Raw genomic sequence first — 45,165 nt, forward strand, 5'->3', positions numbered from 1 at the left:
GCCCCGGATCGTGATCCGGGGCCCCGCCCCTTTGAACGCTGCCGACGCCCAAGGCGTACTACTGGCCGTCAGTTGTCGTCCTCGTCGATGAGGAAACCGCGCATCGGCGAGGGAGCCTGGCCCATCGGGGAGGGACCCTGCGGACGTACCGGAGCCATCGGCTGAGTCATCGCCGGGGACATCTGCTGCTGACCGCCGTAGGACGGAGCGGCCGGGCTGGGCGCGCCCATGCCCGGGTTGCCGCCGTAGGACGGGGCGCTGGCGCCGGCCGGAGCCATCGAGGGCGCCGGGGACGGCGGCAGGGACGCCGCTGCCGGGGTGCGCGGCGGAGCGAGCGAGTCGTCGGCCTGGGTCTCCAGCTGACGCAGCTGGGACTCGAGGTACGACTTCAGACGCGTGCGGTACTCGCGCTCGAAGCCGCGCAGGTCCTCGACCTTGCGCTCCAGCGTGGCGCGGGCGGACTCCAGGGAGCCCATCGCGACGCGGTGCTTCTCCTGCGCGTCCCGCTCCAGGGCGTCGGCCTTGGCACGGGCGTCGCGCTCGAGACCCTCGGCACGCGAACGCGCCTCGCCGACGATCTTGTTGGCCTCGGAACGCGCCTCGGCGATCGCCTGGTCGGCGGTCTGCTGGGCCAGCGAGAGGACGCGCGCGGCGCTGTCGCCACCGGGGCCCTGACCGTGGCCGCCCATCGGGCCGCCCATGGGTCCGCCCATCGGGCCGCCCATCTGCTGCTGCATGGGCGGCTGGCCGCCCATCGGACCCTGACCCATGGGGCCCTGGCCCATCGGACCCTGACCCATCGGGCCGGGACCCTGCTGGCCGCCCTGTCCGCCGGGACCGGCGGGCAGCTGCGGCGCACCGCTCGGCAGCTGGGGCGGGCCGCCCATGGGGCCGCCCATCTGCTGCTGCGGCGGACCAGATATTCCGGCGGGCACCGGAGCGCCCGGACCTCGCATGCCCTGCGGAGGCATCCCCTGCTGCTGCATGCCGCCCTGCTGCATGCCGCCTTGCTGCATGCCGCCCTGCTGCATGCCGCCCTGCTGCTGCATACCGCCCTGCTGCATGCCACCCTGCTGCTGCATGCCGCCTTGCTGCATGCCACCACCCTGCTGCTGGTCCTGCTCGGGGGGCTTGCGCATGTTCTGCTGGTTCTGGGCGGCAGCGCGCGTGGCCGCGGCCAGTTTGGCGCGCAGGTCCTCGTTCTCGCGGAGCAGGCGCGTCAGTTCGGCTTCGACCTCATCGAGGAAGGCATCGACCTCGTCCTCGTCATAGCCTTCTCGGAGGCGGACGGTCGTGAACTGCTTGTTCCGCACGTCCTCGGGGGTCAACGGCATCTCTTCACCTCAACGTAGTCGTCGGCATCGGCAAGACGGTAGTTCACATCGCTCACAGCCGGCTCACGATCGAGATCAGGATGTAGACGATGATCATCAGTACGAAGAAGGACAGGTCGAGCGCCACGCCCCCGAGACGCAACGGCGGGATGACCCGCCGCAGAAGCTTGAGCGGTGGATCGGTGACAGTGTAAGTGGCCTCCAGAACGACCACCATCGCCTTGCCGGGCTGCCATGAGCGGGCGAACTGGAAGACGTAGTCCATGACCAACCGGAAGATGAGCACGATGAGGAAGACCATCAGCGCGATGTAGACGACATCCAGGACCACGCTCATGTTCGGTGCTTCCCTCTCCCCTGCTCTGTGCTGCTCTGTGCTGCTCTGTACTGCTCGTTCCGGTCTTGCGTCTCAGCTCTGGTTGAAGAACCCGCCCTCTGCGATGCGGGCCTTGTCCTCCGCCGTGACATCGACGTTAGCAGGCGACAACAGGAACACCTTCTGCGTCACCCGCTCGATGCTGCCGTGAAGACCAAACACCAAACCGGCCGCAAAGTCGACAAGTCGCTTCGCGTCTGTGTCATCCATCTCAGTCAGATTCATGATCACCGGGGTGCCCTCACGGAAGTGTTCCCCGATGGTACGGGCCTCGTTGTAGGTCCGGGGGTGAAGCGTGGTGATCCGGTACGGCTCTCGTTCCGACACGACCTTGGGCATGATCACCGGTGCGTTCTTCTCCAGGGACTGGCGTTCTTGTGTGATGGATGCCACGGGCGCGATACGCGCCGGACGTCCGGATTCCGCGGGGAGCGAAGCGGCCCGGGCCGCCGACTCACGCGGCGCGGACGGCTGGACGATACGCACCTCTTCGTCCCTTTGGGACTGGTGCGCACCGTGTGACTGGTGGGACGGCTCGTGTCGCCGGTGATCCCGCTCGGGTTCCGGGTCGAGCTCGGGTTCGAAGTCGTCATCGGGGTCGAATCCCCGGCCGTCGTACCCATCGTCCTCCACGAGGCCGAGGTAGACCGCCATCTTGCGCATCGCGCCGGCCATGCTCTGAGTCCTCCGCTCTGTGGTGGATCGACTTTCGACTGCCAAGTCCCGCGATCCACGTGGCCCTTATGTCCGCCTTTCGGCGGTAATGACCATATTTTCTGCTGTGGTCCGACTTCCTGGCGACGTTACCCGAGCCCGCGGCGGACTCCGAGTACCGCAGTGCCGACGCGTACATGTGTCGCTCCGGCCGCCACGGCCTCCTCGAGGTCCGCACTCATCCCCGCGGACACCATGTTCGCAGCAGGATGGGCTCGGCGCAGGTCAGTCGACAAATCCATCAACCGCCCGAACGCCGCTCGTTGGCGACCGGCGTACTCCCCGGTCAGAGGTGCGACGGTCATCAGTCCGTCGATCCGCAGTCCCGGCGAGCCGGCGACCAGGTCGGCCAACTCCCCGACCCCGCCCGGGGCCACGCCACCGCGCTCGCCCCGCTCACCCGACCCGGCGTCCAGGGCGACCTGGATGAGACAGCCCACCTCGCGGCCGGCCCGCACGGCCTCCTTCGACAGGGCGGTCACCAGTCTGGCGCGGTCCACGGACTGCACCACGTCCGCGTAACCCACCACGGAACGCACCTTGTTGGTCTGCAACTGCCCCACGAAGTGCCAGCCGAGCGGCAGATCGGAGCACTCGGCCGCCTTGGGCGCCGCATCCTGGTCCTTGTTCTCGGCGACGTGCCGCACGCCGAGTTCCGACAGGATCCGCACATCGCTCGCCGGGTAGGTCTTGGTGACCACGATCAGGGTCACGTCCTCCGGGGCGCGCCCGGCCGCCGAGCACGCGGCGTCGATGCGCTCGCGCACCTTCGCCAGATTCGCGGCGAGTTCGCCCTCACGGTCCGTCATGTGCATCAGCCCAGCCAGACATATCCCGCGAGTCGCCCCGTGGTGCGATCGCGGCGGTACGAGAAGTGATCGTTCGACTCCCGTGTGCACACCGGCGAGACTTCCCGGTCGCTCACGCCGAGCCGGTCGAGCTGCGCGTGCACTCCGGCGGTCACGTCGACCGCGGGCGTGCCCCAGCTGGTCTCGGCGCGGGCGGCCGGCTCGACGGCGGCCACCTCGGCGCGCATCGCCTCCGGCACCTCGTAGCACCGGCCGCACACGGCGGGTCCGGTACGGGCGACGATCCGGGCGGGGTCGGCGCCGAGCGACTTCATCGCGTCGATCGTCGCGGGCACGATGCCCTTGACCATGCCGGGCCTTCCCGCGTGGGCGGCGGCGACCACCCCGGCGACCGGGTCCGCCAGCAGCACCGGCACGCAGTCCGCCGTCAGCACGGCGAGGGCGAGTCCGCGGGTCGCGCTCACCAGGGCGTCGACCGCCGGGGCCGACGGGGTGGTCCACGGTCCGGCGACCTCGGCCACCTCGTCGCCGTGCACCTGGTTCATCCAGACGACCCGGCCCGGGTCGAGCCCGAGCGACTTCGCGGCCAGTTCCCGGTTGGCACGCACGGCGTCGGGGTCGTCGCCGACCGCTCCGCCGAGGTTGAGCTGCTCATACGGAGCGGCGCTCACCCCGCCCCACCGGTCGGTGAAGGCGAAGTGCGCGCCGCTCACGCTCTCGCGCTGTCCTATCACTTCAGGAAGTCCGGCACGTCCAGTTCCTCGGCCGCGCTGTCCGTGTAGGTCCGCGACGGCGGCACCGGCGGCGAGACCGGGAGGTCGGCGACCGGCTCGGGGGCCGGCTCCGGGTCCTCCTTCGGCGTGACGCTGCCGAGCGAGCCGAAGGACGGACGGCTCTCGGGCTGCCGTACCGGAGTGGGCTCCTCGCGGCGGGCCGAGGACGAGGACGACCCCATGACCGTCTCCCGGCGGGCGGGGGGCTGGCCCCCGTCGAAGCCCGCCGCGATGACGGTGACCCGGACCTCGTCGCCGAGCGCGTCGTCGATGACCGCGCCGAAGATGATGTTGGCCTCGGGGTGGGCCGCCTCGCTGACCAGCTGGGCCGCCTCGTTGATCTCGAAGAGGCCCAGGTCGGAGCCGCCGGAGATGGAGAGCAGCACGCCCCGGGCGCCGTCGATGGAGGCCTCCAGGAGCGGCGAGGAGATCGCCATCTCGGCGGCGGCCACCGCGCGGTCGTCGCCGCGGGCCGAGCCGATGCCCATGAGCGCCGAACCGGCCTCGGACATGACCGACTTGACGTCGGCGAAGTCGAGGTTGATCAGGCCGGGCGTGGTGATGAGGTCGGTGATGCCCTGAACGCCGGAGAGCAGGACCTGGTCCGCCGACTTGAACGCGTCGAGGACGGAGACCTGGCGGTCCGAGATGGACAGCAGTCGGTCGTTCGGGATGACGATGAGGGTGTCGACCTCTTCGCGGAGTTCCGCGATGCCGTCCTCGGCCTGGTTGGCCCGCCGCCGTCCCTCGAAGGTGAAGGGGCGGGTGACCACGCCGATGGTGAGGGCGCCGAGGTTGCGGGCGATGTTGGCCACGACGGGCGCGCCGCCGGTGCCGGTGCCGCCGCCTTCACCGGCCGTCACGAAGACCATGTCGGCCCCCTTGAGGACCTCCTCGATCTCCTCGCGGTGATCCTCTGCCGCCTTGCGGCCGACGGCCGGGTTGGCGCCGGCGCCGAGTCCGCGGGTGAGTTCGCGGCCGACGTCGAGCTTGACGTCGGCGTCGCTCATCAACAGCGCCTGCGCGTCGGTGTTGATGGCGATGAACTCGACGCCCTTGAGACCGACCTCGATCATCCGGTTGATGGCATTGACACCACCGCCGCCGACACCGATGACTTTGATGACTGCGAGGTAGTTCTGCGGTGCTGCCACGTCGAAGGCCTCTCGCCTCGAGTTACGTGTCGTCGCGTCGCAGGTGATGCGATCCGACGACTGATGCCGAATGGGACGGTCCGTTTCGCCGACCCGAACCCTAACGCTGAAGTTTAGGGTTACCAGTGTGTCCGTTCCTTGAAGTCTTCTGAACAGGACACTAAGTCGACAAGTGGCGCCCGTTCAACGAACACGCCGAACCTCCCGTTTTTCTTTTCACCCTATGTGATCAGCCGTGTCGCTGCCCAACCAGGGTGCTGGCCTGCGCTGATGTGCGTCAACTCCCTGATGACGCCGGGGCGGTGGGAGCGCTGACGTCGAAGTGCCGCGCGCCCGGAGCGGCTTTCATGAGAGCCGTGAGCGCACGGCCCTTGGCGGCGCCGTTCTCGGCGCTCCCCCAGGCCACGGTGCGGCCGGCGCCCAACTCCAGCGAGATGTCGTCGTAGGAGCGGACCTTGACGAGCCGGGTCTGCCGGGCGACGCCGGCCGGAAGGGAACCGGCGGCCTCCACCGCCTCCCGCACCAGCCGCGCCTCGCCGAAGCGGCGCAGACTCGCGGCGGCCGATCGCGAGGAGGAAACGGCCGTTTCGAGAAGCGGCACTCCTCGGGGCGCCTCGGAAACCGTGGCGAAACGGACGCCTTCGTCGTCGACCTCCACGAAATTCGACCCTTTTCGCACCACCAGGACCGGCGTGCGTTCGGTCACTTCCAGGCTGATTCCGTGCGGCCAGGAACGGGCCACGTCCACCGTGTGGATCCGGGGCAGTTCCCTGCGCAGCCGCGCCTCGATCGCTCCGGTGTCGACGGAGGCCAACGGCGCTCCGACCGGCACGTCGGCGGCCTCGCGCACCTGCTGCGGGGTCAGCACGGCCGTGCCCGAGACCGCGACGTCGCGCACCCGCAGCCACTGCGAGCCGTACAGCGCCCAGACGGCGCCGGCCCCCAGCAGCACGGTGACGCACGCGAGGATGATGATCGTACGAAGTCGGCGCGGCCCCAACCTCCGGACGAGGGGCGGGCCGGACGACTCCTGCTGGCGTGCACCGCGCTCGGCGGTGTCCGGTCCGGCCACGCACACTCCCTTTCTGGCTCGGTTCCCCTCCGGGTCGTGCGGGCCGGTGCCGGGAGCCCGGCCGTGCCCAGCCCTTGCGGCCCGCGCACTTCCCCTCTCCCGGCGCCGGCCCGGCCCTTCGGCTCACCCGCCGATGCGTTTCCTAACGGTGTGCACGAGAGGCGGCGATCGCCTCGTACACCAGGCCGACGAGCAGGTCGTCGGCGTCCCGGCGGCCGAACTCGCTGGCGGCGCGGGACATCTCGTACAGCCGGTGCGGGTCGGCGAGGACGGGCAGGACGGTCTCCCGGACCCACTCGGGCGTCAGTTCCGCGTCGTCGACCAGCAGTCCGCCGCCCGCCTTGACCACCGGCTGGGCGTTCAGCCGCTGTTCGCCGTTGCCGATCGGCAGCGGGACGTAGGCGGCCGGGAGTCCGACGGCGGAGAGCTCGGCGACGGTCATCGCGCCCGCCCGGCAGAGCATCATGTCGGCGGCGGCGTACGCGAGGTCCATCCGGTCCACATAGGGTACCGGGATGTAGGGGGGCATCCCCGGCATCTGCTGCACATGCGGCATTTCGTTCTTCGGGCCGACCGCGTGCAGGATCTGGATGCCGGCCTGCTGCAGCCAGGGCGCGACCTGCTGGACGACCTCGTTGAGGCGGCGCGCGCCCTGCGAGCCGCCGGAGACCAGCAGGGTCGGCAGGTTGGGGTCGAGGCCGAACAGGTGCCGGGCCTCGGGGCGGGCCGCGGCACGGTCCAGGGTGGCGATGGAGCGGCGCAGCGGGATGCCGATGTAGCGGGCGTCGCGCAGCTTGCTGTCGGGCGTGGAGACGGCGACCCTGGCCGCGTAACGCGAGCCGATCTTGTTGGCCAGCCCGGGGCGGGCGTTGGCCTCGTGGACGACGATCGGCACGCCGAGGCGCTTGGCGGCGAGGTAGCCGGGCAGGGCCACGTACCCGCCGAAGCCGACGACGCAGTCCGCCTTGGTGCGCTCCAGAATCTGCTCGGCGGCCTTGATCGTGCCGCGCAGCCGGCCCGGGACGGTGATCAGCTCAGGGGTGGGCTTGCGCGGCAGCGGCACGGCGGGGATCAGCGCGAGCTCGTAGCCCCGCTGCGGAACGAGCGTGGTCTCCAGGCCGCGCTCCGTGCCCAGGGCCGTGATCCCCACACCGGGGTCCTGCCTACGCAGGGCGTCCGCGAGGGCGAGCGCGGGCTCGATGTGGCCGGCGGTCCCCCCACCAGCGAGTACGACATGCACCGAAATTCACCGCTCTCCGGACGGGCGCGCCGCCGAGGCACGCCGTCGCATCGTGTTCCATCTCCGGGGACTCCGGTCGAACACGGAGTTCCCCGACCCCCGCTTTCTACCAAAACGGGGTTGCCGCATCGCAAGCGCCGCCCGCGCAGCGGGCTCGTCGCGTGCGAAGGCGATCAGCAGCCCGATGGCGAACATGGTCGGCAGCAGGGCGGAGCCCCCGTAGGAGAACAGCGGGAGGGGGACGCCGGCGATCGGCAGCAGGCCGAGCACCGCACCGATGTTGATCACCGCCTGAGCGGTGATCCAGGTGGTCACACCTCCCGCGGCGTACCTCACGAAGGGGTCCTCCGTGCGTCCGGCCACGCGGATACCCGCATAGCCTAGAGCCGCGAACAGGGCGAGCACCGACAGCGTGCCCGCCAGGCCCAGTTCCTCACCGGTGACGGCGAAGATGAAGTCGGTGTGGGCTTCGGGGAGTTGACCCCATTTCTCCACACTCGCCCCGAGTCCGGAGCCGAAGATCCCGCCGGAGGCCAGGGCGTAGATCCCGTGCACGGCCTGCCAGCAGGCGTCGCCCGGGCCCGGGTCGGTGGCGCCGATGCACTGCAGCCGGGCCATACGGTTCGGGCTGGTCTTGATGAGGATCACGCCGAGGGTGGCGGCGACCGACAGGACGCCGACGAAGAGCCGGGTGGGCGCCCCCGCCAGCCACAGCAGCCCGAACAGGATCGCCGTCAGGATGATCGCGGTGCCCATGTCGCCGCCCAGCATGATCAGCCCGAGCAGCATGAACGCCACCGGCACCAGCGGCACCAGCATGTGCTTCCACTGCGCGAGAAGATTCTTCTCCTGTTTGCGGGCGAGCAGATCGGCGCTCCACAGCACCAGCGCGAGCTTGCCGAACTCGCTGGGTTGGATCTGGAAGGAGCCGCCGAGCGAGATCCAGTTCTGGTTGCCGTTGACCGACATCCCTATCCCCGGCACCTGCACCAGGGCCATGAGGAAGACGGCGCCCGCGAGGATCGGATAGGCGAGCCCGCGGTGCAGTTTGACCGGCATCCGCGACGCGACCAGCAGCAGCACGGCCCCGATGGAGGCGGCCAGGAACTGTTTGCGGAAGAAGAACGAACCCGGCAACGACATCTGCAGCGCGGTGATCTGGGAGGCCGAGTAGACCATGACGAGGCCCAGCACGGTGATCAGCAGGCTGCCGCCGAAGATCAGGTAGTAGGCCGTCAGCGGCCGGTCCCAGGCCTTGCGGGCGCGCTCGTGGAGCCGTCGCACGGGGTTGTCGCGGCCCGTCCGGGAAGGGGCCGGGGGTCGGCGGACGGTCCGCTGGACGGGCGGACGCCCGGTTCGGCTACCGGGCATCTGCCGCTCCGCACCCGCGGTGTCCGCTGTACGTCGGCCGTGACGGTCCCACGCGTCCCTCCCAAGGTCGCCCGGCAGGCGGCCGGGTCAGGCGCCGAGTTCGCGAACGGCCTGTGCGAACGCGTCACCGCGCTGGTTGTAGTTGACGAACATGTCCATGGAGGCGCAGGCCGGGGCGAGGAGCACCGTGTCGCCCTCGACGGCGAGGCGCCGGGCCTCCTGGACTGCCGCGAGCATCGCCCCAGTGTCGGTCCGGTCGAGGTCGACGACGGGTACTTCCGGGGCGTGTCGCGCCAGGGCTTCTCGGATCAGGGCGCGGTCGGCGCCGATGAGCACCACGGCACGCAGGCGCGCGGCCGACTCGGCGACGAGCTCGTCGAAGGTCGCGCCCTTGGCGAGTCCGCCCGCGATCCAGACGATCGACCCGTAGGACGCCAACGAGGCCTGCGCCGCGTGCGTGTTGGTGGCCTTGGAGTCGTCGACGTAGGCGACGCCGTCCACGTCGGCGACGTGGGCGATGCGGTGGGCGTCCGGCGTGAAGGCCCGCAGACCGTCCCGGACGGCCTTGGCGGGCACCCCGAAGGCGCGCGCGAGGGCGGCGGCGGCAAGGGCGTTGGCGATGTTGTGCGGGGCCGGCGGATCGACGTCGGCGACCTCGGCGAGCTCCTGGGCGTTCTTCTGCCGGTTCTCGACGAAGGCCCGGTCGACCAGGATGCCGTCGACCACGCCGAGTTGGGACGGCGCGGGGGGCCCGAGGGTGAAGCCGACGGCCCGGCACCCCTCCTCGACGTCCGCCTCGCGCACCAGGTCCTCGGTGGCCTTGTCGGCCACGTTGTAGACGCAGGCGACCCGATTGCCCTCGTAGACGCGGCCCTTGTCCTTGACGTACGCCTCCATCGAGCCGTGCCAGTCGAGGTGGTCGGGGGCGAGGTTGAGGACGGCGGCGGAGTGGGCCCGCAGCGAGGGCGCCCAGTGCAGCTGGTAGCTGGAGAGTTCGACGGCGAGGACGTCGTACCGCTCGTCCCCGACCACCGCGTCCAGCAGGGAGACGCCGATGTTGCCGACGGCGGCCGTGCGCAGCCCGGCGGCCTCCAGGATCGAGGCCAGCATCCGGGTGGTGGTCGTCTTGCCGTTGGTGCCGGTGACGCAGAGCCAGGGGGCCGCGTCGGGGCCTCTGAGCCGCCAGGCGAGTTCGACGTCGCCCCAGACCGGCACCCCGGCCTGGTGCGCCGCCGTGAACAGCGGCTTGTCCGGCTTCCAGCCGGGCGCCGTGACGACGAGTTCGGCGCCTTCGGGCAGGGTCTCCCCGTCGCCGAGGCGCACGGTCACGCCCAGCGCCTCGAGTTCGGCGGCCTGCTCACGCGCGCGTGCGTCGTCGCCGTCGTTGACGACGGTGACGCGTGCGCCGAGCCCGTGCAGCACCTTGGCCGCCGGGACGCCGGAGACGCCGAGCCCGGCGACGGTGACGTTCTTCCCCTGCCAGTCGGTCACTTGTCCGCTGCCCATCCCGCGTAGAAGAGACCCAGTCCGACGATCACACAGATGCCCTGGATGATCCAGAAACGGACCACGACCAGGACCTCGGACCAGCCCTTGAGTTCGAAGTGGTGCTGGAGTGGCGCCATGCGGAAGACGCGCTTGCCGGTCAGCTTGAAGGAGCCGACCTGGATGACCACCGACATGGTGATCAGCACGAACAGGCCGCCCAGGAGGGCGATCAGCAGCTCGGTGCGGGAGCAGATCGCCAGACCCGCGAGCACGCCGCCGAGCGCCAGCGAACCGGTGTCGCCCATGAAGATCTTGGCCGGGGAGGTGTTCCACCACAGGAAGCCGAGGCAGGCGCCCATCAGCGCGGAGGCGATGACCGCGAGGTCCAGCGGATCGCGCACCTCGTAGCAGGCGCTGGGGTTGGTCAGGGTCTCGCCGTTGGCGCAGGACTCCTGGAACTGCCAGACGCCGATGAACGTGTACGCGCCGAAGACGAGGACGGAGGCGCCGGTGGCGAGGCCGTCCAGACCGTCCGTCAGGTTCACGCCGTTGGACATCGCCAGGATCATGAACAGCGCCCAGACCACGAACAGCACGGGGCCGATCGTCCAGCCGAAGTCCGTGATGAACGACAGCTTGGTGGAGGCGGGCGTGTTGCCCCGGTTGTCGGAGAACTGCAGCGACAGCACGGCGAAGGCGATGCCGACGATCAGCTGGCCGGCCATCTTCGCCTTGGCCCGCAGACCCAGCGAACGCCGCTTGACGATCTTGATGTAGTCGTCGAGGAACCCGACCAGGCCCATGCCGCACATCAGGCCCAGCACCAGCAGACCGGTGTAGGTCGGCGGCTTGCCCGTGATCACCTTGGACAGGAAGTACGCCGCGATCGTCGCGAAGATGAAGGCGATACCGCCCATGGTCGGCGTACCGCGCTTGCTGGCGTGCTCGCGCGGGCCGTCGTCGCGGATGTACTGGCCGTAGCCCTTGCGCGCCAGCAGCTTGATCAGCAGCGGCGTGCCGACCAGCGTCAGGAAGAGGCCGATCACACCCGCGAACAGGATCTGATTCATCATCGGGCGGCGACCTCACCCTCGGCGCCGGTCTCGAGCAGCGCCTGCGCGACACTCTCGAGGCCGACCGAACGGGACGCCTTCACGAGCACGACGTCCCCCGGGCGCAACTCGCTGCGCAACAGGTCGACAGCCGCCTGTGCGTCGGACACGTGCACCGACTCCTCACCCCACGAACCCTCGTTGTATGCGCCCAGTTGCAGCCAGGCGGCTTCCCTGCCCCCGACCGCGACGAGCTTGCCGACATTGAGCCGGACGGCGAGCCGTCCGACCGCGTCGTGCTCGGCGAGCGCCTCGTCCCCGAGCTCGGCCATCTTGCCGAGCACCGCCCAGGTCCGCCGCCCCTTGCCCATGGCCGCGAGCGCGCGCAGAGCGGCTCGCATGGACTCGGGGTTCGCGTTGTAGGCGTCGTTGACGATCGTCACGCCGTCCGGGCGCTCGGTGACCTCCATCCGCCAGCGGGAGAGGGAGCCCGCCTCGGAGAGCGCGGTGGCGATCTCTTCCGCGGACATGCCCAGCTCATGGGCGACGGCGGCCGCGGCGAGCGCGTTCGACACGTGGTGCTCACCGTACAGGCGCATGGTCACATCGCTGCACCCGGAGGGTGTGTGAAGGCTGAACGAGGGCTGTCCGCTGTCCGTGAGTCGCACGTTCTCGGCCCGAACGTCCGCTTCGCCGGACTCTCCGAAAAGGACCACTCTCGCCTGGGTACGGGAAGCCATGGCCCGGACCAACGGGTCGTCGGCGTTGAGGATCGCGATGCCGCCCTCGCTCGCCGGCGGAAGGGCCTCGACCAACTCGCCCTTTGCCTGTGCGATCTGATCGCGGCCGCCGAACTCGCCGATGTGGGCGCTGCCCACGTTCAGCACGAGGCCGACCCGGGGCGGGGTCAGACCGGTGAGGTAGCGGATGTGTCCGATGCCGCGGGCCCCCATCTCCAGCACGAGGAACCGGGTCTCCTCGGTGGCCGACAGCGCCGTCAGCGGCAGCCCGATCTCGTTGTTGAGCGAGCCGGGCGTGAACACGGTCGGCGCCTTGCGCCGGAGCACCTGCGCGACGAGGTCCTTGGTGCTGGTCTTGCCGGCCGAGCCGGTGAGCGCGACGAGGGTCGCGCCGAGCGCGTGCACGACGTGCCGGGCGAGAGCGCCGAGCGCCGTCTGGACGTCGTCCACGACGATCGCGGGCACCCCGACGGGCCGTGAGGCCAGCACGGCCGCCGCGCCCGCCTCGACGACCTGGGCCGCGTAGTCGTGGCCGTCCACCCGCTCGCCGACGAAGGCGACGAAGAGGCTGCCGGGCTCCACCTCGCGGGAGTCCCGGACGACCGGTCCGGTGACCTTCACGGACGGATCCGGTATGTCGTGCGTCTGCCCGCCGACGGCTGCTGCGATCTCGGCGAGGGAGAGGGCGATCACAAGTTCATCCCTGGGTCTGCTGGATAGCTTCGCGAAGCACCTGGCGGTCGTCGAAGGGACGGACGACGCCGGCGATGTCCTGGCCCTGCTCATGGCCCTTGCCCGCGACCAGCACGGTGTCCCCGGCGTGCGCGCGGGCCACGACGGCGGCGATGGCGGCGGCCCGGTCCTCGAACAGCAGGACCTCGCCGCGCTCGTGCGCCGGCACGGACGCCGCGCCTTCGAGCATGGTCGCGAGGATCGCGAGCGGATCCTCGGAGCGGGGGTTGTCGGAGGTCAGCACGGCCGTGTCGGCGAGCCGGGCGACGGCGGCGCCCATCGGGGCCCGCTTGGTGCGGTCCCGGTCGCCGCCGCAGCCGAGGACGACGTGCAGCCGGCCCTTGGTGACCTTGCGCAGCGCCCGCAGGACCGACTCGACGGCGTCCGTCTTGTGGGCGTAGTCGACGACCGCCAGATAGGGCTGCCCGGCGTCCACCCGCTCCAGGCGGCCCGGCACGCCCGGCACGGCGGCGACGCCGTCGGCGGCGGTCTGCGCGTCGATGCCGGCGGCGGCGAGCGCGACGATCGCGGCGAGGGTGTTCGCCACGTTGAAGGAGCCCGGCAACGGCGACCTGGCGGCCGCCCGCGCTCCGTCCGGGCCCACGACGGCGAACGTCGAGTCCATGGGGCCGATCTCGACGTCGACCGCGCGCCAGTCGGCGTCGGGGTGGCCCTCGGCGGAGAAGGTGACGACCGGGACCTCCGCCTCCTCGATCAGCCGGCGGCCGTACGCGTCGTCGAAGTTGACCACGCCGAGTTTGCTGCGTTCCCGGGTGAACAGCCGCGCCTTGGCCTGGAAGTAGTCCTCCATGCCGGAGTGGAACTCCATGTGCTCCGGGCTGAGGTTGTTGAAGACGGCGATGTCGAAGACGCAGCCGTCGACCCGGCCGAGGACCAGGGCGTGGCTGGAGACCTCCATGGCGACCGCCTCGACGCCCCGCTCGCGCATGACGGCGAACAGGGCCTGCAGATCGGTGGCTTCCGGGGTGGTGCGCTCGGACTTGATGCGCTCTTCGCCGATGCGCATCTCGACGGTGCCGATGAGTCCGGTGGACCGGACCGACTTCAGGCCCCCCTCGACGAGATACGCGGTGGTCGTCTTGCCCGAGGTGCCGGTGATGCCGATCTGGAGCAGGTCGCGGCCGGGGTGTCCGTAGATCGTGGCCGCCAGCTCGCCCATCGACCCGCGCGGGTCGTCGACGACCAGGGCCGGCAGGCCGGTCGCGGCGACGCGCTCGGCGCCGGTCGGATCGGTCAGCACGGCGGCCGCGCCCAGGCTCGCGGCCTGGGTGACGAAGTCGGCGCCGTGCAGACGGGCGCCCGGCAGGGCGGCGTACAGGTCCCCGGGGCGGACCGCGCGCGAGTCATGGGTGATGCCCGTGACCTCGACGGCGGCGTTCTCCGGCTGCGCGGCGCCCAGCTGATCGGCGAGGTCCGCGAGGGGTGTGGCGGAGACCTGGGCCGGTCGCGGCGGTCCCGGATATGTCACGGAAGCGCCCTTCTGGGGGGTTCGGGACTGATCAGCGTGTGGCACGGCGGTGAGCGTACCGGGCGCACCCGCCCGGGGGCGAAGCGAGGGCGCGGTGGGGGACGCGGGCGTTGCGGGCTTCCCGGGGTCGGGAGTGATCATGGTCACGGGCTCGGTTCCTGGCTTGTGCGGCGCTGAACAGTGGCGGGCGGGGGGTCGGGGCGGGCGGGTGAGGTCCGGCCGGGGCTGCTCCCGGGCGGCCCGGGCGAGGCCGCTCGGGAGGGCGGCACGGTCAGGGCGTGAAGTCGACCGGGAGGTTGGCGGGCTTCGCCCCGGTCGGCGGGACCTGCAGGGTCTTCAGGGCGAACTCCATGACCTGCTTGAAGACGGGACCACAGATCTGGCCGCCGAAATAGCTGCCCTCGGTGGCGTTCTGGATCGCGCAGTACACGGTGATGCGGGGGTTGTCGGCGGGCGCGAAGCCGGCGAACGACGAGGTGTAGCCCTTGTAGGTGCCGGTGGCCGGATCCACGCGGTTGGCGGTGCCCGTCTTGCCCGCGACGCGGTATCCGGGGATGCGCGCCTTGGCGCCCGTGCCCTGTTCGTCGTCCACCACCGACTCCAGCATCTGGGCGAGGGCCTTCGCCGTCTTCTGGCTCACCACCCGCGACCTGCCGGGCGCCGGGGCCGGGGTGAAGCGGCCGTCCGGGCCCTTGGCGCCGCGCACCAGGGTGGGCTCGACGCGGACCCCGCCGTTGGCGATCGTGGAGTACACCGAGGCCGCCTGGAGCGCGTTGAGGGACATGCCCTGGCCGAAGGGGATCGTGTACTGCTGCGAGGTCGACCACTTGCCGGGCGGGGCGAGGATGCCCTTGGTCTCGCCGGGGAAGCCGAGCCCGGTGTGGCTGCCGATGCCGAACTTGCGCAGGTAGGAGTACAGGACCCGGTTGGCCTCGGCCTGCGTCTTGCCGAGCTGTCCGGTGGCCAGGATGGTGCCGATGTTGCTGGACTTGGCGAGCACGCCGTTGAGCGTGAGGTACCAGGTGGCGTGGTCGACGTCGTCCTGGAAGAGCCGGTCGCCGCGGTGCAGCCGGTTGGGCACGGTGACGTGCGTCAGCGGGGTTGCGGCGTTCTCCTCCAGGACGGCGGCCATCGACATGACCTTGGCGGTGGAGCCCGGCTCGTAGGCGTCCTGGACGGACGGGTTGCCCAGGTCGGCGGCGTCGGCCCGGGAGAGGTCGTTGGGGTCGAAGCCGGGCGAGTTGGCCATCGCGAGGATCTCGCCGGTGCGCGTGTCCTGCACTATGACGTAGCCGCGGTCCGCCTTCGACTGCTCGACCTGGTCGGTGATGGCCTTCTGGGCGGCCCACTGGATGTCGCGGTCGATGGTGAGCTCGACGTCGGAGCCGGGCACCGCCGGGGTCTCGGTGGAGCCCGCGGTGGGCACCTGGCGGCCGCCGGACTGGGCGTAGCGGATCTTGCCGTCCTTGCCGGCGAGGGTGGCGTTCAGCTGCTGCTCGACGCCGCCGCCGCCCTTGCCGTCGGCGTTGACCCAGCCCAGTATCCCGGCGGCGAGGTCACCGTTGGGGTACACCCGCTTGCTGCTGGGCACGGAGAAGACCCCGGCGAGGACGTTGACCGTGGCCTTGTCCGTCTCCGACTTCGCCGAGAGCGCCGACCTCAGGTCCCGGATCTGCTTCCAGACCTGGGGGGTCTGCCGGCCGGCGAGCTTGACGTAGCGCAGGTTGCGGTCCTCGGGCCGCAGCTTCTTGACGAGGGCGGCCTGATCCTGCCGGAGGATGGGGGCGAGCAGGGCGGCCGCCTGCTCGGGTCCGTCGTCGACCGGGAGCTGCGGGCGGGCGAACATGGTGGGGTCGGCCGTGATGTCGTAGGCGTCCTCGCTGGTCGCGAAGGCCACGCCGGTCCGGTCGGTGATCTCGCCGCGTGCGGCGGCCAGCACCTGGCCGACGTACCGGTTCTGCTCGGCCCTGGCGGTGTAGCTGCTCGCGTCGACGGCCTGCACCTGCAGGAGGCGGACCACGAAGGCGAGGAGCACCAGCGTCAGCGCGAGGCCGACCATGCGCAGCCGGGGCCGGGGGCTGCCGAGCCGGATGACGCGCGGGGCCGGGCGGGGGGCGAAGGCGGCCGGGCGACGGGCCGGGCGGCCGCCGGGGCCCGGGCGCCGCTGGGCGGACGCGGGGCGGGCGGGCCGGGCGGACCGGGCGGGGCCGGGCACCCGCCGGCGCGGCGGTTCCCTGTCGGACACTTCCGTCACCTGCCGGGGGTCTCGGGGGTGGTTTCGGTCGGGTCGGGGGCCGGGTTCTGCACCGGCGGGTCGAGCCGCGAGTCGCTCGGGGCCGGCGACGGCGACGGCGACGGCGACGATCCGATCGTCTGGGAGAGCAGCAGGGCCTCGGGCGGCCGGACGGCGGGGGCCTCCTGCACGGACTGCTGCGCCGCGGCCGACGGGACGCCCTTCACGGTGCCGTCGGGGTTCAGGAACGCCGGGTCGCCGCCCGGGACCATGCCCAGTTCGCGCGCACGGCGCTGGAGGGCGTCGGGGGCGGAGTAGGAGTCGATGTCGCGCTGGAGCGCCTGTTCCTCGTCGGTGAGGCTCTTGGTGTCCTTCTTCAGGTCGTCCATCTTGAACGAGCCCTCGCTGAGCGCGGAGTTCAGCACGAGCAGTCCGATGAGGCCGCCGCCGAGGAGGAGGACGACGAGGAGGACGAACGGGGTGCGCGCCGCCTGCCGCGGTCCTGCCGGGAAGAGCCGCGCGAGCCGGGCGGCCCTCCCTTTCAGTTCGGGTTTCCCGCTCACTCGCCTTCCCCCGGGTGGAACGCGCCACCCTCGGCTCACGCCCGTCATTCGATGGACTCCCTGATCCGCTCGGCTCCGCGCAGTCGCGCCGGGGCGGCGCGCCGGTTCTCGGCGATCTCTTCCTCGGTGGGAAGTTCGGCACCCCGGGTGAGCAGCTTGAGCCGCGGCTGGTAGCGCTCGGGGACGACCGGCAGTCCGGGCGGGGCCGTGTTGGCTGCGCCGGCCGCCAACACCTGCTTGACCATCCGGTCTTCGAGCGAGTGATACGACAGGACGGCGATGCGTCCGCCCACCGCGAGCGTCTCGACGGCCGCCGGGATCGCCCGCTCCAGGACGGAGAGTTCGCCGTTGACCTCGATGCGCAGCGCCTGGAAGGTGCGCTTGGCGGGGTTGCCGCCGGTGCGCTTGGCGGCCTGCGGAAGCGCGTTGCGGATCAGCTCGACGAGCCGGGCGCTGTTGGTGAACGGCTCCTTGTCGCGCTCGCGCACGACGGCGGAGACGATCCGCTTGGCCTGCTTCTCCTCGCCGTACGCCCGCAGGATCCGCACCAGTTCGCCCGGCGGGTAGGTGTTGAGGACCTCGGCGGCGCTGACGCCGGTCGTCTGGTCCATGCGCATGTCGAGCGGGGCGTCCTGGGCGTACGCGAAGCCGCGGTCGGCCTCGTCCAGTTGCATGGAGGACACGCCGAGGTCGAACAGGACGCCCTGCACGCGCGCGTGCCCGAGCCGGTCCAGGACCTCGGGGAGTTCGTCGTAGACGGCGTGCACGAGGGTGGCGCGTTCACCGAAGGGGGCCAGCCGCTCGCCGGACAGGCGCAGGGCCTCCTTGTCGCGGTCGAGGGCGACGAGCCGCGCCTCGGGGAACCGGGTCAGCAGGGCCTCGCTGTGGCCGCCGAGGCCGAGCGTGCAGTCCACGACCACCGCTCCGGGTTCCCGCAGGGCGGGGGCCAACAGGTCCAGGCACCGCTGGAGCATCACCGGGACATGTCGACTGTGACTCAAGGGGCCCTCTCAGATGCGGCGGGTGGTACGCACCGCCGGGTCCCCGCCCCCTCGTGAAGGGAAGGCCTGCCGGCGCCGCGGGGAGATCTCCGGCGGCCGGGCCGGGGTCTCTCGGGATTCAGTCCAGCAGGGAGATCGTCGCCTCCCGCTTCGCGTCACTTTAGTCCACGGTGTCGCGCGGTCAATCAACCGGCCTGCACGGCGCGGCCGAGCGGCGGACGCCCCCTCCGAGCGGCTGTGTCGTACCTCACAAAGACGGCGTGATGACGCTCTTTTTCCCTCCCCACAGCGAGACCGGAACGCCCGTGACCAGTACCGTCATGAGTATGACGACTTCCGCATCCGTACCCATCGCATCCGAAGGCGCCATAGGCGGTGGCGCCGTGACCGACCGCCTGGTGAAGGCGAACGAGCGGTATGCCGCGGCTTTCGCCGACCCCGGCATGGACGCCCGTCCCGTCCTGGAGGTCGCGGTCGTGGCCTGCATGGACGCCCGGCTCGACCTGCACGCGGCGCTCGGCCTGAAGCTCGGCGACTGCCACACGATCCGCAACGCGGGCGGCGTGGTCACCGACGACGTCATCCGCTCGCTCACCATCAGCCAGCGCAAGCTGGGCACGCGCAGCGTCGTCCTCATCCACCACACGGGCTGCGGCCTGGAAGCGATCACCGAGGACTTCCGCACCGAGCTGGAGATGGAGGTCGGCCAGCGCCCGGCCTGGGCGGTGGAGGCCTTCCGCGACGTCGACCAGGACGTCCGCCAGTCGATGCAGCGGGTGCGCACCTCGCCGTTCCTGCTGCACACCGACGACGTGCGCGGGTTCGTGTTCGACGTGCGCACGGGTCTGCTGCGCGAGATCGACCCCGCGTAGCCCTCCCCGGCCCCGCACCGCGTGCCGCCACCCCCGCCGCTGCCGCTGCCCGCGTGACCGTTCGCGGGCACGGTAGTTCACTGTCGTTTCACCGGCGATCCGGGTCCCCGGGCACCCGAATCGCCACAACACCGACATATCACGGACAGTTGTCCACAGGCGAGTGACACGAATCGGTAACGGCAGCAAGAATGCGAGAGTGACGCCACGCTGAGCAGTTCTGGAGCGGCGTCCGTGATTCGGGGTGGGCCGGTTTGCCGCACAGTGCGTCGGCCAGGAGAAAGTTTGGGCCGAGGAGGGCCGGGTGACGACCTATGACGAGCGAGCGAGCCTCACGGATCTGACCGCCACTGCGGAGCGTGTCCGCAGTTCGGTGGAGGGAGTGATCGAGGGCAAGCCCGAGGTCGTACGGCTTTCGCTGACCGTGCTCCTCGCCGAGGGGCATCTGCTGATCGAGGACGTACCCGGCGTCGGCAAGACGATGCTGGCCAAGGCGCTGGCGAAGTCCATCGACTGCTCGGTGCGCCGGATCCAGTTCACCCCCGACCTGCTGCCCTCGGACATCACGGGCGTGTCCATCTGGGACCAGCAGCGCCGCGAGTTCGAGTTCAAGCCGGGCGCGATCTTCTCGCAGATCGTGATCGGCGACGAGATCAACCGCGCCTCGCCCAAGACGCAGTCGGCGCTGCTGGAGTCGCTGGAGGAACGCCAGGTCACCATCGACGGGCAGACCTACGAGCTGCCCAGCCCGTTCATGGTGGTCGCCACGCAGAACCCGGTCGAGATGGAGGGCACCTACCCGCTGCCCGAGGCTCAGCGCGACCGCTTCATGGCCCGCGTCTCCATCGGCTACCCGAGCGCGGAGGCCGAGCTGCAGATGCTCGACGTGCACGGCGGGATCAGCCCCCTCGACGACCTCCAGCCGGTCGCCCACGCGCACGAGATCGTGAAGCTCATCGACGCCGTGCGCGGAGTCCACGTCGCGGATTCGGTGCGCCGCTACGCGGTCGACCTGGTCGCCGCCACGCGCACCCATCCGGACCTCAGACTCGGCGCCTCCCCGCGCGCGACGCTGCACCTGGTGCGCGCCGCCAGGGCGACCGCGGCCCTCAGCGGCCGCGACTACGCCCTGCCGGACGACATCCAGCACCTCGCCGTGGCCGTCCTGGCCCATCGCCTGCTGCCGACCGCGCAGGCCCAGCTCAACCGCCGCACGGCGGAGCAGGTCGTCGAGGAGATCATCCAGCGCACCCCGGTGCCCGCCGCCCCCCAGCAGCACGGGTACGGGCTGGGGCACGGCCCGCAGGGGTACGGCCCGCAGTCGCGGAGGCTGTGATGGCCGCCGGGGGCTCCGGGCAGCCGTCGACCGGCCGGGAAGGCAAGGGCGACCAGGGCAGCGTGCGCACGGCGCTGGCCGGACTGACCACCCGCGGCCGGTCCTTCCTGGCCGCGGGCATCGCCGCCGCCGTCTGCGCCTATGTGCTCGGACAGCCCGACCTGCTGCGCGTCGGGCTGCTGCTGGCCGCGCTGCCGCTGATCTGCGCGGCCGTCGTCTACCGCACCCGCTACCGGGTCGCCGGCAGCCGCCTGCTCTCCCCCGCGCGCGTGCCCGCCGGCAGCGAGGCCCGCGTCCAGTTGCGGATGGACAACGTCTCGCGGCTGCCCACCGGCCTGCTGATGCTCCAGGACCGGGTGCCCTACGTGCTCGGCCCGCGTCCCCGCTTCGTCCTGGACCGGGTCGAGGCGGGCGGCCGCCGCGAGGTGTCCTACCGGGTCCGCTCCGACCTGCGCGGCCGCTACCCGCTGGGCCCGCTGCAGCTACGGCTGAACGACCCGTTCGGCATGTGCGAGCTCACCCGGTCCTTCTCCACCTACGACACGCTGACGGTCATACCGCGCGTGGAACCGTTGTCCCCGGTCCGCCTGAGCGGCGAGGCCACGGGGTACGGCGAGGGCCGGCAGCGCTCACTGGCGCTGGCCGGCGAGGACGACGTGATCCCGCGCGCCTACCGCTACGGCGACGACCTGCGCCGCGTGCACTGGCGCCTGACCGCCCGCTACGGCGAGCTGATGGTGCGCCGTGAGGAACAGCCCCAGCGCTCGCGCTGCACGGTGCTCCTCGACACCCGGGGTCTGGCCTACGTGGGCGCCGGCCCGGACTCGGCCTTCGAGTGGGCGGTCTCCGGCGCCGCGTCCGTGCTGGTGCACATGCTGGAGCGGGGCTTCTCCGTACGGCTGCTGACCGACACCGGCAACTCGGTTCCCGGCGAGGGGGCCGACGGGTTCGCCGGAGCGAACCAGGAGTCGGCGGACGCCGCCGGACTGATGATGGACACCCTCGCCGTGGTGGACCACTCCGACGGCACGAGCCTGTCCCGCGCGTACGACGTGCTGCGCGGCGGCGACGAGGGCCTGCTGGTGGCGTTCCTCGGGGACCTCGACGAGGAGGCGGCGGCGGTGGCCGCCAGGATGCGCCGGCGCAGCGGAGGCGCGGTCGCCTTCCTGCTGGACGGCGACCGCTGGACGCGTGAACCGAACGGCGCCCCCGATCCGATGAACCGGCAGGAGGAGCGGCTGCGGATGCTGCGCGAGGCGGGCTGGACGGCCCTGAGCGTGCGGCGGGGCGCTTCGCTGAACGAGCTGTGGCGCCAGGCGGACCGCGACCGGGCGGGCGTGATGACGGCGAGCACCGCGAGCGGCGGGGAGGGGCGGTCATGAGTGGGCGCGCTCGGCTGACGCTATGCTCGGCGGCGGCCACCTTGATGGCGTCATGCGCCCTGCTGCCCCTGGTGGATCCGGCGACCTGGCTGGTGCAGGCGGCGTTCATGCTGGCGATCCAGTCGGGAGCGGGCGTCGCGGCCCGGCGGGTGCCGCTGGCCCGGCCGCTGACCGTGGCGGCGCAGGCCGTGGTCACGCTGATGATGCTGACCCTGGTCTTCGCCCGCGAGCAGGCGCTCGCCGGACTGATCCCCGGCCCCGCGGCCTTCCGCCACTTCGCCGACCTGCTGCAGACGGGCGCCGACGACGTGGGGCGGTACGCGATCCCGGCCCCGCTGTCCGACGGCATCCGGCTGATGGTGATCGGCGCGGTGCTGGTGATCGGCCTGGTCGTGGACACGCTGGCGGTGACGTTCCGCAACGCGGCTCCGGCCGGTCTGCCCCTGCTGGCGCTGTACTCGGTCGCCGCGGGGCTGTCCGACGGGGCGGCCGACTGGCTGTGGTTCCTGGTCGCCGCCGCCGGTTATCTCGTCCTGCTGCTCGCCGAGGGCCGCGAGCGGCTCTCGCAGTGGGGCCGCGTCTTCGGCGGGTCCGGGCGCGGACCGGGCGGACAGCCCGGTCCGGTCGCCCCGGTGCGCACCGGTCGGCGCATCGGGATGGCCGCGCTGGGCGTCGCCCTCGTGGTGCCGCTGCTGCCGCTGCCGGCGATACAGGGCGGCCTGCTCGACGCGGCGGGCACCGGCGTGGGCGCGGGCACCGGCGGCGGGGGCACGATTTCCGCGGTGAACCCGCTGGTGTCGCTGCGCGACAGCCTGAACGTGGACGATGACCGCACGGTGCTGACCCTGCGCACCAACGCCGACGACGTCTCCGACATGTATCTGCGGATCGTGTCGCTGGACGACTTCGACGGGACGACGTGGAAGCCGGCCAAGCGCCACATCGTCGCCGTGCCCGACGACTTCCCCTCGCCCACCGGGCTGGGGCCCGACGTCAAGCGCACGGAGATCACCACCCGGATCGCGGCCGCCGACGGTTACGCCCAGGACTGGCTGCCGATGCCGTATCCGCCCAGCGGCGTGCAGATCAAGGGCAACTGGCGGTACGAGCCGGTCGGCATGACGCTCGTGGGCGACCACGGCCAGAACACCAGTGGCAAGACGTACCAGGTCAAGAGCCTGGACGTGCAGCCGACCGCGGAGCAGCTGGCGGCGGCGACCGACGTCCCCGACGCGATCCGGCGCGACTACACCAAGGTGCCGGGCACCCTGCCGCCGACAGTGGCCCAACAGGCGCGCCGGATCACCAAGGGCTCCGCGAACGCCTACGAGAAGGCGGTCAAGCTCCAGGACTACTTCGCGGTGACGGGCGGCTTCGAGTACGACACCCAGGTCGAGGTCGGCAACGGCCCGAACGCGATCGCCCGTTTCCTGCGGGACAAGCAGGGCTTCTGCGTGCACTTCTCCTTCGCGATGGCGGCGATGGCCCGGACCCTGGGCATACCGGCGCGGGTCGCGGTGGGCTTCGCGCCCGGCTCCCCGCAGGCGGACGGCTCGATGGCGGTCGGCCTGAAAGACGCGCACGCCTGGCCGGAGCTGTACTTCCAGGGCGTGGGCTGGACCCGCTTCGAGCCGACCCCGACCCGCGGCACCACCCCCACCTACACGGTGCCGGACTCCCCTGGCGAGGCGCTCCCCGACCTGCCCCAGGCCTCGCGCTCGGCGGACGCCGCGCCGTCGAACGCGCCCTCGGCAAGCTCCGGTTGCTCCGTCCAGGAGAAGAAACTCGACGACTGCGCCAGCGCGCTGCCGGTGGACCAGTCCGGTCAGGGCGGCGGCGGCGCCCCCTGGTACAAGATCGCCACCTGGACGCTGCTGGGAGGCACGGCGCTCGTCCTGCCGCTGCTGCCGATGCTGTGGCGGCTGAGACGGCGTTCGGCTCGGCTGGCCTCCGCCCAGCACTCCGCGGCGGCCGCCGGGGCTCCCCCGGGCCGGCGCGGGAAGGCGGGCGCGGACGGTCCGGGTGCGGGGGACCCCGAGCCGGCGGTGCTGCTGGACGAGCCCGGGGAAGAGGCCGGGGCGGCCGCCGCCGGGCATGTCCTGGCCGTGTGGCGCGAGCTCACCGACACGGCCTGGGACTTCGGCATCGAGCCGGACGAGGCGCTGACGCCCCGGCGGGCGGCGGCGCGGATCGTGCGGATCGGAGAGCTGGACGAGACGGTGGCCCGTTCGGTCCACCGGGTGGCGGGCGCGCTGGAGCAGGTGCTGTACGCCCCGGAGCCGAGGGCCGAGACCGGGCTGGCCGACGAGGTCCGCACGGTGCGGGCGGCGCTGCGGGAGAAGGCCGGCTGGACCACGCGGGTGCGGGCCGTCGTGGCACCGCGCTCCGCCGTCCGGGCGCTCTGGGGTCTCGCGGACCGCTGGACGCTCCTCAAGGCCGGCTGGACGGCCCGGCTGTCGGCGCTGCTGCGCCGGCCGTCCGGCCAGCAGGGAAGCTGATCAGCGGCCCGGAGGGCGGCTGATCAGCGGGAGGCCCGGCGACGACGGGACAGCGGCGAGACGGCCGCGACGGAACGGCCGCGACGGGACGGCGGCGACGGCAGGACGGCGGCGACGGGACGGCCGCGACGGGATGGCCGCGACGGCACAGCGGCGGCGGGACATGGTGAAGGGGTGACCATCCACTCGGGTGGTCACCCCTTCAACAGGTTCGTGTAGGGCGTCGTCAGTGACCGCCCTGCTCGTCGCGGCGGCGCTGCCAGCGCTGTTCGATCCGGTCCATCATCGAGCGCTTCTGCCTGACCTGGCCGCGTGCGGACGGGGCGCCCGCGGCTCCCGCGGCGGGCTGCTCACCCGGCTTGGGGGCCTTGCGCCAGCCGGTGACGGCGAGTACCGCGCAGCCCAGCATCACGAGGAAGCCGACGACGCTCAGCCACACCTGCTTGGCGACCATACCGGCCATGAGGAGCGCGATTCCCACGAGGAAGCCCGCGACCGCCTGGTAGACCCGCCGCCGGGTGTACGTACGCAGCCCGCTTCCCTCGAGCGCCGACGCGAACTTGGGATCTTCGGCGTACAGCGCTCGCTCCATCTGCTCGAGCATGCGCTGCTCGTGCTCCGAGAGCGGCACGGAGTCCTCCTCATCGTGCAGTCGCCGGGGCGACCCGGGGGGTCCCTTCAGGATAGGCGGGGAATCGCCCCCGTGAAACCCGCCCCTCTGGGCCAATCGGCCAACCGAAGCCCGTCATGGACGTTCCGGCTCGCTGAGGTTTCCATTCCCCGGCGGTCGGCCCGTCATGCCGGGCGGTCTCCCCCGATCATACGGCGCACAGCGGCCGAACGGGGGGCCTGTGGCGTACTCCATGCGCCGCCGAGCCCCTGATCAGCGGTACGCCCCGGGTGGCGCTCAGCCGCCGTGGGCCCCTCGTGCCTCACCGAGCACATGCAGCTGGGTGGCGACGGAGTGGAAGGCGGGGAGTTCGGCGGCGGCCTCCTCCAACTTCAGCAGGGCTTCCAGCGCTCCGGGCTCGGTGTCCACCAGGACGCCGGGCACGAGGTCGGCGAAGACCCGCACGCCGTGCACGGCCCCCACCGTGAGGCCCGCGCCCTCGACCAGTTCGGTGAGTTGCTCGGCGGTGAAGCGGCGCGGCACGGGGTCGCCCTCGCCCCAGCGGCCGTCCGGCGCGGTGAGCGCCTGCCGGGCCTCCTTGAAGTGGCCGGCGAGGGCGCGCGCGAGCACGGCGCCGCCGAGGCCGGCGGCGAGGAGGCTGAGGACGCCCTCGGCGCGCAGCGCGGCCACCGCGTTGCGGACGCCCTCGGCCGGGTCGTCGACGTACTCCAGGACGCCATGGCACAGGACGGCGTCGTAGCCGCCGCGCTCGACCACGTCGAACAGCCCGTGGACATCGCCCTGGACGCCCTTCACCCGGTCGGCCACGCCCGCCTCGGCGGTGCGTCGCTCCAGGGCGAACAGCGCGTTGGGGCTGGGGTCGACGACCGTGACCCGGTGCCCGAGGACGGCGACGGGCACCGCGAAGTTGCCGCTGCCGCCCCCGGTGTCGAGGATGTCCAGCGACTCGCGGCCGGTCGCCTTGACCCGCCGCTCGAGGGCGTCGCGCAGGACCTCCCAGACCACGGCGGTGCGCAGCGAGGCCCGGGACCGGGCGGGGCCGGAGCGGGCCGACGTCGGCTGAGGGCTGGGGTGGGAGACGGGCGGGCGCATCGGGTCCGACACGGCAGTTGACTCCTCGGCGCGGCACCGCCTCTTGCGCGGCGGAGCGAACGGGCTGCCTTCCCGGCCTGGTCCGGACCGGCGCGCGGGCGGACGGAGGGAAGGCTTCAGGCGCCTTCCACCCTATTGCCTCCGGCGTCCTGTCCGGTCACGCGGACGGTCCGCGCTCCCCGGCACCCGCCCGCACGGGCGGGGCGGCGGCGGACCGCGCCGACGGGCCGCGCCGGCGGACGTCCGCACGGTGCGCACGCCCGTGTCAGCCCGCGTCCGGGAGACCGCGGCCCGCTGTCCGGCCGTCCGGGTCGTCCTCCGCCTGGCGCGGCTGCGGCAGGACCGGTTGGAGGACCAGCATCCGCTCGACGAGACGGAGGAACATCGCCACGTCGCGGATCAGGTCGTCGGCGTCCCGGCGGTTGGCCGCGCCCTGGATGCCGGCCTCGGCCCGGGCGCGGCGGCCTGCCCCGGAGGCGAACAGCGCGCTCCACTCGGTGAGTTCGGGCGCTATCTCGGGGAGCACCTCCCAGGCGCTGCGGATGCGGGCCCGGCGGCGGGGCGAGGGTTCCGGGCGGCCCCGGGCGGCGAGGACGGCCGCAGCGGTGCGCAGGGCCGCCAGATGGGCCGTGGCGTAGCGCTCGTTGGGGGTGTCGAGGACGGCCGCCTCGTCCAGCCCGGCACGGGCCTGGGCGAGCAGGTCGAGGGCGGCGGGCGGGGCCGTGGTGCGGCGCAGCACGGGGTGCACGTCGCCGGCGGGGCCGGTCAGTGAGGGTGCAGGGCCGGTGGCGCGGCGCCGGTGTGCGGCGGCTGCGTGGTGGGTGGCCATGACGAACCTCCTGTCGTCTGTGTGACGGCACGTCCGATACGGGCTGCCGTATGTGCCCATCGTGCGGTATGCCACTGACAATCCGTTCCGACCTGCGCTTTTGCTTCGAGCGAAGGTTCGGGCTAGTTTTTGCACTGACCAGTCAGTTCAATTACATGGATTCCAGGGGGACCCAGTGGACGGAGTCGGTGTCACAGCCGACGGCTTCGGGCTCCGAGGCCCTCGCGGCTGGGCGTTCCGCAACGTCGCCGTCGCCGCGGAGCCCGGCTCGCTGATCGCGATCGCAGGACCCTCGGGCTCCGGCCGCACGAGCCTGCTGCTCAGCCTCACCGGACGGATGAAGGCCACCGAGGGGACGGCGACCGTGGGCGGGGCGCGGCTGCCGAAACAGCTCACGGCGGTGCGCCGCGTCGCCGCACTCGCGCATGTACCCGGTGTGACCGACCTCGAACCCGCCCTCACCGTGGGGGAGCATCTACGCGAACGGGCGCTGCTGCAGCGGCGGTTCGGCGGCTCCGTGCGCGAACTGCTGCGCCCGCGCGCGGACCGGGCGGCCGAGGCGGGGCGGCGGATCGACGCCGCGCTCGATGCCGCCGGACTCGACCGCGAGGCCCTGCCCAAGGGCTCGCGGACCGCCGTCCGCGACCTGGACCGCGTCGAGGCGCTGCGACTGTCGGTGGCGCTGGCCCTCGTCGCAGGGCCCCGGCTGCTCGGCGTCGACGACGTCGACCTGAAGCTGGCGGAGGCGGAGCGGGCGGAGGTCTGGGCGCTGCTCAGGTCCCTGGCCGAGGCGGGCACGACGATCCTGGCGGTGTGCGCCGAGGCCCCCGAGGGCGCCGTCACGGTCGCCACCGGCGCGGCCGCCGTCCCGTCCGGCGATCGGCGAACCGGCCCGGAGGACGACCGGCCCGCCGATCCGGAGGACGACCACGAGGCCGGACACGCGGCCGGACCGAAGGCCGACCAGGAGGCCGCACCGGCAGCGCGACCGCATGCCGCGACGGAAGACGCCCCCGAGGAAGAGGAGGAGCCCGATGCGCTCGCCGAGACTCGCCGCTCTTGAGCTCAGGCGCTTCGGCCGGGGCCGGCTCCCCCGGGCCGCCCTCGTCGCGCTCCTGCTGCTGCCCCTGCTGTACGGCGCGCTGTACCTGTGGTCCTTCTGGGACCCCTACGGCCGGCTCGACCGCATCCCGGTGGCGCTGGTCGACGACGACCGGGGGGCGACCGCCGGGGGCAAGAAGATCACCGCCGGGCACGACATCACGCGGAACCTGCTCGACAGCGACGTCTTCGAGTGGCACGAGGTGAGCGCCGCCGAGGCACGCGCCGGCGTCGAGGACGGCAGGTACTACCTGTCGCTCACCATGCCGGCCGACTTCAGCAGGCGGATCGCCTCCAGCTCGGGCGACTCCCCCGAGACGAGCGCCCTGCAGGTGCGCACCAACGACGCGAACAACTACATCGTCGGGCAGATCTCGCGCACGGTCTTCAGCGAGGTGCGCAGGGCCGCGTCCACGAAGGCCTCGCGGTCCTTCCTGGACAAGATCTTCGTCTCCTTCTCCGACATCCACGGTGCGACCGCCAAGGCCGCCGACGGGGCGGACGACCTCAACGGAGGCATCGGGAAGGCCGAACAGGGCTCCAAGGACCTCGCGGACGGGCTCGGCGACGCCAAGGACGGCAGCGGCAAGCTGGCCAAGGGGCTGAAGAAGCTCGACAAGGGCGCCGACAGTCTCCAGGACGGGTCGCAGAAGGTCGCGGACGGCACCCAGCGGCTCGCCGACAAGGTCAACGGGGTCGCGAGCGCACTGGGGCCGTTCGTCAAGGACAACGAGAAGACCATCGGGGACACCGCCCAGCTGGTCGCGGACTCCTCCAAGGTGATCCACGACAACCTGGAGACCCTGGTGAAGGTGGCGCCGACGGCCGCCGAGGGCGCCCACACGGCCTCCGACACGCTCGCCGCCGTCTACCAGGCGCGCTGCGAGACCCCCGTGCTGCCCGACCCCGCCTGCGCCGACCTCGAGAAGGCCAAGGACGCGGCCGCCGACGCGGCGAAGGTCGCCGACGACGTCAACACGCTGGTCGCCGACCAGGACGGCGACCTGAAGACGCTCCGCACGAACCTCACCGCCCTGCAGAAGCAGGCGCAGTCGCTCGCCGACGACGCCCCGCATCTCTCCGAGGACCTCGACGACGCCGTCTCCCAGGTCAACGCGCTGAACACCGGGGCCGCGAAGGTCGCCAAGGGCGCCAAGAAGATCAACACCGGGCTCAGCACGGCCAAGACGGGATCCGAGGACCTGGACGCGGGCGTCGGCAAGCTGGAGACAGGCGCCCAGACCCTCAACGGGGGCATGTTCAAGCTCTCCGACGGCTCCGGCAAGCTCGCCGACGGGCTGCACGACGGCGCCGGGCGGATCCCCGACTACGACGCCCGGCAGCGCGACGCGCGCACCGCCGTCATGGCCGACCCGGTCCAGCTCGCCTCCCACGACCTGCACAAGGCGCCCAACTACGGCACCGGCTTCGCCCCGTACTTCATCCCGTTGTCGCTGTGGGTGGGTGCGATGGTGGCGTACATGCTGATCGCGCCGATGAACCGGCGGGCGCTCGCCGCGGGCGCCCCGGCGTGGCGGATCGCGCTGGCGGGCTGGCTGCCCGTCGTCGCGATCGGGGTCCTGCAGACCACGGCGCTGATGGCCGTGCTGCACTGGGCGATCGGTCTGGAGATGGTCCGGGCCGTCGGCACGGTGGGCTTCCTGTTCCTGGTGGCCGCCTGCTTCGCTGCTCTCGTGCAGTGGCTCAACGCGCGCTTCGGAGCGGCGGGCCGGATCCTCGTCCTGGCTCTGCTGATGCTGCAGCTGACGTCCGCGGGCGGCACTTATCCGGTGCAGACGAGCCCCGGCTTCTTCAACGCCATCCACCCCTACCTGCCGATGAGTTACGTCGTCGAGGCGCTCCGAAGGCTCATCAGCGGCGGCGGCCTGGGACCCGTGTGGCAGGCGTGCGCGGTGCTCGCCGCGTTCACCGCGGGCGCCCTCGCGCTGACCGCCCTGTCGGCGCGCCGGCGCCAGGTGTGGACCCTGGACCGGCTGCACCCGGAGCTGAGCCTGTGACGATCCGGCGTCCGGGGGGCCGCGTTCCTGTGACAATCAGGACCATGGAAAGCAGCACCACCCCGGGCGGCCGCACCCGCCGCGAGGTCACCCGGCAGAAGCTCTACGAGGCGGCCGTCACCCTCATCGCCGAGCAGGGCTTCTCCGCCACCACGGTGGACGAGATCGCCGAACGGGCCGGCGTGGCGAAGGGCACGGTCTACTACAACTTCGCGAGCAAGTCGGTCCTCTTCGAGGAGTTGCTGAGGCACGGCGTGGGCCTGCTCACCGCCTCACTGCGGGAGGCCGCCGAGGACACGGCGCGCAGCGGCGGGAGCAGGGTCGACGCCCTCGACGCGATGATCCGCGCGGGCCTGGTGTTCATCGACCGCTATCCGTCCTTCACGCAGTTGTACGTGGCCGAGCTGTGGCGCACGAACCGTGCCTGGCAGTCCACGCTCATGGTCGTGCGGCAGGAGGCGGTGGCCGTCGTCGAGGGGGTGCTGCGCGAGGGCGTCGACAACGGCGAGTTCAGCGACGAGATCGACGTGCAGCTGACGGCGGCCGCGCTGGTCGGCATGGTGCTGGTGGCGGCCCTGGACTGGCAGGCCTTCCAGCCCGAGCGGTCCCTGGACGACGTCCACTCGGCGTTGTCGCGGCTGTTGCAGGGGCGGGTGAGCGGCCGCCGCTAGCGAGTACGCCCCGCGCGGGTGCGCACGCGCCCTCCGCGCGCGGGTCACGCGAAAGCGCCGGTCCGTGACGGCCACGTCCCCCGTGGGCCGCCTCGGACCGGCGCTGCCGCGTGCTCCCCCGTTGCACCGTTCTCCGGTGCTTCCCCCGTCGTTCCCCCGTACGGTCGTTCCCCCGGGGCTCCCCCGTGCCTCGCTCCCGCCGAGCCGGCCGGCCGGCGGAAGGAGCGGATCGAGGGCCGCTCCCGTTCCGGCGCCCCGTGTCGCCGGTACCGGGAGCCGCGCCCCTTCTCCGTGCCCCCACTCTCCCGTCCGCGCAGGTCGTGTCCCATCCGCGCGCGTACTCAACTCCTCCCCTAGGTACGGGTACTCAGGTCTGCGCGCTCATCCTCAGGACGCCGGGCGGTCCACTGGCTACGATCGCGTCCGTGTCCGTACTCCCCCTTGTGTTCACCAGCGGCTGGGCCAGCGGCGTCAACGCCTACGCGGTGGTGCTGCTGCTCGGCGTCTTCGGCGCGACCGGCGTGAGCGACGACGTCCCGCAGACGTTGCAGCGCCCCGAGGTGCTCGCCGTCGCGGCCGTCCTGTTCCTGTGCGAGGCGGTCGCCGACAAGATCCCGTACGTGGACTCGGCGTGGGACATGGCGCACACCGTGGTCCGGCCGGTGGCCGGCGCCTGGGTGGGCGCGCTGCTCGCCGGGCAGAGCGGCTCGCTCTCCGACGCGGCCGCCGCGGCGCTCGGCGGTTCGACGGCGCTGGCCAGCCATGCCGTGAAGGCGGGCGCCCGGATGGCGGTCAACACCTCCCCGGAGCCTTTCAGCAACATCGTCGTGAGCTTGGCGGAGGATCTGGGGGTCGCCGGGATCGTCACGTTCGCGATCTTCCACCCGGTGGCGGCCTCCGTCCTCGCGGGAGCCCTGCTCCTGACCGGACTGCTGGTCCTGTACTTCCTCGTCTCACGGATCCGCCGGTTCCTGCGGCGCAGGGCGCAGCGGCGCGAGGAACGCCGGCTCGGCGCGCCCCCGTGGCCGCCGCCCCCGGCCTGATCACGTCACTGTCGGTGGCGGCCGATAAAGTCACGGGCATGGCAGGGATTGCGGTGATCGGCGCCGGGATGGGCGCGCTGACGGCGGCCGCCCGGCTGGCCGTGGCGGGCCACCGGGTGACGGTGTACGAGCGGACGCCGACGTACGGCGGTGCGGTGCGCCGCTTCGAGCGGGACGGGTTCGCGTTCGACACCGGCCCGGCTCTGCTCCCCCTGCCAGCCGTCTACCGCGACCTGTTCGTGAAGACCGGCAAGGAGCCGCTGGAGGCGTGCGTCGACCTGGTCCAGGTGGACCCGTCGGCGCGGCACGTGTTCGCGGACGGCGCCGAGGTGTCCCTGCCGAACGCCTCGCGCGCGGGGGTCGTCTCCGCACTGGACGAAGCGCTCGGGGCGCGGGCCGGGCAGGTCTGGGGCGACTTCCTGGTGCGCGCCCGCGAGGCATGGGACCGCACCCGGCGCCCGCTCCTGGAGGAGCCGCTGTGGCCGAACTGGTCGGTCCTGGCCGAGCGCGAGCCCTACCCGGCGGTGCCCCACAAGCGCCTGCTGCGCACCCGCCGGGCGACCACCCTGGCCGAGGTGGGCGCCTGGGAGCTGCGCGATCCCCGGCTCGCCGCCCTGCTGGAGGGCCACGCGCTCGCGCACGGCCTGGACCCCCGGGTCACCCCGGCCAGCGCGGCCGTCCTGCCCTACATGGAGCACGCCTTCGGCACGTGGCACGTGCGCGGGGGGATGCGTGAGCTGGCCCGCGCGGTGTACGAGCGCTGTCTGGCCCGCCGGGTCGAGTTCGTCTTCGGCGCCGAGGTCGCGCGGATCCTGGTCAAGGACGGGCGGGCCGCGGGCGTGGAGCTCGCCGACGGCACGGTGGCGGAGGCGGACGTCGTTCTGGCGCCGGGCGACTTCGCGGGCCTTCCCGCCCGGGGCGAGGGCGAGGTCGCGCCGCAGCGCGGCCTGCCCAGCCGACTGACCGTGCTGCTGGCGCTGCGCGGACCCCGGCCGCGGGGCGAGGCGCACCGGACGGTGGTGCACGCGCAGGACCGGGAGGCGGAGCTGGAGTGCCTCTTCGGTCCGACGCCGTCGGTGCCGGAGCGGCCGACGGTCACGGTGCTGCGGCCCGACGACGCCCGGCTGGCGCCCGACGGCGACCATGAGGCGGTCACGCTCAGTGCCGTGGTCCCCGCCGGGGCGGAGCCGACCGAGGCGAACGTGGAGGCGCTGCTGGCCGTCGCCGAGCGGGCCGTGCCCGCACTGCGCGAGCGCGTCCTGTGGCACGAGGCGCGCACGCCCGCCGACATCGCGCGGGAGACCGGCGCGGCGGGCGGGGCGGTCCCCGCGCCGGCGCTGGCCGCCGCCGGGGGGCGGCTGCTGCATCCCGCCAACTCCACAGGCCTGCAGGGGCTGTTCACCGTCGGGGGCTGGTCGCACCCGGGCGGCGGACTGCCGCATGCGGGCATGTCGGGCACCCTGGTGTCCGGACTGATCGTGGAGGGACCGGAGTTCCGCGGCTCGCGATGAGGCCGTGACGGCCCGTCGGGCACAGCGCCGGGCGGGCCGGCGCCGGGACGAACGCGGCCGTCAGAACCGATACTGCTCGTCGTAGCCGTTGCCCTGGCCGGGCTGCTGCCCGTCGCCCTGGTACGGGTACTGCTGCTCGGGCGGGAGGTCGCCGCCCAACGGGTCGTCGGTGTTGCGCTGCTGCGGGACCCAGACCCCGCCGGCCGGGGTCTCCCCGTAGCCGCCGGCTCCGTACTGGTCCTGGCCGTAGGCCTGTTGACCGTACTGCTGCTCGCCGTAGCCGGCGTCGTAGGAGCCGCCGCCGTAGGTCTGGGTGCCGATGTAGGGGTCGGAGTAGGCGGCGTACTGCTGCTCGCCCGTCGCGTCGTAGCCGTACTGCTGCTGGTGGTACCCGGCGTAGGTGTCGTAGCCGTAGTTCTGGTCAGCGCCCTGTGCGGCCGTGGCGTACTGGTCCTGGGGCCGGCCCTGGGACTGGTTCTGGCCGGGCGCGCCCGCGTACGAGCCGTCGCTGTATATGCCGTAGGAGCCGGTGTCGTCGGGCAGGGGCTGCGGCTCGTAGACGGACGTGGTCTCGGCGGCCGTCGGGTCGTAGGCGCGGGACGCGGGGGTGAAGACGTCGTCGCGGTCGAAGTCGTCGTCGCCGTAGCCGCGTTCGCCGCCGAAGGCGGTCTTGTCCTGGCCGAACGTCACGTCGTCGCCGTCGTAGGACGAGCCGGGTCCGAAGCCGGCCTCGGCCGGTTCCGGGCCGGAGATCTCCGGCGTGGGGTCCTTGCGTTCGGCCTTGCCGCGGCGGCGCTTGGCGACGGGCGCGTCGTCACCGTCCGTGTCCGTGTCCGCGCGGCGGAAGGCCCAGCCCTCGGCGAAGCCGCGGCGGAACGAGAGGGTGACGTAGGTCTGGCCGACCGCGAAGGCGACCGCGCCCAGCGCGATGACGACGACCGACGGGATCAGGACGCCGAGGACGACGCCGAGGAAGCCGACGAAGGCCAGCAGCCGCCAGCGCAGCCGCGCCTTGTACTGCAGCAGCACCTCGCCGAGCAGCCACAGCGCGACGACGCCGAATGCGATGTAGAGGACCGTCCAGCCCATGTACGCCCCTCTCCCGGTGGCCGCTACGCAGTGTGTCGTATGTGGGTGCGACCGGTCTAGGCCTGCGGCGGATGGTGCAGGCCCAGGTTCTCGTAGATTTCCAGCGTCGCCGTGGAGTTGTTGAGCGTGATGAAGTGCAGTCCGGGCACTCCCTCGGCCAGCAGCCGAGCGCAGAACTCCGTGGCGAAGTCGATGCCAATGGAGCGTACAGCGGCCGGATCGTCTTTGGCTGTGAGGATCCGCTCTTTCAGGGCGGCCGGGAAGCGGGCGTTGCTGAGCTTGGGCAGGCGTTCGAGCATCTTCACGCTCGTCACCGGAAGGATCTCCGGGATGACCGGAGTCACACAGCCGGCCGCCGCGACCCGGTCGCGCAGCCGCAGGTACGACTCGGGCTCGAAGAACATCTGCGTGATGGCATAGTCGGCCCCGGCCCGGCACTTGTCGACGAAGTGCGACACGTCCGTGTCCCAGGCGTCGGAGCGCGGGTGCATCTCGGGGAAGGCGGCGACGCCCACGCAGAAGTCGCCGGACTCCTTGATGAGCCGGACCAGCTCGGCGGCGTACGTCAGGCCCTGCGGGTGCGGCACCCAGGGGCCCATCGGGTCGCCGGGCGGGTCGCCGCGCACGGCCAGCATGTTGCGGATGCCGGCGTCGGCGTACTGGCCGATGATGTTGCGCAGCTCGGCGACGGAGTGGTCCACGGCGGTCAGGTGCGCGACCGGCGTGAGGGTGGTGTCGACGACGATCTGCTGGGTCTCCTTGACCGTGGTGGCCCGGGTGGAGCCGCCGGCGCCGTACGTCACGGAGACGAAGTCGGGGGCGACCGCCTCGACCCTGCGCAGGGCGTCCCACAGGCTCCGCTCACCCTTCGGCGTCTTCGGCGCGTAGAACTCGAACGAGTACGTCGTCTTGCCGGTCGCCAGGATGTCGCGCACGGTGCGGGCACGGTCCGTCCTGGTGGATGCGGTTCCTAGGGCCATACCGGCAGGTTAGCCAGGGGTGGGCGGTCCCCCAACCGGATGCGGGATATTTGCCCGGATTGTCGAGTTGTTGTCCACCCCTTGGACAATCGTACGAGGACGGCACGACCGGCGGACCGGAAGACCGGACCCAGACGGCGGCCCGGAGGCGGGGCGCGACCGGCCGGGGAGCGGTCGGCGAGCGAACGGCGCCCCGACAGCGACCGGGCTACGCCTCGCTCAGCCGCTTGGCGAACTCAGCCGCCGCGGCGCCCGGATCGTCCGCCTGCGTGATCGCCCGCACCACGACGACGCGGCGGGCGCCGGCCGCCAGCACCTCGTCGAGGTTGCCGAGGTCGATGCCGCCGATGGCGAACCAGGGACGGTCGGCGCCGAGTGACGCCGTGTGCCGCACCAGGTCGAGGCCGGGCGCGTGGCGGCCGGGCTTGGTGGGGGTGGGCCAGCAGGGGCCGGTGCAGAAGTAGTCCACGCCTTCCTGGACGGCGGCGGCTTCCGCCTCCGCCGCCGAGTGCGTGGAGCGGCCGACGAGGACGCCGTCGCCGAGGATCGCGCGGGCTGCGGGGACGGGCAGATCGCCCTGGCCGAGGTGGAGGACGTCGGCGCCGGCGGCGTGGGCCACGTCCGCGCGGTCGTTGACCGCGAGCAGCTTGCCGTGCCGCGCGCAGGCGTCCGCGAACACCCGCAGGTGCTCCAGTTCCTCGGCCGCCTCCATGCCCTTGTCCCGCAGCTGGACGATGTCGACGCCGCCCGCGAGGACGGCGTCGAGGAACTCCGGGAGGTCGCCCTGACGGGTGCGGGCGTCCGTGCACAGGTACAGCCGGGCGGCGGACAGGCGTGTGTGGGCGGTGTCGGGCATGCGAATTCCCCCCAGGGTGGCGGCGTACGGGGGCCGACTGCGCCCCCGTACGCCGGATGTCGATGCGAGATCAGCAGGTCAGACGGCGAGCGCCTGGGCGCGGCGCTTCACCTCCGTGCCGCGGTTCTCACTCAGGGCCTGCGCCGGCGTGCCGGGCAGGGAGGGGTCGGGGGTGAAGAGCCATTCCAGCATCTCCTCGTCCGTGAAGCCGTCGTCCCGCAGCAGGGTCAGGGTCCCGGCCAGGCCCTTGACCACCTTGTCGCCGTCGATGAAGGCGGCGGGGATGTGCAGCGCGCGGTTCTCGCCACGGCGCACGGCGATGAGCTGGCCGTCCTTGATCAGCTGTCGGACGCGGATCACGTCGACTTCGAGCATCTCCGCGATGTCGGGCACGGTGAGCCAGGCGGGGACGAGAGCATCGGTCTTTGCGTCAATCTCGGTCACGGGAACAAGCCTGCCATCTGCGACTGACAGTCGGAAGCCGGGCCGGTCCGACCGGGCCTGCCCGGCTCACGCGGTGGCGGCCTTCAGCGGCCTCGCCGGGTCCGCGAGCAGCCGCGGGTTCATGGGCGCGCCCGACTCGATCAGCCGTCTGCCCTGGGCGAGGTCGCGCGGGCGTCCCACCGCCAGCAGGGCGATCAGACGGTCCTCGCGCAGCCAGCAGACCGTCCACGCCGGGCCGGACGGATCGCCGCGCCACACGGTCCCGTCGGCGTCCGCGTGGTGGCCGGCGTACTGGACGAAGCGGCCGAACTGCTCGGACCAGAAGTACGGGACGGGGTCGTAGACGGCGGCGGGTTCGTCGGTGGCCGCGCCGACGATGTTGGCCGCCACCGTGCGCGGTCCCTGGAGCGCGTTGTCCCAGTGATGGACGAGCAGCCGCTCGCCGTACCGGCCGGACGGGAAGGAGGCGCAGTCGCCGACCGCGTACACGTCCGGAACGGAGGCGCGCAGGCCGGCGTCGGCCACGATCTCGCGGTGCGCGCCGAGCTCGACGCCCGAGCCGGCCAGCCAGGCGGTCGCGGGGCGGGCGCCGATGCCGACCACGACCGCGTCGGCGGGCAGGATCGAGCCGTCGTCGAGGACGACCGCGCCGGACTCGACGCGCTCCACCCGCGCGCGGGTGCGCAGGCCGACGCCCGCGTCGGCGTACCAGGCGGCCATCGGGGCGGCGACCTCGGGGGGCAGGGCGCCGGCCAGCGGCCGGTCGGCGGCCTCGACGACGGTGACCTCGCACCCGGCCTCGCGGGCGGCCGTCGCGAACTCCGCGCCGATCCAGCCGGCGCCGACGACCACGACGTCGTGCCGGCCGGCCAGCACGGGCCGCAGGCGTCGGGCGTCGTCCAGGGTGCGCAGCAGGTGCACACCGGGCACGCCGTCCGCGCCCGGCAGTCGGATCGGCTCGGCGCCGGTGGCGAGGACGAGGACGTCGTAGGGGACGGGTCCGCGCGCGGTGTCCAGCTCGTGGTCGGCCGGGCGCAGCCCGAGCACCTCGCGGCCGAGTTCCAGCTCGATGCCGAGGCTGTCGAAGTCGACGTCCAGGGCGGATCCCTCGGCCTTGCCCAGCAGCACGGCCTTGGACAGCGGCGGCCGGTCGTAGGGCTGATGGGGTTCGGCGCCGATCACCGTCACCCGGCCGTCGAAGCCCTGTTCGCGCAGGGCGACCGCGGTCTGCACCCCGGCCATGCCCGCGCCGACGACCACCACGCGGCGCCCGCCCGGCCTGCCTTCTTCCTGCCTCTGCTCGCTCACCTGATCACCTTAGACAGCTGACGATCAGTCAGTCAGCCGTCGTGCTCCGTGACCTGCTCCACACCGTCCGCGATCTGTTCGACGACGCTCGTGCCCCTGCCGGGCCGCGACTCCCACTCCCAGCTCTCGTCGAGGCGCACCCGGCCGTCGGGCAGGTCGACGACCGTGGACACGCAGTGCCCCGAGGACGTCGTCCCGTCGGACGTGAGCTGGACGTACCGGAAGTCGAGCCGGTCTCCTTCCCGGGTACCCACCAGATGCCCCCGTACGACGTCGCCGCCCGCGTAGTCGGCCCAGACCGCGCCGTCCCGTTCGTGGTACGCGAAGCGGGTGCGGGCGCCGACCTGCCCGGGCGCCTGGTCGGCGACGGGGGCGAGGACGAGGCCGTCCAGTGAACGGGCCATGCGCGAAGGCTCCCTTACTGCGGCGTGCGGCGGCGGGCTAGGGTGGCCACCGTAGAGCACTCGCGGGAGCCCGGACGCACCGGGCTGAGAGGGAGGCTGGCGGCCTCCGACCGTACGAACCTGATCCGGGTCATGCCGGCGAAGGGAGGGGCTGGACGCCCATGTCGTCTCCGCGTACGTCAGACGTCCTCGTGATCGGGGGCGGGATCATCGGGCTGGTCACGGCCTGGCGGGCCGCGCAACGCGGTCTGACCACGGCGGTGGTGGACCCCGAGCCGGGCGGCGGGGCCGCCCAGGTGGCCGCCGGGATGCTGGCCGCCGTCACCGAACTGCACCACGGCGAGCAGACGCTGCTCGGCCTCAATCTGGCCTCGGCCCGGCGCTATCCGGATTTCGCGGCCGAGCTCACGGAGCTGACCGGGCAGGACCTCGGTTACCGGCGGTGCGGCACGCTCGCGGTCGCGCTGGACGCCGACGACCGGGCCCATCTGCGCGAACTGCACGCGCTGCAACGGCGGTCGGGGCTGGATTCGGAGTGGCTGTCGGGGCGGGAGTGTCGGCGTCTGGAGCCGATGCTGGCGCCGGGGGTGCGCGGCGGGCTGCGGGTGGACGGCGATCACCAGGTCGACCCGCGGCGGCTGGCCGGGGCCCTGGTGAGCGCGTGCGAGCGGGCCGGCGTGGTCTTCCGCCGGGTCTGGGCGGAGCGGCTGTCGGTGGCGGGCGAGCGGGCCACGGGGGTGATCACCCGCGACGGCGCGACCCTGGCGGCGGGGCAGGTGGTGCTCGCCGGGGGCAGCCTGAGCGGGCGGCTCGCGGGGGTGCCGCAGGACGTCGTGCCGCCCGTGCGGCCGGTGAAGGGGCAGGTGCTGCGGCTGACCGTGCCGCGGTCCTACGCGCCGTTCCTGAGCCGGACCGTGCGGGCCGTGGTGCGCGGCAGCCAGGTCTATCTCGTGCCGCGGGAGAACGGCGAGCTGGTGGTGGGCGCGACCAGCGAGGAGCTGGGCTGGGACACGACGGTGACGGCCGGGGGCGTCTACGAGCTGCTGCGCGACGCCCACGAGCTGGTCCCGGGGATCACCGAGCTGCCGCTCACCGAGACGCGCGCGGGGCTGCGTCCCGCCTCCCCGGACAACGCGCCGCTGCTCGGGCCGACCGGACTGTCCGGGCTGGTGCTGGCCACCGGGCACCACCGCAACGGCGTGCTGCTGACGCCGGTGACCGGCGACGTCATGGCGCATGTCCTGGCCACCGGGCAACTCCCGGACGAGGCCCGCCCCTTCACGCCCCGGCGCTTCGGCGTCGCCGCACTCTCGGAGCAGCCCGCATGAGCACCCCGCTGAACGTGTCCGTCAACGGCGAGCTTCGGGAGTTCGCTCCCGGCACCGCTCTGGACAGCGTCGTCCGGTCCCTGACGCCGGCGCCCTGCGGGGTGGCCGCCGCGCTCAACGAGACCGTCGTCCCGCGCGCGCAGTGGCCGTCCACGTCACTGGCCGACGGCGACCGGGTGGAAGTCCTCACCGCCGTGCAGGGAGGCTGAGCCATGGCCGACGACGCCTTCGTCCTCGGGGGGACGGCCTTCTCGTCCCGGCTGATCATGGGCACGGGGGGCGCGCCCAGCCTGGAGGTGCTCGAACGGGCGCTGGTCGCGTCCGGGACCGAGCTGACGACGGTCGCGATGCGCAGGGTGGACCCCTCGGTGCACGGCTCGGTGCTGTCGGTGCTGGAACGGCTGGGCATCCGGGTGCTGCCGAACACGGCCGGGTGCTTCACCGCCGGCGAGGCCGTGCTGACGGCGCGGCTGGCCAGGGAGGCGCTCGGAACGGACCTGGTGAAGCTGGAGGTCATCGCCGACGAGCGGACGCTGCTGCCGGATCCGGTCGAGCTGCTGGACGCGGCGGAGACGCTGGTGGACGACGGGTTCACGGTGCTGCCCTACACCAACGACGATCCCGTGCTGGCGCGCAAGCTGGAGGACGTCGGGTGCGCCGCGGTCATGCCGCTGGGGTCCCCGATCGGTTCCGGCCTGGGCATCCGCAACCCGCACAACTTCCAGCTCATCGTGGAGCACGCGCGCGTGCCGGTGATCCTGGACGCGGGCGCCGGCACCGCGTCGGACGTGGCGCTGGCGATGGAGCTGGGGTGCGCGGGTGTGATGCTGGCGTCGGCGGTCACGCGGGCGCGCGATCCCGAACGGATGGCGTGCGCCATGCGGGCCGGCGTCGAGGCGGGACGGCTGGCCCGGCTGGCGGGCCGCATCCCGCGCCGCTGGTTCGCGCAGGCGTCGTCCCCCGCCGAGGGCCTGGCGGCGCTCGACCCGGAGCGCCCCGCGTTCTGACCCCCTTGCGGTGACGTCCGCGTCCTGCGACTCGCGTCACAGGTCGGCTGCAGTAGGGCTGCGATCCCGGCGGGACCGGCGAGGTGTCAGCGGCGGCTCGTACACTCACCTGCGTGGACACGACCCTTCAGGACCCTCTGGTCGGGCAGGTGCTCGACGGCCGGTATCGCGTCGAGGCGCGGATCGCGGTCGGCGGGATGGCCACGGTCTACCGGGCCGTGGACACCCGCCTCGACCGCGTGCTCGCGCTCAAGGTGATGCATCCGGGGCTCGCCGCCGACGGGGCGTTCGTCGAGCGGTTCATCCGGGAGGCGAAGTCCGTCGCCCGGCTCGCCCACCCGAATGTCGTCCAGGTGTTCGATCAGGGTACGGACGGGTCGTACGTCTACCTCGCCATGGAGTACATCGCCGGCTGCACGCTGCGCGACGTGCTGCGCGAGCGCGGGGCGCTGCAGCCCAGGGCCGCGCTCGACATCCTGGAGCCCGTGCTCGCGGCGCTGGGCGCCGCCCACCGGGCCGGGTTCGTGCACCGGGACATGAAGCCCGAGAACGTGCTGATAGGGGACGACGGACGGGTCAAGGTCGCCGACTTCGGGCTCGTGCGCTCCGTGGACACCGTCACCAGCACCACCGGCGCGGTGCTCGGCACCGTCGCCTATCTCGCCCCCGAACAGATCGATCGGCCCGGCGCGGCCGATCCGCGGGTCGACGTCTACGCGTGCGGGGTCGTGCTCTACGAGATGCTCACCGGCGAGAAGCCGCACGACGGCGACTCCCCCGCGATCGTGCTCTACAAGCACCTCCACGAGGACGTTCCGCCGCCCTCGGCCGCCGTCCCGGGCCTGCCGCTCGTACTGGACGAGCTGGTCGTCGCCGCCACCGCCCGCACGCCCGACGCCCGGTCCCCCGACGCCGTCGCGCTGCTGGGCGAGGCGCGCAAGGCGCGCGCCGCGCTCAGCGAGGAGCAGCTGGACGCGCTGCCCCCGCTGGCCGTATCCGCCGGGCACGACATCACCGACGACCGCACCAGCGTGATCCCGCGCTCGCTCACCGTGCCCCGGCCGCTGCCCGTGGACGGGGACGACGAGGGCGGGGCCGAGGTCCAGCGCACCTCCCGGTTCCAGAGCCCGCCGCCGCTGCCGCCCCGGCGCCGCTCCCTGCGGCCCCGGCGCAGCATGCTCGCGCTCGTCACCGTCGTGCTGCTGGTGCTCGGTGTGGGGGCGGGCGTCTGGTACATCAACTCCGGCCAGTTCACCAAGGTCCCGGCGGTGCTGACGCAGAAGGAGGCCCAGGCCAGGCAGCGGCTGGAGGCGGCCGGGCTGAAGGTGGGCCGGGTCGAGCACCGCCACAGCGACACCGTCGAACGCGGCACGGTCCTGGACACCGACCCCGAGCCGGGCGCCCGGATCCGCAAGCACGACGCGGTGACCCTCACCCTCTCCGACGGCCCCGAGATGGTGAAGGTGCCGGACGTGGCGGGTTCGCCGCTGAAGAAGGCCGAGGCGTCGCTCAAGAAGCACGGCCTGGAACCGGGCCTGGTCACCGAGGAGTTCGACGACGACGTCGCCCAGGGCGCGGTGATCGGCACCGACCCCGAGGCGGGCACGCAGCGCCGTGCGGACACCGCGGTCTCGCTCGTCGTGAGCAAGGGCAGCCCGATCGACGTCCCCGACGTCACGGGCGACGACCCGGCCGACGCCCGGGCGGAGCTGGAGGAGGCCGGCCTGAAGGTGAAGATCGCCGCGCGGCAGGTCACCTCCGAGTTCGACAAGGGGCAGGTCGCGGCGCAGACGCCCAAGGGGGAGAGCCGGCTCGCCTCCGGCGACACCGTGACGCTGACGCTGTCCAAGGGCCCGGAGATGGTCGAGGTCCCGGACGTGGTGGGCGCGAGCGTCGACGACGCCAAGTCTCTCCTGAAGCAGTCCGGGTTCGAGGTCAAGGAGGACCGGGGACTGCTCGGCCTGTTCGGCGACACGGTGAAGAAGCAGTCCGTGAAGGCCGGCGACACCGCGCCCAAGGGGTCGACGATCACGATCACCATCCGGTGACGGGCGGGGCCGGCGGACATGACACCCTGAACGGGTGAGTTCCGCAGCCCCTCTCCCCTTCCCCTCCCGCAACCCCGTCGGCAGTCATGTCCCCGTGGCCGGCGGCCTGCACGACGTGGGCATGTCGTACGCCCGCGACCTGAAGGCCGAGACGGTCCAGGTGTTCGTCGCCAATCCGCGCGGCTGGGCCACGCCCGCCGGGAACCCCCGTCAGGACGAGGCCTTCCGGGAGCGGTGCGCGGCGGAGTCGGTCCCGGCGTACGTGCACGCGCCGTACCTCATCAACTTCGGCTCGCACACCGAGGCGACCGTGGAGAGGTCGGTGGAGTCGATGCGGCACTCGCTGCGCCGCGGGCGGGCGATCGGGGCCCTGGGCGTGGTCGTGCACACCGGCAGCGCGACCGGCGGACGCGACCGGTCGGTGGCGCTGAAGCAGGTGCGCGAACAGCTGCTTCCGCTGCTGGACGAGCTCACCCACGACGACGACCCGTTCCTGCTGCTGGAGTCCACCGCCGGCCAGGGCTCCTCGCTCTGCTCCCGGACCTGGGACTTCGGGCCCTACTTCGAGGCGCTGGACGCCCACCCCAAGCTGGGCGTCTGCCTCGACACCTGCCACGTCTTCGCCGCCGGGCACGACCTGACCGGCCCTTCCGGCATGCATCAGACGCTCGACCTGCTGGTGGACACGGCGGGCGAGGGCCGGCTGAAGCTGATCCACGCCAACGACAGCAAGGACGTGGTCGGGGCCCACAAGGACCGGCACGAGAGCATCGGCTCCGGTCACATCGGCGAGGACCCGTTCCGGGCGCTGATGACCCACCCGGCGACCGCGGGCGTCCCGCTGATCATCGAGACGCCCGGCGGCAAGGAGGGCCATGCGGCGGACGTGGAGCGACTGAAGAAGCTGCGGGACGGCTGAGGCGCCGGCCGGTTCACAGCTCGGGGCCGTCCCCCGGCTCCTCCTGGTAGGAGTACCGCTGTTGCTTCCAGGGGTCGCCGACGTTGTGGTAGCCGCGCTCCTCCCAGAAGCCGCGCCGGTCGGCGGTCATGTACTCGACGCCCCGGACCCATTTGGGGCCCTTCCAGGCGTAGAGGTGCGGGACGACGAGCCGGAGCGGGAAGCCGTGTTCCGCCGTGAGCAGCTCGCCGTCCTTGTGGGTGGCGAAGATCGTGCGCTCGGCGACGAAGTCCGTCAGGCGCAGGTTCGAGCTGAAGCCGTACTCGGCCCACACCATGACATGGGTGACGTTCGGGGCGGGCGGCGCGATGTCGAGGACGGTGCGGGCCGGGATCCCGCCCCACTCGGCGCCGAGCATGCTGAACTTCGTCACGCAGTGCAGGTCGGCCATGACGGACGCGTACGGGAGGGCGGTGAACTCCTCGTGGTTCCAGGAGTGCTTCTCGCCGTCGGCGGTCGCGCCGAAGACCCGGAAATCCCAGCGTTCGGGCCGGAACTTGGGCACCGGACCGTAGTGGGTGACGGGCCAGCCGCGCTGCAGTCGCTGCCCCGGCGGGAGCTCGGACACCGCTTCTTCTCCAGATTCGCGCTCCACCGGCTGACCCATGACTCCATCCTGACAGACCCGGGACGTTGCACATGACCAGCCATGACCGGGCCTATCCCGAATCGGACAAGCAGTGCCAAGTCTGGAGAACTTACTAAGTACGCACTTACTGGACGATCTTCCACACCGGTGAAATCATGCGGCGGCAACCTCCCCGCAGTCCCGACGTGGAAGGAGCCTTAGCGATGCAGGGCGACCCCGAGGTCATCGAGTTCCTCAACGAGCAGCTCACCGCCGAGCTCACCGCCATCAACCAGTACTTCCTCCACGCCAAGATGCAGGAGAACTTCGGCTGGACGAAGCTCGCGAAGTACACGCGGCACGAGTCGTTCGACGAGATGAAGCACGCCGAGGTGCTCACCGATCGGATCCTCTTCCTCGACGGGCTGCCGAACTACCAGCGGCTGTTCCATGTACGGGTCGGGCAGACCGTCAGGGAGATGTTCGAGGCCGACCGGCAGGTCGAGGTGGAGGCGATCGACCGCCTCAGGCGCGGCATCAAGGTCATGCGCGAGAAGGGCGACATCACGTCGGCGAACATCTTCGAGTCGATCCTGGCGGACGAGGAGCACCACATCGACTACCTCGACACCCAGCTGGAGCTGGTGGAGAAGCTCGGTGAGGCCCTGTACATCGCGCAGCTGGTGGAGCAGCCGGAGAGCTGACCGGCCCGGGGCGAACCTAGGCCGCCGCGGTCGCGGCCGGGTCCTCGTATCCGGCGAAGGCCGGTTCGCCGCGGCCGGCGAGGTCGCGGCGCGAACCGGCGCCCCTGCCGAGCATGGCCTGGATACGGCGGACGCACGAGCCGCAGTCGGTGCCGGCCTTGCAGGCGGAGGCGATCTGGCGGGGGGTGCACGCTCCGTCGTCCACGTGCCGCTGGACCTGCGCCTCGGTCACACCGAAGCAGCTGCAGACGTACACGCGGTTCACCTCCCGCCGAGATCGATAAGGCAACCCTAACCTTACCCGGCGTCCGGTGAGCGCAAAAGGCGGTGGGGCGCGGATCGTGTG

General features: G+C 72.4%; 42 protein-coding genes and 1 riboswitch. Of the genes, 15 read left to right on the forward strand and 27 right to left on the reverse strand.

Annotation, left to right across the window (positions count from 1 at the left end; all coding sequences use genetic code 11):
• Positions 1 to 68 precede the first annotated feature (68 nt).
• The 16 genes from ACFVYK_RS27400 to rsmH all read right to left on the reverse strand — a co-directional run bounded on the left by ACFVYK_RS27400 (position 69) and on the right by rsmH (position 18,141).
• Positions 69 to 1,334, reverse strand: a complete 1,266-nt coding sequence (locus ACFVYK_RS27400) for a DivIVA domain-containing protein (RefSeq protein ID WP_389778581.1) — start codon at positions 1,332 to 1,334, stop codon at positions 69 to 71.
• A gap of 52 nt (positions 1,335 to 1,386) precedes the next feature.
• Positions 1,387 to 1,671 carry a YggT family protein gene (locus tag ACFVYK_RS27405; RefSeq protein WP_020129925.1) on the reverse strand — a complete coding sequence of 95 codons (285 nt, stop codon included), beginning with the start codon at positions 1,669 to 1,671 and terminating at the stop codon, positions 1,387 to 1,389.
• A gap of 72 nt (positions 1,672 to 1,743) precedes the next feature.
• Entirely contained in the window at positions 1,744 to 2,385 is a 642-nt protein-coding gene (locus ACFVYK_RS27410) for a cell division protein SepF (RefSeq protein ID WP_389778583.1), read from the reverse strand.
• 128 nt (positions 2,386 to 2,513) lie between these two features.
• Positions 2,514 to 3,233: a YggS family pyridoxal phosphate-dependent enzyme gene (locus ACFVYK_RS27415; protein WP_389778584.1), complete on the reverse strand. Its 720-nt coding sequence runs from the start codon at positions 3,231 to 3,233 to the stop codon at positions 2,514 to 2,516.
• 5 nt (positions 3,234 to 3,238) lie between these two features.
• Positions 3,239 to 3,967: a peptidoglycan editing factor PgeF gene (pgeF, locus tag ACFVYK_RS27420; RefSeq protein WP_389778585.1), complete on the reverse strand. Its 729-nt coding sequence runs from the start codon at positions 3,965 to 3,967 to the stop codon at positions 3,239 to 3,241.
• Positions 3,964 to 5,160 carry a cell division protein FtsZ gene (gene ftsZ, locus ACFVYK_RS27425; RefSeq protein WP_389778587.1) on the reverse strand — a complete coding sequence of 399 codons (1,197 nt, stop codon included), beginning with the start codon at positions 5,158 to 5,160 and terminating at the stop codon, positions 3,964 to 3,966. Before ftsZ ends, pgeF begins: the two co-directional genes overlap by 4 nt.
• A gap of 277 nt (positions 5,161 to 5,437) precedes the next feature.
• Positions 5,438 to 6,232: a cell division protein FtsQ/DivIB gene (locus ACFVYK_RS27430; protein WP_389778589.1), complete on the reverse strand. Its 795-nt coding sequence runs from the start codon at positions 6,230 to 6,232 to the stop codon at positions 5,438 to 5,440.
• Positions 6,233 to 6,374: 142 nt separating this feature from the next.
• Positions 6,375 to 7,472 (reverse strand): undecaprenyldiphospho-muramoylpentapeptide beta-N-acetylglucosaminyltransferase, encoded by a 1,098-nt coding sequence (gene murG, locus ACFVYK_RS27435; protein WP_389778591.1) that lies wholly within the window; start codon positions 7,470 to 7,472, stop codon positions 6,375 to 6,377.
• Positions 7,473 to 7,478: 6 nt separating this feature from the next.
• Positions 7,479 to 8,843, reverse strand: a complete 1,365-nt coding sequence (gene ftsW / locus ACFVYK_RS27440; protein WP_389778593.1) for a putative lipid II flippase FtsW — start codon at positions 8,841 to 8,843, stop codon at positions 7,479 to 7,481.
• Positions 8,844 to 8,930: 87 nt separating this feature from the next.
• The gene (murD, locus tag ACFVYK_RS27445) at positions 8,931 to 10,349 is read right to left on the reverse strand and encodes a UDP-N-acetylmuramoyl-L-alanine--D-glutamate ligase (protein ID WP_389778595.1); all 1,419 of its coding nucleotides are present in this window, start codon (positions 10,347 to 10,349) and stop codon (positions 8,931 to 8,933) included.
• The gene (gene mraY, locus ACFVYK_RS27450; protein ID WP_389778596.1) at positions 10,331 to 11,404 is read right to left on the reverse strand and encodes a phospho-N-acetylmuramoyl-pentapeptide-transferase; all 1,074 of its coding nucleotides are present in this window, start codon (positions 11,402 to 11,404) and stop codon (positions 10,331 to 10,333) included. Before mraY ends, murD begins: the two co-directional genes overlap by 19 nt.
• Entirely contained in the window at positions 11,401 to 12,816 is a 1,416-nt protein-coding gene (murF, locus tag ACFVYK_RS27455) for a UDP-N-acetylmuramoyl-tripeptide--D-alanyl-D-alanine ligase (protein WP_389778598.1), read from the reverse strand. The genes mraY and murF overlap by 4 nt, the downstream gene beginning before the upstream one ends.
• A 4-nt stretch (positions 12,817 to 12,820) precedes the next feature.
• Positions 12,821 to 14,491, reverse strand: a complete 1,671-nt coding sequence (locus tag ACFVYK_RS27460; protein ID WP_389778600.1) for a UDP-N-acetylmuramoyl-L-alanyl-D-glutamate--2,6-diaminopimelate ligase — start codon at positions 14,489 to 14,491, stop codon at positions 12,821 to 12,823.
• Between the two features lie 124 nt (positions 14,492 to 14,615).
• On the reverse strand, positions 14,616 to 16,589 hold the full coding sequence (locus ACFVYK_RS27465) for a peptidoglycan D,D-transpeptidase FtsI family protein (protein WP_389778602.1): 1,974 nt from the start codon (positions 16,587 to 16,589) through the stop codon (positions 14,616 to 14,618).
• 5 nt (positions 16,590 to 16,594) lie between these two features.
• A complete protein-coding gene (locus ACFVYK_RS27470) occupies positions 16,595 to 17,140 on the reverse strand; it encodes a septum formation initiator family protein (RefSeq protein WP_389778604.1) in 546 nt (181 codons plus the stop codon).
• A gap of 44 nt (positions 17,141 to 17,184) precedes the next feature.
• Positions 17,185 to 18,141, reverse strand: a complete 957-nt coding sequence (gene rsmH, locus ACFVYK_RS27475) for a 16S rRNA (cytosine(1402)-N(4))-methyltransferase RsmH (protein ID WP_389778606.1) — start codon at positions 18,139 to 18,141, stop codon at positions 17,185 to 17,187.
• 326 nt (positions 18,142 to 18,467) lie between these two features.
• On the opposite strand from rsmH, the gene ACFVYK_RS27480 reads away from it, so the two are divergent.
• The 4 genes from ACFVYK_RS27480 (at position 18,468) to ACFVYK_RS27495 (ending at position 24,229) form a co-directional block, all read left to right on the forward strand.
• The gene (locus ACFVYK_RS27480; RefSeq protein WP_389778607.1) at positions 18,468 to 19,013 is read left to right on the forward strand and encodes a beta-class carbonic anhydrase; all 546 of its coding nucleotides are present in this window, start codon (positions 18,468 to 18,470) and stop codon (positions 19,011 to 19,013) included.
• Positions 19,014 to 19,317: 304 nt separating this feature from the next.
• Complete coding sequence (locus ACFVYK_RS27485) at positions 19,318 to 20,349, forward strand: AAA family ATPase (protein ID WP_389778609.1); 1,032 nt, start codon at positions 19,318 to 19,320, stop codon at positions 20,347 to 20,349.
• Positions 20,349 to 21,731, forward strand: a complete 1,383-nt coding sequence (locus tag ACFVYK_RS27490) for a DUF58 domain-containing protein (RefSeq protein ID WP_389778611.1) — start codon at positions 20,349 to 20,351, stop codon at positions 21,729 to 21,731. Before ACFVYK_RS27485 ends, ACFVYK_RS27490 begins: the two co-directional genes overlap by 1 nt.
• On the forward strand, positions 21,728 to 24,229 hold the full coding sequence (locus ACFVYK_RS27495; protein WP_389778612.1) for a DUF3488 and DUF4129 domain-containing transglutaminase family protein: 2,502 nt from the start codon (positions 21,728 to 21,730) through the stop codon (positions 24,227 to 24,229). Before ACFVYK_RS27490 ends, ACFVYK_RS27495 begins: the two co-directional genes overlap by 4 nt.
• Positions 24,230 to 24,455: 226 nt before the next feature.
• On the opposite strand, the gene ACFVYK_RS27500 is transcribed toward ACFVYK_RS27495, so the two are convergent.
• The 3 genes from ACFVYK_RS27500 to ACFVYK_RS27510 all read right to left on the reverse strand — a co-directional run bounded on the left by ACFVYK_RS27500 (position 24,456) and on the right by ACFVYK_RS27510 (position 26,781).
• Positions 24,456 to 24,860, reverse strand: coding sequence for a DUF3040 domain-containing protein (locus ACFVYK_RS27500; protein ID WP_389778614.1), 405 nt, complete (start codon positions 24,858 to 24,860; stop codon positions 24,456 to 24,458).
• A gap of 276 nt (positions 24,861 to 25,136) precedes the next feature.
• Entirely contained in the window at positions 25,137 to 25,964 is an 828-nt protein-coding gene (locus ACFVYK_RS27505) for a methyltransferase (RefSeq protein ID WP_389778616.1), read from the reverse strand.
• A gap of 253 nt (positions 25,965 to 26,217) precedes the next feature.
• On the reverse strand, positions 26,218 to 26,781 hold the full coding sequence (locus tag ACFVYK_RS27510; protein WP_389778618.1) for an SAV_6107 family HEPN domain-containing protein: 564 nt from the start codon (positions 26,779 to 26,781) through the stop codon (positions 26,218 to 26,220).
• A 175-nt stretch (positions 26,782 to 26,956) separates the two neighbouring features.
• Here ACFVYK_RS27510 and ACFVYK_RS27515 point away from each other — a divergent pair, with 175 nt between their 5' ends.
• The 5 genes from ACFVYK_RS27515 to ACFVYK_RS27535 all read left to right on the forward strand — a co-directional run bounded on the left by ACFVYK_RS27515 (position 26,957) and on the right by ACFVYK_RS27535 (position 33,125).
• Positions 26,957 to 27,844 carry an ATP-binding cassette domain-containing protein gene (locus ACFVYK_RS27515; RefSeq protein ID WP_389778620.1) on the forward strand — a complete coding sequence of 296 codons (888 nt, stop codon included), beginning with the start codon at positions 26,957 to 26,959 and terminating at the stop codon, positions 27,842 to 27,844.
• Positions 27,816 to 29,900 carry a YhgE/Pip family protein gene (locus tag ACFVYK_RS27520; protein WP_389778622.1) on the forward strand — a complete coding sequence of 695 codons (2,085 nt, stop codon included), beginning with the start codon at positions 27,816 to 27,818 and terminating at the stop codon, positions 29,898 to 29,900. Before ACFVYK_RS27515 ends, ACFVYK_RS27520 begins: the two co-directional genes overlap by 29 nt.
• Positions 29,901 to 29,944: 44 nt before the next feature.
• A complete protein-coding gene (locus ACFVYK_RS27525; RefSeq protein ID WP_389778624.1) occupies positions 29,945 to 30,571 on the forward strand; it encodes a TetR/AcrR family transcriptional regulator in 627 nt (208 codons plus the stop codon).
• Positions 30,572 to 30,996: 425 nt separating this feature from the next.
• Entirely contained in the window at positions 30,997 to 31,614 is a 618-nt protein-coding gene (locus tag ACFVYK_RS27530; protein WP_389778625.1) for a DUF4126 domain-containing protein, read from the forward strand.
• Between the two features lie 38 nt (positions 31,615 to 31,652).
• On the forward strand, positions 31,653 to 33,125 hold the full coding sequence (locus ACFVYK_RS27535) for a phytoene desaturase family protein (protein ID WP_389778626.1): 1,473 nt from the start codon (positions 31,653 to 31,655) through the stop codon (positions 33,123 to 33,125).
• 60 nt (positions 33,126 to 33,185) lie between these two features.
• Here ACFVYK_RS27535 and ACFVYK_RS27540 read toward each other — a convergent pair whose 3' ends face one another.
• From ACFVYK_RS27540 to ACFVYK_RS27565, 6 genes are all read right to left on the reverse strand, one after another.
• The gene (locus ACFVYK_RS27540; protein WP_389778627.1) at positions 33,186 to 34,214 is read right to left on the reverse strand and encodes a hypothetical protein; all 1,029 of its coding nucleotides are present in this window, start codon (positions 34,212 to 34,214) and stop codon (positions 33,186 to 33,188) included.
• 56 nt (positions 34,215 to 34,270) lie between these two features.
• On the reverse strand, positions 34,271 to 35,194 hold the full coding sequence (gene metF, locus ACFVYK_RS27545; RefSeq protein WP_389778629.1) for a methylenetetrahydrofolate reductase [NAD(P)H]: 924 nt from the start codon (positions 35,192 to 35,194) through the stop codon (positions 34,271 to 34,273).
• 208 nt (positions 35,195 to 35,402) lie between these two features.
• Positions 35,403 to 36,050, reverse strand: coding sequence for a thiamine phosphate synthase (gene thiE, locus ACFVYK_RS27550; protein WP_389778631.1), 648 nt, complete (start codon positions 36,048 to 36,050; stop codon positions 35,403 to 35,405).
• A gap of 78 nt (positions 36,051 to 36,128) precedes the next feature.
• Entirely contained in the window at positions 36,129 to 36,494 is a 366-nt protein-coding gene (locus ACFVYK_RS27555; RefSeq protein WP_389778632.1) for an Rv2175c family DNA-binding protein, read from the reverse strand.
• 66 nt (positions 36,495 to 36,560) lie between these two features.
• Positions 36,561 to 37,802, reverse strand: coding sequence for an NAD(P)/FAD-dependent oxidoreductase (locus tag ACFVYK_RS27560; protein ID WP_389778634.1), 1,242 nt, complete (start codon positions 37,800 to 37,802; stop codon positions 36,561 to 36,563).
• 32 nt (positions 37,803 to 37,834) lie between these two features.
• Complete coding sequence (locus ACFVYK_RS27565; protein ID WP_389778636.1) at positions 37,835 to 38,206, reverse strand: hypothetical protein; 372 nt, start codon at positions 38,204 to 38,206, stop codon at positions 37,835 to 37,837.
• Positions 38,207 to 38,258: 52 nt separating this feature from the next.
• Positions 38,259 to 38,370: riboswitch (TPP riboswitch) on the forward strand.
• On the opposite strand from ACFVYK_RS27565, the gene thiO reads away from it, so the two are divergent.
• From thiO to ACFVYK_RS27590, 5 genes are all read left to right on the forward strand, one after another.
• Complete coding sequence (thiO, locus tag ACFVYK_RS27570; RefSeq protein WP_389778637.1) at positions 38,368 to 39,534, forward strand: glycine oxidase ThiO; 1,167 nt, start codon at positions 38,368 to 38,370, stop codon at positions 39,532 to 39,534. (Overlaps the previous riboswitch by 3 nt.)
• Positions 39,535 to 39,542: 8 nt before the next feature.
• The gene (thiS, locus tag ACFVYK_RS27575; RefSeq protein ID WP_389778650.1) at positions 39,543 to 39,743 is read left to right on the forward strand and encodes a sulfur carrier protein ThiS; all 201 of its coding nucleotides are present in this window, start codon (positions 39,543 to 39,545) and stop codon (positions 39,741 to 39,743) included.
• 3 nt (positions 39,744 to 39,746) lie between these two features.
• Entirely contained in the window at positions 39,747 to 40,541 is a 795-nt protein-coding gene (locus tag ACFVYK_RS27580) for a thiazole synthase (RefSeq protein ID WP_389778639.1), read from the forward strand.
• 113 nt (positions 40,542 to 40,654) lie between these two features.
• Positions 40,655 to 42,589 carry a Stk1 family PASTA domain-containing Ser/Thr kinase gene (pknB, locus tag ACFVYK_RS27585; RefSeq protein WP_389778640.1) on the forward strand — a complete coding sequence of 645 codons (1,935 nt, stop codon included), beginning with the start codon at positions 40,655 to 40,657 and terminating at the stop codon, positions 42,587 to 42,589.
• A gap of 34 nt (positions 42,590 to 42,623) precedes the next feature.
• Positions 42,624 to 43,508 (forward strand): deoxyribonuclease IV, encoded by an 885-nt coding sequence (locus ACFVYK_RS27590; protein WP_389778642.1) that lies wholly within the window; start codon positions 42,624 to 42,626, stop codon positions 43,506 to 43,508.
• Positions 43,509 to 43,521: 13 nt separating this feature from the next.
• Here ACFVYK_RS27590 and ACFVYK_RS27595 read toward each other — a convergent pair whose 3' ends face one another.
• Entirely contained in the window at positions 43,522 to 44,154 is a 633-nt protein-coding gene (locus tag ACFVYK_RS27595) for a sulfite oxidase-like oxidoreductase (RefSeq protein WP_389778644.1), read from the reverse strand.
• Between the two features lie 185 nt (positions 44,155 to 44,339).
• Between ACFVYK_RS27595 and bfr the strand changes: the two genes are divergently transcribed.
• Positions 44,340 to 44,819, forward strand: a complete 480-nt coding sequence (gene bfr, locus ACFVYK_RS27600) for a bacterioferritin (protein ID WP_389778646.1) — start codon at positions 44,340 to 44,342, stop codon at positions 44,817 to 44,819.
• A gap of 16 nt (positions 44,820 to 44,835) precedes the next feature.
• Here the strand turns inward: bfr and ACFVYK_RS27605 are convergent, their stop codons facing one another.
• Positions 44,836 to 45,084, reverse strand: coding sequence for a bacterioferritin-associated ferredoxin (locus ACFVYK_RS27605; RefSeq protein WP_389778648.1), 249 nt, complete (start codon positions 45,082 to 45,084; stop codon positions 44,836 to 44,838).
• Positions 45,085 to 45,165: the final 81 nt, after the last annotated feature.

Source organism: Streptomyces sp. NPDC058291 (genome assembly GCF_042880855.1).
Lineage (GTDB): Bacteria > Actinomycetota > Actinomycetes > Streptomycetales > Streptomycetaceae > Streptomyces.

What these genes read in the sequence shown, in the direction of transcription:
- ACFVYK_RS27400 (WP_389778581.1), bottom strand. Translation starts at nt 1,334, where the DNA reads ATGCCGTTGACCCCCGAGGACGTGCGGAACAAGCAGTTCACGACCGTC.
- ACFVYK_RS27405 (WP_020129925.1), bottom strand. Translation starts at nt 1,671, where the DNA reads ATGAGCGTGGTCCTGGATGTCGTCTACATCGCGCTGATGGTCTTCCTC.
- ACFVYK_RS27410 (WP_389778583.1), bottom strand. Translation starts at nt 2,385, where the DNA reads ATGGCCGGCGCGATGCGCAAGATGGCGGTCTACCTCGGCCTCGTGGAG.
- ACFVYK_RS27415 (WP_389778584.1), bottom strand. Translation starts at nt 3,233, where the DNA reads ATGACGGACCGTGAGGGCGAACTCGCCGCGAATCTGGCGAAGGTGCGC.
- ftsW (WP_389778593.1), bottom strand. Translation starts at nt 8,843, where the DNA reads ATGCCCGGTAGCCGAACCGGGCGTCCGCCCGTCCAGCGGACCGTCCGC.
- murD (WP_389778595.1), bottom strand. Translation starts at nt 10,349, where the DNA reads ATGGGCAGCGGACAAGTGACCGACTGGCAGGGGAAGAACGTCACCGTC.
- mraY (WP_389778596.1), bottom strand. Translation starts at nt 11,404, where the DNA reads ATGATGAATCAGATCCTGTTCGCGGGTGTGATCGGCCTCTTCCTGACG.
- ACFVYK_RS27480 (WP_389778607.1), top strand. Translation starts at nt 18,468, where the DNA reads ATGACGACTTCCGCATCCGTACCCATCGCATCCGAAGGCGCCATAGGC.
- ACFVYK_RS27490 (WP_389778611.1), top strand. Translation starts at nt 20,349, where the DNA reads ATGGCCGCCGGGGGCTCCGGGCAGCCGTCGACCGGCCGGGAAGGCAAG.
- ACFVYK_RS27495 (WP_389778612.1), top strand. Translation starts at nt 21,728, where the DNA reads ATGAGTGGGCGCGCTCGGCTGACGCTATGCTCGGCGGCGGCCACCTTG.
- ACFVYK_RS27510 (WP_389778618.1), bottom strand. Translation starts at nt 26,781, where the DNA reads ATGGCCACCCACCACGCAGCCGCCGCACACCGGCGCCGCGCCACCGGC.
- ACFVYK_RS27520 (WP_389778622.1), top strand. Translation starts at nt 27,816, where the DNA reads ATGCGCTCGCCGAGACTCGCCGCTCTTGAGCTCAGGCGCTTCGGCCGG.
- ACFVYK_RS27525 (WP_389778624.1), top strand. Translation starts at nt 29,945, where the DNA reads ATGGAAAGCAGCACCACCCCGGGCGGCCGCACCCGCCGCGAGGTCACC.
- ACFVYK_RS27535 (WP_389778626.1), top strand. Translation starts at nt 31,653, where the DNA reads ATGGCAGGGATTGCGGTGATCGGCGCCGGGATGGGCGCGCTGACGGCG.
- ACFVYK_RS27540 (WP_389778627.1), bottom strand. Translation starts at nt 34,214, where the DNA reads ATGGGCTGGACGGTCCTCTACATCGCATTCGGCGTCGTCGCGCTGTGG.
- metF (WP_389778629.1), bottom strand. Translation starts at nt 35,194, where the DNA reads ATGGCCCTAGGAACCGCATCCACCAGGACGGACCGTGCCCGCACCGTG.
- thiE (WP_389778631.1), bottom strand. Translation starts at nt 36,050, where the DNA reads ATGCCCGACACCGCCCACACACGCCTGTCCGCCGCCCGGCTGTACCTG.
- ACFVYK_RS27565 (WP_389778636.1), bottom strand. Translation starts at nt 38,206, where the DNA reads ATGGCCCGTTCACTGGACGGCCTCGTCCTCGCCCCCGTCGCCGACCAG.
- thiO (WP_389778637.1), top strand. Translation starts at nt 38,368, where the DNA reads ATGTCGTCTCCGCGTACGTCAGACGTCCTCGTGATCGGGGGCGGGATC.
- ACFVYK_RS27580 (WP_389778639.1), top strand. Translation starts at nt 39,747, where the DNA reads ATGGCCGACGACGCCTTCGTCCTCGGGGGGACGGCCTTCTCGTCCCGG.
- ACFVYK_RS27595 (WP_389778644.1), bottom strand. Translation starts at nt 44,154, where the DNA reads ATGGGTCAGCCGGTGGAGCGCGAATCTGGAGAAGAAGCGGTGTCCGAG.
- bfr (WP_389778646.1), top strand. Translation starts at nt 44,340, where the DNA reads ATGCAGGGCGACCCCGAGGTCATCGAGTTCCTCAACGAGCAGCTCACC.